49 protein-coding genes (2 of these 49 cut by a window edge) are annotated in these 57,671 nt (G+C 36.4%); 13 read left to right on the forward strand and 36 right to left on the reverse strand.

Going from position 1 to position 57,671, the window contains the following annotated elements; translation table 11 throughout:
• The 10 genes from QWT87_RS00515 to QWT87_RS00560 all read right to left on the reverse strand — a co-directional run.
• On the reverse strand, positions 1–955 hold the 5' portion of the coding sequence (locus QWT87_RS00515; RefSeq protein WP_302712623.1) for a leucine-rich repeat domain-containing protein. 104 nt of this gene lie to the left of the window's left edge; the window shows 955 of its 1,059 coding nt (coding positions 1–955); the start codon lies at positions 953–955; the stop codon falls past the left edge of the window.
• 4 nt (positions 956–959) lie between these two features.
• Positions 960–4,670 carry a phage tail protein gene (locus QWT87_RS00520; RefSeq protein WP_302712625.1) on the reverse strand — a complete coding sequence of 1,237 codons (3,711 nt, stop codon included), beginning with the start codon at positions 4,668–4,670 and terminating at the stop codon, positions 960–962.
• A gap of 512 nt (positions 4,671–5,182) precedes the next feature.
• Complete coding sequence (locus QWT87_RS00525; protein WP_302712627.1) at positions 5,183–5,557, reverse strand: hypothetical protein; 375 nt, start codon at positions 5,555–5,557, stop codon at positions 5,183–5,185.
• A gap of 2 nt (positions 5,558–5,559) precedes the next feature.
• Positions 5,560–6,000, reverse strand: a complete 441-nt coding sequence (locus QWT87_RS00530; RefSeq protein WP_302712629.1) for a hypothetical protein — start codon at positions 5,998–6,000, stop codon at positions 5,560–5,562.
• 142 nt (positions 6,001–6,142) lie between these two features.
• Positions 6,143–6,511, reverse strand: coding sequence for a hypothetical protein (locus QWT87_RS00535; RefSeq protein WP_302712631.1), 369 nt, complete (start codon positions 6,509–6,511; stop codon positions 6,143–6,145).
• Positions 6,508–6,933, reverse strand: a complete 426-nt coding sequence (locus QWT87_RS00540; RefSeq protein ID WP_302712633.1) for a hypothetical protein — start codon at positions 6,931–6,933, stop codon at positions 6,508–6,510. The genes QWT87_RS00535 and QWT87_RS00540 overlap by 4 nt, the downstream gene beginning before the upstream one ends.
• Complete coding sequence (locus QWT87_RS00545; RefSeq protein ID WP_302712635.1) at positions 6,923–10,630, reverse strand: hypothetical protein; 3,708 nt, start codon at positions 10,628–10,630, stop codon at positions 6,923–6,925. Before QWT87_RS00545 ends, QWT87_RS00540 begins: the two co-directional genes overlap by 11 nt.
• Positions 10,631–11,832: 1,202 nt before the next feature.
• Entirely contained in the window at positions 11,833–12,198 is a 366-nt protein-coding gene (locus QWT87_RS00550) for a hypothetical protein (protein ID WP_076394835.1), read from the reverse strand.
• A gap of 48 nt (positions 12,199–12,246) precedes the next feature.
• Positions 12,247–12,417 (reverse strand): hypothetical protein, encoded by a 171-nt coding sequence (locus QWT87_RS00555; protein ID WP_157967283.1) that lies wholly within the window; start codon positions 12,415–12,417, stop codon positions 12,247–12,249.
• A gap of 352 nt (positions 12,418–12,769) precedes the next feature.
• Positions 12,770–12,925, reverse strand: coding sequence for a hypothetical protein (locus QWT87_RS00560; protein ID WP_157967284.1), 156 nt, complete (start codon positions 12,923–12,925; stop codon positions 12,770–12,772).
• Positions 12,926–13,860: 935 nt separating this feature from the next.
• On the opposite strand from QWT87_RS00560, the gene QWT87_RS00565 reads away from it, so the two are divergent.
• Positions 13,861–14,523 carry a S24 family peptidase gene (locus QWT87_RS00565; protein ID WP_302712640.1) on the forward strand — a complete coding sequence of 221 codons (663 nt, stop codon included), beginning with the start codon at positions 13,861–13,863 and terminating at the stop codon, positions 14,521–14,523.
• Positions 14,524–14,638: 115 nt separating this feature from the next.
• On the opposite strand, the gene QWT87_RS00570 is transcribed toward QWT87_RS00565, so the two are convergent.
• The 19 genes from QWT87_RS00570 to QWT87_RS00660 all read right to left on the reverse strand — a co-directional run bounded on the left by QWT87_RS00570 (position 14,639) and on the right by QWT87_RS00660 (position 38,794).
• Positions 14,639–15,517 (reverse strand): IS982 family transposase, encoded by an 879-nt coding sequence (locus QWT87_RS00570; protein ID WP_302712642.1) that lies wholly within the window; start codon positions 15,515–15,517, stop codon positions 14,639–14,641.
• A gap of 78 nt (positions 15,518–15,595) precedes the next feature.
• Entirely contained in the window at positions 15,596–16,750 is a 1,155-nt protein-coding gene (locus QWT87_RS00575; RefSeq protein WP_185205231.1) for a hypothetical protein, read from the reverse strand.
• A gap of 92 nt (positions 16,751–16,842) precedes the next feature.
• Positions 16,843–19,218 carry a hypothetical protein gene (locus QWT87_RS00580; RefSeq protein WP_302712645.1) on the reverse strand — a complete coding sequence of 792 codons (2,376 nt, stop codon included), beginning with the start codon at positions 19,216–19,218 and terminating at the stop codon, positions 16,843–16,845.
• 103 nt (positions 19,219–19,321) lie between these two features.
• Positions 19,322–19,585: a hypothetical protein gene (locus QWT87_RS00585; protein WP_214590336.1), complete on the reverse strand. Its 264-nt coding sequence runs from the start codon at positions 19,583–19,585 to the stop codon at positions 19,322–19,324.
• Between the two features lie 4 nt (positions 19,586–19,589).
• Positions 19,590–22,553 (reverse strand): PKD domain-containing protein, encoded by a 2,964-nt coding sequence (locus QWT87_RS00590; RefSeq protein ID WP_302712646.1) that lies wholly within the window; start codon positions 22,551–22,553, stop codon positions 19,590–19,592.
• Between the two features lie 12 nt (positions 22,554–22,565).
• Positions 22,566–25,415: a hypothetical protein gene (locus tag QWT87_RS00595; protein ID WP_302712647.1), complete on the reverse strand. Its 2,850-nt coding sequence runs from the start codon at positions 25,413–25,415 to the stop codon at positions 22,566–22,568.
• A 24-nt stretch (positions 25,416–25,439) separates the two neighbouring features.
• Positions 25,440–28,514 (reverse strand): baseplate J/gp47 family protein, encoded by a 3,075-nt coding sequence (locus QWT87_RS00600; protein ID WP_302712648.1) that lies wholly within the window; start codon positions 28,512–28,514, stop codon positions 25,440–25,442.
• 89 nt (positions 28,515–28,603) lie between these two features.
• Positions 28,604–29,014 (reverse strand): GPW/gp25 family protein, encoded by a 411-nt coding sequence (locus tag QWT87_RS00605; protein ID WP_087711249.1) that lies wholly within the window; start codon positions 29,012–29,014, stop codon positions 28,604–28,606.
• Between the two features lie 112 nt (positions 29,015–29,126).
• Complete coding sequence (locus QWT87_RS00610) at positions 29,127–29,417, reverse strand: PAAR domain-containing protein (protein ID WP_076394823.1); 291 nt, start codon at positions 29,415–29,417, stop codon at positions 29,127–29,129.
• Between the two features lie 2 nt (positions 29,418–29,419).
• Positions 29,420–31,165: a type VI secretion system tip protein VgrG gene (gene vgrG, locus QWT87_RS00615; RefSeq protein WP_302712650.1), complete on the reverse strand. Its 1,746-nt coding sequence runs from the start codon at positions 31,163–31,165 to the stop codon at positions 29,420–29,422.
• Position 31,166: 1 nt separating this feature from the next.
• Entirely contained in the window at positions 31,167–31,907 is a 741-nt protein-coding gene (locus tag QWT87_RS00620) for a CIS tube protein (protein ID WP_116099933.1), read from the reverse strand.
• On the reverse strand, positions 31,907–32,068 hold the full coding sequence (locus tag QWT87_RS00625; RefSeq protein WP_185144443.1) for a DUF5908 family protein: 162 nt from the start codon (positions 32,066–32,068) through the stop codon (positions 31,907–31,909). Before QWT87_RS00625 ends, QWT87_RS00620 begins: the two co-directional genes overlap by 1 nt.
• A gap of 199 nt (positions 32,069–32,267) precedes the next feature.
• Positions 32,268–32,735 (reverse strand): phage tail protein, encoded by a 468-nt coding sequence (locus QWT87_RS00630; RefSeq protein ID WP_076394817.1) that lies wholly within the window; start codon positions 32,733–32,735, stop codon positions 32,268–32,270.
• Between the two features lie 2 nt (positions 32,736–32,737).
• Positions 32,738–33,169, reverse strand: coding sequence for a phage tail protein (locus QWT87_RS00635; protein ID WP_076394813.1), 432 nt, complete (start codon positions 33,167–33,169; stop codon positions 32,738–32,740).
• 40 nt (positions 33,170–33,209) lie between these two features.
• Positions 33,210–34,598 carry a phage tail sheath family protein gene (locus tag QWT87_RS00640; protein ID WP_302712657.1) on the reverse strand — a complete coding sequence of 463 codons (1,389 nt, stop codon included), beginning with the start codon at positions 34,596–34,598 and terminating at the stop codon, positions 33,210–33,212.
• A 25-nt stretch (positions 34,599–34,623) separates the two neighbouring features.
• A complete protein-coding gene (locus QWT87_RS00645; RefSeq protein ID WP_076394813.1) occupies positions 34,624–35,055 on the reverse strand; it encodes a phage tail protein in 432 nt (143 codons plus the stop codon).
• Positions 35,056–35,095: 40 nt separating this feature from the next.
• A complete protein-coding gene (locus tag QWT87_RS00650; protein WP_302712659.1) occupies positions 35,096–36,745 on the reverse strand; it encodes a phage tail sheath family protein in 1,650 nt (549 codons plus the stop codon).
• A 79-nt stretch (positions 36,746–36,824) separates the two neighbouring features.
• Entirely contained in the window at positions 36,825–38,213 is a 1,389-nt protein-coding gene (locus tag QWT87_RS00655; RefSeq protein WP_302712661.1) for a phage tail sheath family protein, read from the reverse strand.
• Positions 38,214–38,248: 35 nt separating this feature from the next.
• Positions 38,249–38,794, reverse strand: a complete 546-nt coding sequence (locus QWT87_RS00660; protein ID WP_302712663.1) for a DUF4255 domain-containing protein — start codon at positions 38,792–38,794, stop codon at positions 38,249–38,251.
• Between the two features lie 513 nt (positions 38,795–39,307).
• Here QWT87_RS00660 and QWT87_RS00665 point away from each other — a divergent pair.
• Both QWT87_RS00665 and QWT87_RS00670 read left to right on the forward strand, forming a co-directional pair.
• Positions 39,308–39,628 carry a hypothetical protein gene (locus QWT87_RS00665; RefSeq protein WP_271247892.1) on the forward strand — a complete coding sequence of 107 codons (321 nt, stop codon included), beginning with the start codon at positions 39,308–39,310 and terminating at the stop codon, positions 39,626–39,628.
• A gap of 46 nt (positions 39,629–39,674) precedes the next feature.
• Entirely contained in the window at positions 39,675–41,165 is a 1,491-nt protein-coding gene (locus QWT87_RS00670) for a contractile injection system tape measure protein (RefSeq protein ID WP_302712666.1), read from the forward strand.
• A gap of 89 nt (positions 41,166–41,254) precedes the next feature.
• Here QWT87_RS00670 and mnmE read toward each other — a convergent pair whose 3' ends face one another.
• Positions 41,255–42,640, reverse strand: coding sequence for a tRNA uridine-5-carboxymethylaminomethyl(34) synthesis GTPase MnmE (gene mnmE / locus QWT87_RS00675; protein WP_302712668.1), 1,386 nt, complete (start codon positions 42,638–42,640; stop codon positions 41,255–41,257).
• A gap of 591 nt (positions 42,641–43,231) precedes the next feature.
• Positions 43,232–45,001 carry an aminopeptidase P family protein gene (locus QWT87_RS00680; protein ID WP_302712670.1) on the reverse strand — a complete coding sequence of 590 codons (1,770 nt, stop codon included), beginning with the start codon at positions 44,999–45,001 and terminating at the stop codon, positions 43,232–43,234.
• A gap of 418 nt (positions 45,002–45,419) precedes the next feature.
• On the opposite strand from QWT87_RS00680, the gene QWT87_RS00685 reads away from it, so the two are divergent.
• The 6 genes from QWT87_RS00685 to QWT87_RS00710 all read left to right on the forward strand — a co-directional run bounded on the left by QWT87_RS00685 (position 45,420) and on the right by QWT87_RS00710 (position 49,792).
• Positions 45,420–45,857 (forward strand): DUF6526 family protein, encoded by a 438-nt coding sequence (locus QWT87_RS00685; protein ID WP_302712672.1) that lies wholly within the window; start codon positions 45,420–45,422, stop codon positions 45,855–45,857.
• Between the two features lie 37 nt (positions 45,858–45,894).
• The gene (locus QWT87_RS00690; protein WP_076394783.1) at positions 45,895–46,062 is read left to right on the forward strand and encodes a phosphatidate cytidylyltransferase; all 168 of its coding nucleotides are present in this window, start codon (positions 45,895–45,897) and stop codon (positions 46,060–46,062) included.
• A gap of 12 nt (positions 46,063–46,074) precedes the next feature.
• Complete coding sequence (locus tag QWT87_RS00695; protein WP_302712675.1) at positions 46,075–47,178, forward strand: DNA topoisomerase IB; 1,104 nt, start codon at positions 46,075–46,077, stop codon at positions 47,176–47,178.
• A 171-nt stretch (positions 47,179–47,349) separates the two neighbouring features.
• The gene (gene pruA / locus QWT87_RS00700) at positions 47,350–48,975 is read left to right on the forward strand and encodes an L-glutamate gamma-semialdehyde dehydrogenase (protein WP_302712677.1); all 1,626 of its coding nucleotides are present in this window, start codon (positions 47,350–47,352) and stop codon (positions 48,973–48,975) included.
• A 210-nt stretch (positions 48,976–49,185) separates the two neighbouring features.
• Positions 49,186–49,398, forward strand: a complete 213-nt coding sequence (locus QWT87_RS00705) for a cytochrome C551 (RefSeq protein ID WP_302712679.1) — start codon at positions 49,186–49,188, stop codon at positions 49,396–49,398.
• A gap of 184 nt (positions 49,399–49,582) precedes the next feature.
• Positions 49,583–49,792, forward strand: a complete 210-nt coding sequence (locus QWT87_RS00710) for a hypothetical protein (protein ID WP_302712681.1) — start codon at positions 49,583–49,585, stop codon at positions 49,790–49,792.
• Positions 49,793–49,886: 94 nt separating this feature from the next.
• On the opposite strand, the gene QWT87_RS00715 is transcribed toward QWT87_RS00710, so the two are convergent.
• The gene (locus tag QWT87_RS00715) at positions 49,887–50,777 is read right to left on the reverse strand and encodes a hypothetical protein (protein ID WP_302712683.1); all 891 of its coding nucleotides are present in this window, start codon (positions 50,775–50,777) and stop codon (positions 49,887–49,889) included.
• Positions 50,778–51,028: 251 nt separating this feature from the next.
• The gene (locus tag QWT87_RS00720; RefSeq protein WP_302712685.1) at positions 51,029–51,763 is read right to left on the reverse strand and encodes a helix-turn-helix domain-containing protein; all 735 of its coding nucleotides are present in this window, start codon (positions 51,761–51,763) and stop codon (positions 51,029–51,031) included.
• Between the two features lie 279 nt (positions 51,764–52,042).
• On the opposite strand from QWT87_RS00720, the gene QWT87_RS00725 reads away from it, so the two are divergent.
• Complete coding sequence (locus tag QWT87_RS00725; protein ID WP_302712687.1) at positions 52,043–53,212, forward strand: thioredoxin family protein; 1,170 nt, start codon at positions 52,043–52,045, stop codon at positions 53,210–53,212.
• 60 nt (positions 53,213–53,272) lie between these two features.
• Here QWT87_RS00725 and QWT87_RS00730 read toward each other — a convergent pair whose 3' ends face one another.
• The gene (locus QWT87_RS00730; RefSeq protein WP_302712689.1) at positions 53,273–54,064 is read right to left on the reverse strand and encodes a GLPGLI family protein; all 792 of its coding nucleotides are present in this window, start codon (positions 54,062–54,064) and stop codon (positions 53,273–53,275) included.
• A gap of 66 nt (positions 54,065–54,130) precedes the next feature.
• Positions 54,131–54,454, reverse strand: coding sequence for a hypothetical protein (locus tag QWT87_RS00735; protein ID WP_302712691.1), 324 nt, complete (start codon positions 54,452–54,454; stop codon positions 54,131–54,133).
• A 177-nt stretch (positions 54,455–54,631) separates the two neighbouring features.
• Here QWT87_RS00735 and QWT87_RS00740 point away from each other — a divergent pair, with 177 nt between their 5' ends.
• On the forward strand, positions 54,632–55,015 hold the full coding sequence (locus tag QWT87_RS00740; RefSeq protein ID WP_256040968.1) for a helix-turn-helix domain-containing protein: 384 nt from the start codon (positions 54,632–54,634) through the stop codon (positions 55,013–55,015).
• Positions 55,016–55,271: 256 nt separating this feature from the next.
• Here the strand turns inward: QWT87_RS00740 and QWT87_RS00745 are convergent, their stop codons facing one another.
• Positions 55,272–56,294, reverse strand: a complete 1,023-nt coding sequence (locus QWT87_RS00745) for a 3-oxoacyl-ACP synthase III family protein (protein ID WP_302712695.1) — start codon at positions 56,292–56,294, stop codon at positions 55,272–55,274.
• A 72-nt stretch (positions 56,295–56,366) separates the two neighbouring features.
• Here QWT87_RS00745 and QWT87_RS00750 point away from each other — a divergent pair, with 72 nt between their 5' ends.
• Both QWT87_RS00750 and QWT87_RS00755 read left to right on the forward strand, forming a co-directional pair.
• A complete protein-coding gene (locus tag QWT87_RS00750) occupies positions 56,367–57,266 on the forward strand; it encodes a magnesium transporter CorA family protein (RefSeq protein ID WP_116096417.1) in 900 nt (299 codons plus the stop codon).
• 401 nt (positions 57,267–57,667) lie between these two features.
• Positions 57,668–57,671 carry the beginning of a patatin-like phospholipase family protein gene (locus QWT87_RS00755; RefSeq protein WP_302712700.1) on the forward strand. The gene runs 1,583 nt beyond the window's last position, so only the first 4 of its 1,587 coding nucleotides appear in the window; it begins with the start codon at positions 57,668–57,670; the stop codon falls past the right edge of the window.

The raw sequence follows: 57,671 nt of genomic DNA on the forward strand, positions 1-57,671 counted from the left end.
CAATGTTTTTCTCGCCACGCATGTATATATAACAGTCTGAAACTAAATTATTGAAAAACATTGTATCGAAATAAATAAATGGTTTATTGGCTTCCAGCAATAAAAGTTCAAGGTTTATCAGATTACCCAAATTTTCAACTTTGGTTATATGATTTTCATTAAGGTTCAACCTCCTTAAACCAGTTAAATTGTCTAACCCTTCTATTTGTGAGATATGGTTCATACTCAAATCTAAAATTTCCAATTTGGTTAAGTTTTCCAAGCCCTCAATGCACTTTAACCGCCATGTAGAAATGAAAAGTTCTTTAAGATTTTTCAAAGTTTCTAATCCTTCAATCTTTTCCACTAAAGTAGCGGTTAAATTAAGACTTTCCAAATTAGTAAAACGCTCCAGATGAGTTATTTTTTCTATCTCGGTTCCTTCCAAATTTAATAAACGGATATTATTATTTGCACAAATACTTTCAATACTCTTCATACAGCTGTTAGAAATATCCAAATAATTTAGAGATTTCAAACTTTCCAAGCCTTTTACCTCATTAATCTCATCATTTCCACCAACAAATAACATCTCCAAATTATTAAGAGTACCAAGTGATGATGTATCCTTCACATTTGTTCCTCCTAAATCTAGTTTTTTCAGCTTTTTTAAGTAACTCAAATGTTCAAGTGTAGAACTATGTAATCTATTAAGAGATAGATCCAAAGCTTCTAAATTTATAAAATATTTTAATGATTCTAAAGTTCTGATATTACATTTTACAAGTCCAAGACAAACCAGATTATCTGCGATAGGTAATAACACGTCAATTTTTTTTAAATCAATCTCATTTAAATATAATGTTTTAATATTTCCATCTTCATCAATATCATAATAATTTTTCCAGATATGTTTCTTAGAATGAATAATTTGAATATCAAACTCTTTTTCTAGTTTTTTTATAAAATCTGTCATAATTTTATCTTCTTTTTTTTGTATTTCTATATCGGTTTTCTTGTTCTTTTTCCTCCTGCTCTAATAATAAATCTGAAAATCTTTCCTCATTATTTTCTCCTTCAGGTTCACTTTTCATATCTCCATGTAATTCTTTCTTTAAAATAAACATTGCAAATGAAAAACAATCTACATCTCCTACTTTATAATTCTTTTTGTTCCATTTATTCTGATACTCCTTAATTTTTGAACTATTAATATCTCCAACTAACTTTTCATTTACATTTATTATAATATATTGCCTTTCTAGATATTCTTTAGTATCAAAACCTCTTATTGTTGCTCCATAAGGATTTTTTTTGGGACTTTGTACATTAACTACTGTTACTTTATGCTTATTTATAGTTATGATAATATCACGATTACCTCTTGCTTCAAGATCCAGCATTAATCCTGTTGGTAAAATAGCTCTAAAATGTTGTATTTTTTTTCCATCACTTTTTAGTTCTTCTCTAATAATAGCTGCCTGATCGGATCTTAGCGGAATTTCTTTACCGTCTGACATTTTTAATATTGTTCCTTTTTCATCTGGATTAACTTTACCAAATATATAAGCCCAAGTCCCAGCTGAATCTACTTTTCCCGTAACAATCTCTAATTCTTTTAGTTCATAGGTTTGTTTTATATTTTTTAAACGTTTTTCTCTTTCTTCTGGGGTTAAGCTCTTATCTTTTAACAATTCTGTACCTTCTTCCACTGCTGCATGTAAATCCCTCTTCTTTTCTTCAGTAGTACGAAGGTCTTCTCCTTTTTTCTCCTTCTTCTCTTTCTTATCACCAAAACCAATCTTCCCAAGCAGTCCTTTTGTTTTCCCTTTAATAAAGTTCCAGAACTTCACAATGGCCTTTTCAACCCGTTGTCGGATCTTTTTTACTACACCGATAACTTTATCTACCAATCCGCTAAGACCTGCCAAGGAAGCCAGGAAGCCTATCACGACTGGGATTGCTCTTCCCAATGCATTTTCTATCGCTTTCGCTACCGCTGCTACATTTCCGCTGGCAATCGCTTTAATACCTTCCGTAATGGCTTTTACCAGCTCCATGATCTGTGCAGCCTTCTGGATAAAGAATTTCACCAGATCGATAATCATCATTGCCGCTTTTACAAATGCTCCTGCCGGAGTAAGCAAGCCCAAAATAAACTTAATTCCTGCCTGTATTGCCTCCGTTTTAATGATATCGATAATGGTATCCATTACGGTGGCTTTAAGATCAGCAAACTGGTCTTTCACATGTTCCCAAAGTCCGGCAAAACCATCTTTCTGAACAATCTGTACCATTTTGAAACTTCCTTCAAGTACCTTCATTGCAGGTTCTCCAACTACTGAAGCTCCAATTCCTCTGATATTATCCCATGTTAATCCGAGCATCTGGGTACTGATGGAGAAAATACCTTTTAATGAGAATATATCTTCCGGCAAAGTGAAAGAAATATTTTTCATTGCTCCGGTCAGCCATCCGAAGAAACCGGTCTTAAGGTGTGTCCAGATGTTTTTTCCGAAATTAGTAAATCCTTGGGAAACTCCGGCAATAAGATTGGATAAAAATCCTATCGGATCTGCAACAATTGCCATTACTGCACTTACCGCTCCGGAAAGCAGCTCTGTAAGTGTTTTTCGGATTTCCATGATCGTTTTCGCCACTCCCACTGTTGCATCTTCTGCAGCTGCGATGAATCCTCGGTTACGGTTCTTAATATCAACAATAAGTTCATCCACTTCTTTCAGTGCATCATTGTACTTCGTTGCCAAAGAATCGATTAATGAAGATTCTTTTTCACTGATCGAATTTTCAAGTTCTTTAAACTGTCCCTGAATTGCATCAATATCTCCTTTAATGGCTTTTCTTAAATCCGCAGGAAGATTTTTAATAAAGGTAACGACTTTCTGGCGTCCGGAAGCAATAGACGCTTTTGCGGCATTCAATCGTGAGGTTACCAATTCAGCAATTTTAGTAATAACCCCATCCATGGCGGTAATAAAATGATCCCGACCCTGTTTATAAAACACATTAACTTCATCTGGCAATTTTCGATTCCATGCATCCGTCAGACGTTTGCCGTAATTTTCATAATCTCTCCAGCTACCATACCGTTTGGCTTTATATGCCTCTAATTTTTGGGTTACTTCTCTTTCAAAAGCTTCTTTTGCTTTTTTTGCCCCATCATCAAACATCTGGGTAACTTTACTTTCAAGGTCATTTAACTGTCCGTCAACTGACTTTTTGGTCTCTGCATAAATAGAATTCAGCTTATCCACAACATCCTGATGTTTGGCGGTATTTTTCTCACCGGCTTTATGCTGCTTGCTGGTTACACTATCCAGCAGTCCTTTTCTGCTTTGGTGCATTCCCTCCATTGTGCTGTTGGTTTTACCCTGAGCTTCGCGTTTAGAGGCTTCCAGCTTTTTGTTTTCTTCATTTTTAAATTCCTTTGGAGCTTTTTCCGCGTTGTCTTTAGCTGCTTTTTTAGCATTAAGGGCATTGATGAAATCCGGTTCGTTGGATTTTGCCAACTGCTCATCCGTGATCCGTTGCTTAGCAAACTGCTGTTCAACAGACCTGTAACTTTTAGCAATCGGCAGGCTGAATTCGGAGTCTCCTCTCTTAGCAGGCATTGCTTCAGAAGCTTTTATATTTACTTTAGAACCTATTTTCGGATCTGGCAGTGCTGTTGCTTTACGCTGCGCAATTTTAGCCTCATTAGGCTCTTGCTTTGCTACAGCCTCAATACTTCCGGTCACATTATTTTTTGATACAACCACATCTCCTTTAATTGATTGGTTGACAGAAGCAATATTGTTATTTTTTTCAAAATTATCTGCGTCACCTTGCCTTTCAGGTAATTTTACGGTCTTAATCCTCTTATTCAATTTTGCCTTAAAATCTGAAGCTTTAAAAGGACTTGCTTTTTGCTGATCAAGCTGTTCTACCTGCTGACCCCTTGCTTTCGATTTTCGTTCTCCGGCAGGTACGGCAGCAGCAGCGTTGGCATGGCTTTCTGCCTTTTCTTTGGAACTGTGTGTGCTTTTCACTTTTGCCGTATTTTTAACCACACCTATAGTCTGGTTAAATTTCGGATCACTGTTCGCGCTGGTTGGCGTTGTTCTAGCGGCTTCTTCCTGTTCGCCTGCTAAAGTAAACTCTGAACTGAGATCCATTGCAGCAACGGAATCCTGCACTTCAGATATATTAACAGAATCTGCTAAGGCTGGAACTGCTGTTTCAGAATTACTATTACCGTTGCTTTGAGCCATTGCAGCCTGTTCCTCCAACGTTTTCGGCACATACGTTCCGGATTTCAGATCATGATAATCTTTAACCTGACTAATGTTCAGCGTAGAAGTGTAATTTTTTTCTGCTTTTTTGGTATCCGGATGATTGATATCTCCGGTTTCTGCCAGACTTTCCTGATGCTTTTTAAACATGATCTCAGAACCCTGATCGTAAATAGTCTGTGAACCGTGAACCGGAGCGATAATTCCGCTTGCATTCGTCTTATTGATATTCGGGGTTGCGAATCCTGCAAGAGCTGCAGATTCTTCAGGCTTTTGTGTTTGTAAAGGAGCCACTTCCGCCACGGGCAGAGGTACCACCACCAGCTTTTTAGCCTTCTGCTTTTTGCTCTGGCTATGATGGTTTTTGTTGTCTTTTTCTACAGGTTTTGCTGCTTTCATTGACTTGGTGTTTTTTAATTATATTTTGTTTAAAAGACACGTAAAGCGCAACAGTGGGGCTGCGCTTTACCGTACCTTACAGAACTGAAAAATCAGACGCGGTAACGTATTTTTTTAAGATTTTACTGCCTGTAAAGTGTACACAGCGTTATGATGAGAAATCGGAAGTGCTGTGCTTTTTTCTTTTGATCCGGCTGAAATTCCAGATTCAAAATTCAGAATTTTTAAGGAGAATAAGCCTTTTTTGGTGCGGGGGATTCTGTAGTTGCAGTAAACGAAGACTGGAAGGATTTAAAAATGATGAATCGGGTGAAAAATTTAGCGAAATTACTTTTAAACTTTACTTTGAATAATTTTCAGTTTAACCAAAAAAAGAAGGTCAATAACGGACATTAAATAAAAAATGTACAAATAGAAAACCGATTCAAATTTGTTGCGAATCGGTTTTCTATATTGCTATAAAGGCGGGAGCTAAATTTTAATTAGCCAAGGAGAAGAATAAGTGCCAGAAATCATGAAACATATATATCCTCATCTATAAGAATTACCTCTTTAGCTTTTATAATAAAAACATTATCTCCAAGATCTATTAGGTAAGTAACAAGATCATTGTTTAATGTTGCGGAAATTGCATGTATGTAATACAAGTTGCTGTAATCATTAAAATCAACACCTAACTCTCTTGCTGTTAACTCATTAACAGCTTTTTGACCAACTTCTTCTACATTATTAAATAAGAAACCTCCCTGAACAGATTCCCATTTACCATCTTCTTTTTGACGGGTATATAATGCAGCATCAAAAAAAGCTTTTTTAGAATTTGCATAATATTCAATATTCTTGCCTCGGTGCATTTTTTGGGTATGTTGTATAAATAATGGCGTCAATGTCACGATACTATTTTTTTTATTTTTTCACTATCTTCTCTGTAGATTTCAAAAAAACGGTTTTCACTTATTATATATTTCTCAGCTAATATATTGAAACAATAACCATCAATAACAAACACAAAGTGTTTTGCATCAAGTTGATGTCTAGTTCTCATTCCATTCGGTATCGTTGTTATCTGTCTTCCTTCTATATTGTTTTTTTTGTATTCATTATACCAGTCATTAGCTGTATTTAGATATAGCCCATTAGGAATATTTGTTTTTTGCTGATTATATTCTAATACATATTTAAAACCATAATTCCTTTCTTCATTATTTTTTAATATGCGAAATGTTACATAATTAAATAAATCTTCATCCAACTCAACCTGAATAAACTGTGTTCGAATACTGTCTAGAGATACAGATCCCTTAAATTCTTCTATTATTTTATTTTTCATTTGGTAATCATTTTTTTTCATATGGATATTGCTTTCCTTATGGTTTCATTTCAAATATTTTGCACAAGCAAGAAAGCACTTTTATTCAAAATAAAAGTGCTTTTTAAAACTTATTACATATTTGAAAATTTGTAATATTATTTTATCCTACCGCATAAACATCTTCTGTTACCAACTCTACTGATTTTGCCTTTATTATAGCTACATTGTCTCCAAGGTTCAGTAAAAATGTTTGAGTTCCTTCTTCATTCTCAATGGAATATAGACATTCAAGCATTCCATCATCAGATCTTATTCCAAATTCATCATACAAAAAACCAGTCTTAACTTTTTGGCTTAATTCTTTTACTTCATAAAAAAGAATCCCCACAACTACTGATTTTTCCTGATCTTTATCATACACATTTAATACTGTAAACGCTTTTTTTGAGCTATGATAATATTCTATAGTTTTGTTTCTATACATTTCGTATCCTTCTGTAAGAAATGGAAATACTGCTTGTGCTTTCATAGTATTAAATTTTTCATGGATTCGTATTTTCTAAATATTTCGAAAAACCTATTTATCATATTATATCCTTCAGCTAATATATTAAACTCATAATCTTCTATGTAGAAAATATAATGTTTAAATACTGAAAAATCTTTAATTTCTATTGAATACTTTCCCTTTCTGTTTTGTATGTATGAATCAATCCAATCGTTATTCTCTACTAAAACCAACTGGTTGCTTATAGGTTTTGTTTTGGGTATGATATCTTGTGTTGCTTCTAAAACTTCATAAAAAAGATATTCCCTTTCTAAGCCGTTTATAAATGCTCTTATATGAAATTGATTTAGTAATTCTGCTTCATCAATGGTATCATCACTATACTTAATTTGAGAACTGTCTAAAATGATAGAATCAAACTCTTCTAATATTTTATTTTTCATTTGGTAAATAATTTTTTATTTCTTCTATAGGTATTATTTTTCCTTGTTGGTTTTTAATAATCATGCTTCCGTTTTCTTGTTCAATTAATTTCCAAGTTTCTTTGTTACCGAACATTCCCTTCTCAGGCTTTTTAATAAACTTTCCATTCTCATCCAAATATACAATAATATCCATATCTGTTCCTTTCGTTTTAGTTGTCATTTTGAAGGTATTTTTAGCCATAAGCTCATCAGGGTGTATGTATTCTATTTTAATATTTTCCCTTCCTGCAATTTTATAAGCTGCTAACCGTCGGTGGTCAACCGTCCATAATCCTTTGGCATCTTCTGCCATATTATACCAAATTTTAATATTATTTGCAGGCAAAGATTTACCCATATACAAATTGTAAGCATTCTCCAGTACAAAATAATCACCTGTAGGATTGCTTATTGAAGATTGCATAAACCTAATCTCCTTGACTTCCACAATACGTATTTTCCCAACTGGAAGTTTTCCTGGTGTAATATCTTCTTTTTGCGGAAATTTATACCCATTCCTTTCGTGCATTGTTTCCTTTGGACTGTGCCGTTTGGTTAATGTAACTTTACTAAGATCTTCCTCAACTTGCGCTTTATTCTCTTTCCTTATCTTCGAAAGTTCTGGTTCTATTTCTTCCGCAATCCAATCCGCTTTTTCCTGATCGGTTAGCATAGCGTCCGCTTCAAGCTCTTCAATTTGACGCATTAGTTCAGGATTATCTTCCAATTCCAACACATATTTTTCACGAATGGGTGCACAAGGCGAAGCACAAATATATATTTCTCCTCTTTCAGTGATGGTAACCGTATGTCCTTCATGGGTTTTTGCCTGTCCATAAGATTTTCCATGCTCGGTTTGGATAGGTTTTACATCCTCCTCCCGAATACTGGATTTTCCTTTTTCCTTCATCCATTCAGGTCGATAATCTTTCTTCCCCTTCTCAATAATTTTTCCTTTGAATTTGCTATAAGCTTTGCCTACTTTAGTATTTTTAATCTTTGCCTTAAAATTGGCAAGTTTGGGTGAGAATTTAGGCTCTAAAGCTTTTACTATTCTGGTTGCCAGAGCCCCTAAAGCCATGAACACCGCAATAATAGCCAATGCAAATCCACTATTAGCAATACGTTGATAAGCATATTGTAAACGATCATAACCAGTTTCAACATCATTACTTTCGTAATTAACCGTTGAATTATCATCTTTTGATTGTTCACCACCTTGCCCGCTTTCATTATTTTCGTTTTGTCTCTTCTTTTTGACAGCCTCTCCTTCTACACCATCATCATCAACAGTAAGTATATCAAAAACAGCTTTTGTTATAATACTGCCTTCTGTTGCTAACATTGATATTAATAAGCCTTCACCTAATGCTGTCGCAAATTCCAATCCCGCCATAATACCAGGTATTGCTCCGACTCCGCCAAAAAATGCACCTATTATACCTCCAATCAATACGCTTCCAATGGTAATCCAACCAGAAAACGCACCAACAACATTATTTAAAGTCTGCATCCATGCTAATCCGCCATCAACAGCTTTACTAAAATTATTATTAGAAATATTTTTCCATATTTCTGGGATAAGTGTCCATAACTTCGGAGCATCTGTACGAACAGGACCTCCTTCTGCAAAGGGCCAAACTAAATACCATATCATTTTTTTCATTTCGCCCCACCAATTGCCCGCCATATAACCCAAGATAGGCTGCAGGTAAGTCCATACTCCTGTAATATGTTTTGCAAATGATACTCCGGCTTGTCCAAAGAATTTTTTAAACTGATTGTTTGCTTCTCCGGGTATTTTTTCTATAAACGGAGCTATAAAACCAATAACATATTTTTCTAAAATCTTTGGATCGTTCCAAATCTCTTGAATTCCGGTTATTAAATTTTTGAAAAGATTGTATTGCTTTTCAATATCAAAGATAAACTCAAGCATTTTAATTATTCCGGAAACAATCGTATTAATCGCATCAAGCACAAAATTATATACCGCTTGCAACGCTCCCAGTAAGGTATCTACTGCTTGAGCCATGAAATCAATAATAGCAGCCACCGCTTTCTTAAAGACTTCAAAAACCTGATTCACCAATTTTTCGGCTGCAGCTACGTATTTATCTATTTTGGCTTTCAGTCGGTCTCTTATAGCAGGGAACGCAGCCAAAGCAATATCCAGAAAGCCTTTTAATAATGAAGCAAATCCTTTGATAAGATTTACAATAGCTTTTCGGGCAATTTCCAGTGCAGCTAAAACTAATTTTTTGGCAGCCTCAAAAATGGCTTTAACTGCTTCCCGCAGTTTGGTGAAAATATAATTCAATGCATTTTTAAGCGCATTAATGAATGCTGAAGCCTTGTCTGCAACCCAGCCGAAGAATCCGCCGCTTTCTTTTTTCTTTTCAGCTTTTTTCTCTTGTGCATTTTTGTCGGCTTCCTGTTTTTTCTTGAGAGCTTCTTTGTTAGCCGTATCAATATGACCCTGAGCTGCCGTTTCGCCTTTGCTCTTTTCCGTTTTTATATTCCCAAGTGTTGTTTTGGTATAGTCATTAGATTTTTTAGCAAAATCTGCCTCCGTTTTATCAAGTGCATTTTGCCATTCCACTCTGGAACTGTGAACATCCGACTGGGCATCTTTTACCGTTTTAAGCTGATTTTGGTGAGATTTATCTTTTTCCTCTCCTATCTTTGTTTCGGCATTTTGTTCCTGCTCAAGCATTTTTTGGTGATGCTCCAGTTCGGCTGCCTGATATTTTTCATTCTCTGCCTCTATTTTCGTCTGAATAACAGGTGCAAACTGAGCATTAATTCCGGATTCATCAATACCTTCCAATTTCAGGGCATTAATAGGCTGCTTTTTAGCTGCCTTGGAAGTTATTTTGTGTGAAGGTTTTAGAATTTCATCTTTTGGTTTCTTAATAATGTCGTTCTCACCATAATCTTTATGAATATCTTGTCCTGCATGATCTTTTTTGATGCTGAGATCCTGAGCAACATCATGCTGCTCGATAGACAGGTGCTCTAGATCTGCTTCTCCCGTAAGATCTAATCTTGCGCTTTGCTGCATTGTTGCAGGAATTGCAGAAGTATTTAGATTAATCGCATCCAGCTGGCTTTGGGCCTGCTTTTCAATACCTCCCTTTGCATTTGCTGTCTTAAAAGTATAATCAACTTTTTTAAGCGGGTCTTTTTGTGGGAATGAGATTTCTTTCAGCTGTGATTTTTGACTTACAGATTTAACCGTCTTTTTGCTTGATTTTGCTGTTGTTTTATTAGCTTTTGTTTTACTTTTTCCTTTAGATCTGGAAAAAGCACTGCCCGTTTTTGCATTTACTTTTGGAAGTCCGGTTGTGGCTTTCTCGGCTTGGTTATGTAAAAGTGTAGTACTGTTGTTTTGAACAGCATTAAAATGATCTGCCAGTTGTGTCGCCGGAGAATGGGACAAGTCTGCCAAAGAAAAATCAGCATTGGCTTTGCCTTCTGTTTTTATCTGCTGCTTGGTTTCCAGATTTTTTTTATTTTCCTGATGAGCTGCTGCCTGTTCTTCTAATGTTTTTGGCATATACGTTCCGGATTTCAGATCATGATAATCTTTAACCTGACTGATATTCAGCGTGGAAATATAATCTTTTTCCGCTTTTTGGGTATCCGGATGATTGATATCCCCGGTTTCTGCCATACTTTCCTGATGTTTTTTAAACATGATCCCGGAACCCTGATCGTAAATGGTCTGTGAACCGTGAACCGGAGCGATAATTCCGTTTGCATTTGTCTTATTGATATTCGGGGTTGCGAATCCTGCGAGAACTGCAGATTCTTCCGGTTTTTGGGTTTTTAAAGGAGCAACTTCCGTCACAGGCAGAGATACCACCACCGGTTTTTTAGCCTTCTGCTTTTTGCTCTGGCTATGATGGTTTTTGTTGTCTTTTTCTACAGGTTTTGCTGCTTTCATTGACTTAGTGTTTTTTAATTATATTTTGTTTAAAAGGCACGTAAAGCACAACAATGGAAGCTGTGCTTTACCGTACCTGATGGAACTGAAAATCAGACTCGGTAACGTAGTTATTTAAGATTTCACTGCCTGTAAGGTGTAAACAGCGTTATGATGAGAAATCGGAAGTGCTGTGCTTTTTTCTTTTGATCCGGCTGAAATTCCAGATTCAAAATTCAGAATTTTTAAGGAGAATAAACCTCTTTTGGAGCGGGGGATTCTGTAGTTGCAGTAAGTGGTTTCCCGAAATGATTTCTGATGACGGTAATACAGAAATTTACTTTAAACCTTTACCACAAAAGATGCAAGAAATTTAAACACTTTAGTTTTTTTAAGTTTAATGCTAAATGAAAAAAAGAGCATATAAGTTAAAAAATCAAAGATTTTTTAATGTCTTGATTATTTTAAATGGGACGTTTACTGTTATGCAATTTTATTGCAGTATTCTTTCTCTACGCTCCACTGTCCTGTACCGAAAGTTTACTGTGATGTATTTTTATTGCAGTATTGTATATTTATATTCCATTGTTATGGATTGAATGTTTACTGTACAGCAATTTTAACAAAATGTTCTCCGTTTACATTCCACTGTCTTAGATTGAAGGCTTACTGTTCTGCAACTTTATTATTGCTCACCTTTTCTACTGCTTACTACAGTACATTTTTATCAATGCTCACTCCTTCCCATACTCCGGTAAGCTATATTTTAGCCTTACTGCACTACAATTTTATTCAAACCCACTTTTCCTAAAGCTTAGTACACAAGATTCAAATAATATTTTAAAGGAGTTTAGCCTGCTTCATGTAATGACGTTTTCAGATGTTGGTTTTTAACAACAATAATTAATTGTTTTTGATATTTTTCCTGCTTCGAAGGATTTCTTTGTTCTTTATTTTATCTCTTCTTTCTTTTCTTTTTCTTCTTCAGGCTGTCTGTTTGGCTGGTTTCCGATGTAAAGATTCATGGTTGTATCAATCCAGTTGGGAAGATTGGTGGTAATCATTTTCAGGAACTTGTCGTAGCCATAGCCGAGTACAAACAATATTCCTGTGGAATACCATTTGTTGTGGAGTTCGGCACTTTTCATGACATAGCTCATGGTGAAACCGACAATAATCACGATAATTAAGGTGATGATATGTTCCCAAGGCCTCTTTTTTTCTTTGTTCTGTATGGAGATCAATACTCTTAACAGTCCTCCCGAAAATGCAATGGCAGTTCCGATGAGGAGGGCTTTTATACTATCTAAATTCATTCTTCATATTGTTATTCATTAAAATTGATTTTTCACAACGCTAAGTTGTTAATCGTCCTGATCGAGCATATACATATCATCCAGAAATTTTCTGCTCGTTTCGATGTTTTCGTTTTCGCTGAGGTAAGCCAGCTCGTCTATAAGATCACTGATGTCTCTATCGGGATCCTGAAATTTTTCTAAGTTTTCTTTAATTTTTTTGTTCTCTTCTTTTTCCATGACTACCAAAATTTATTAATGCTGATTTTTAATTTTCAATTTCTTCCTGTTACTTTCGAAACCATTGTATTGCAGGTTAATCTTTAGCCTCAAAAGCATCGTTCCGGAAAGTAAAACAGTTTTTACCTTGCTGTTGTTCTCTATAAATTAAATGGATAATGAAAAGACAATCTTTTATTGATCTGATGGGCAGATTGAATTAGAAGCACTGAACTGTGCGGTTGCTTGGTCTTAAGCTTTTTAGAATATAATTTTCCGGCTCTAATTTTTTGTGATGGTGGATCAGTTGTAAAAGATTGTCCTGAGGAAGCCGCACGAAATGCGGATATTTAATAACTTTTGTTTTTCCGTTTTACTCCTGAATAATGTTGTAAATGGTTCTTTCCGACAAAAACAGCATCTCCGTAAGCTCGGTTACAATAACTTTCATTTGTTTGTCCTGATTGCGTTTTACATAATCGTTGACAAAGTCTTTTCTTTTCTCTACAAGTTCTTTACTACGTTTCATTTTTAAAAAGGTTAAAAGTTGTTTTAATAAAATAATTTTTCGTGTCTTTTTTTGATCAATTGAGTCAATAAAATCCTGCAAAGGCTTAAGTCTGCCTCTGAAAAGATGTTTAATGATGTTGTTTGATTTTTAATTCTCAGAAGTCGGCTTCCTGTGTTTTCCGGCGCAGTTTCATCGGCCTGTCTTCCTGAATTTTATTTTCCTTCGTATGCGAAAAGTATCTTCATATACAATTTGTTTAAACTTAATAGCAAAGGCGCAAGAATTTTATCTGCAATAAAATTAAGCATCAATCCTTGTTGGAAATCTTGGATTTTCCTGCGCCTCTAAAGATCTGAGACCAATAAAATCTTGAGTCTTTGCTTCTTCCAACAAGAAGCTCTTTATTTAAAAAAGTTTAAACAAATTCATATTAAAGAATGAATTTCTTTCTGCAAACTCAGATTCTCCGCTTTGGAATGTATTTAAATTATTACTGACAGTTATAATGAATCGATATTTTATAATCTGAACAGCAGCTTTGTCTTACATTTTCAACGGTCTGTGTTTATGGTCGTTAAAACAAAACAGCAAATGTTCGCATTACCAATTTAAAAAATGCACATTTTTCGGAAAAAAAAATTTAAAATCAATAACAAAAATATTCATATCAATATAAAAACGCACTTTTTACAGTAATTTCTATTATTGAAATTTCATCTTCTGTCTGTAAACAAAAAGCACATAAACAATTTTAAATATTTGATTAACAAACTGTATTAAACCAAAAAAAATTAAAAAGCATCAAATATGTATTAAATTGTTGTGATAATTTTTGTACATTTGCCGTATTCTGTTTTAACAACGCGACAAATATACGAACAATGTTCGTATTTCAAAATAAAAAAGGAAAATATTTTGCGTATTTTTTCATAAATAACGATAAACATATCAAAATGACCAACTTAGAATTCAAAGAGATCAGAAAGAAATTAAAGATGAAGCAGGCCGAGATTGCCGAGGCGATAGGAGTTGGTACGAGAGCCGTCCAGTACTGGGAAAAAGGGGAAAGAAAAATACCGGAAACCACTGCTTATTTTGTAAAAAATCTTTTGCAGGAACAGCAGCAGAAACAGGATAACAGTGCTTCTCCTCTTGCTTATTCGGATCTAAAGATCATGTACGTTCCGTTGGCGAACCAATACGCACAAGCCGGATATCTGAGCAGATTTGCAGATGAGGAATATATAGAAAGTTTACCCACGATTCCTTTCAGTGATGATGTGGAACATCGCGGCGAATATATGTGCTTCGAAGTCCGTGGCGACAGTATGGACGACGGCTCCTACGAAAGTTATCTTGAAGGCGATATTATTTTATGCAGAAATATCCGTCAGGATTACTGGATGAGCAAGCTGCATTATGATAAGTGGGATTTTGTCATTGTACACAAAGAAAAAGGGATTCTTGTGAAAAGGATCATCAATCATGATGTGGAACGAGGCATTATCACTCTTCATTCTCTGAATGAATATTACGAAGATTTTGAAATCCATCTTGAAGATGTAGCCAAACTTTTCAATATCATCAGTACGAGACGTAAAAATAACAGAAGGTGATAGAAAGCTTTATCATAGAATAAAAAGTCCGTCTCACAACGAGTGAAAACGGACTTATTTTATAATTTCACTTGATATCTATTGCTTTTTAATCTATTAAACACTCGTAGTGCATTTAGGCAATATTGATTTTTAAATTATTGATATTCCTATTTGCATTTCTGTTTATTGTTTGAATAATAGTGAGCGTTACTATTTTTGAAAGTATCCTTGTTTTAAAACCTAAAAAACTTTTGGCGTAATTCCTTCTAATCATAAACTGGTCACAAAGTTGAGAGAATAAAGTTTCTATCCTCTTTCTGCACTTCTGTATTATGTAAGGCTGAATTTTATAATTTTTTTGGTTCTTTCTCATTGGAACTTCCAGTTTTATATTATGCGATGTAAACAGGTCTAATTGGTACTCTGCAGACAAATATCCTTTATCACCCAAGATTGTACAATTTTCAATTTGTTGCTTTATATCTTTCAGATAATGAATGTCATGTACTGAGGCTGGGATAATATCCAAACTTTGAAACACATCTTCTGCTGAACAAACCGCATGAAGTTTATAACCATAGTAATGCATTTTCTGTGAAGCACAATACCCTCTGTTTGGAAGAGCATAATCCGTTTCTTTACATATTCTACTGCGTGAACTTCTTGATAATTTGCAAACTTCTAATGGCATACTGTCTACTACAAAATACTTTTCAGAGCCATTAAACCTTTCTGCTAATAATTTTCTAATCCTTTCCATATGGTTAAACAGTTTCCTTTTTCTTCTATTGTAAACGCTTCGTTCGATAAGTGATTTAATTTCAACAGGTAAGATTCTAAAAAGCTGATGCTCACTATCAATACTCATATATTCAGAAGTCAGATTGATGGCGATTATCCTTAAATCTGTTAACTTGGGTTTTCGTATCTGAAATAAAAAATTCTCACTATCTAATTCTAATTTCTTTAATACTTCTAAAATTTTCTCGTAATTTGCTCTAAAGTTGTGCATTTAATTGTTTGTGTGGTAACTACAATTTACTGCTTTTTAGCAGCTTGCACAACTTTTACTCAATATAACACAAATGCACTACGGGTCTATTAAACAACTAATATCGGTTTGTAAGATACCTGTTGCACCAGTAATAGAAAATATTTTATCTCCAACTTGCTGACCATAATTGTAAATTTTTATATATGAATAGCTTCCACCCGTTACAGGAGTTCCGTTACTATTATATAATTGTGAACCAATATGGGGTGTTAAAGTATCAAATCCTAAAAGATGAGTATCTTTTGTTGTCCTGCAGGCAGAAGCGGTATCATCATGAAAGCTTACTCCGAAAGAGTATAATTGTGAAATTTTATAATCTCTGCTAATAACATTACTATATAAAATTTTCCCGTTAGAATAAGTAACCTTTAAACGCATCGAATAATTATGATTAACAGGATCAAATCCAAAAGCGTGAGAGGTTGTTCCACTTCCGTTATTTTCTAAAACCCAAGCCGAGCCTAAAGTAACATCAGTCAATTCCCATTCTGTCGCTTTAATTGCACCTTCATAAGTGGAAATTCTTACCGAATAAAGATATGCATTTGAAGAATTATCATAATGAGTACTTAAATCTGTTCCCGCATTATCCCAAGCTATTAACACTGGATAATAAGTACCAGATGTAAATTGTATAACATTTGACCAATCTGAAACCGTACCTGCTGGTGTACAATATTTTCTTGCCCTTATATACAGAACAGTATCATTGGGAATGTCTCCGCTATCCATTTGAATATTTTCAATTTGATTGTACTGAAATCCCACTCTAGAGTGAACGATTTTTGCAAAACTACTATCTGTTGCTATTTGGTATTCTGGTGACCAGGAACCTAAATTAAGGACCGTATAATCCATCACGATTTGTCCATTAGAAAGTACATCTACTTTATTAATAACTGGTGTTTCACAAGCTGAAGGATTACAATTTCCAATTTTAAATAAGCTTTTTCCTTTAGCTATAACCCCATCTTCATCCATTAATTCTACAATGAGCTCATAGTCACCTTCATTCTGAATAAAAGGAAGCTTTACAGTGTCTGAAGAGCTTGGAATAGGATTTATATTGTATTCGGAATATGGATCAGACGGACTTCCGTTTTTATTTTTATAATAAGCAATTGCGCTTTTTATTGGCTTAGAAGATGTGTAATCTACCTTAAATGAAATATTGCATGTTTCTGTTGCCATTATTTTATTTTATATTGTTATTAAATTTAATAAGCAAAGGGTGAATTTTTAATCTTTCAACTGCATAAGGATCCCCTTTCTTATTGTGATATTTATTTAGGAATACGTCCTTCACAGCAGTCTCCTCCTTCCTCGAAGACGATACCTTTAATAATGATGGGATTTTCTTCGTACCAATTTTCAAGAGATACATTCTGTTCACATCCGCCTCCAATAACTTTTACTTTTATGTTCGGAATTTTTCTCGGAGAAAGATTATTAAACGTATGAGTTACAAAACCTTTTGAATCCGGATTTTGAATTACCTGACTTCCATTATCAAGGAAATCCCAGCTATACTGATAATCCATGAAATTTTCTCCTGTTATTTTGAATTTCACAACAGATGCTGTTGAATCAGACTCAGGAATATCAACTTTCTCCACGACAATTCTCACCTGCGGTTCTGTAATCACGGTTACAGTACAATCAGTAGGTTTTCCGTTAACATTAAAACTGATTAGCTGGTTATGCAATTCCTGACTTACCGATGCAGGATTAAAGAAGTATAATCCGTCAACTACCTCTACACAACCATCCAGATCAGAATCTACATTTGCCGTTACGATGCCATTGAAAGGAAATACTGTAAACGGAATTTTCTCCGCTTTGGCACAAATAGTCGTATTAGGTAAACTCAGATTAATCTTCACTTTCGGCGTACAGCAGATGTACGGAAGCGAGAAATCTGCCACAATAACTTCATTTCTCCCAATATGATCATACACCATGATAAAAGTACCTCCTTTTGCAACTCCGTGTTTATGTTCTAAACCCGAATATTTATCAATATATTCATTAAAATACGCCTTTGAAAGATCTTTATTTTTTAATAATTCTTTGAAAGACAAAAGCATGATATCAAATCCGAGCTGTTGCTCATCTCTGATTTTTTTTATCTGATCAAATGCATCCTGATAATGCATTCCCTGATGTCCCTCAATATTATAAAATGAAGCTCTGTCAATGTTAAAACCTAAAGGTTTTCTCACATAAGATTCTTGTGAGAAAAGACCAGAATTATAGCCTATATTATTTCGGAAAGCCGGAGTTCTTACTTTATTAAAATCCCAAACTTTCAGGAAATTATCTGTAATCCTGTAATAAAAAGGGATTGCTTTATTCCCTAAGAATTCTGACTTTTGAGATGGGGTGATTTTAATGGCGGATTCCGCTTCTATTGGTATATCATTCCCAATGACTTCTACATTGCGGTTTGGATATTTAAAATTCTGTACCAGCAAATTAAAACGGCTAATTAATGTTTTAACTCTCTGCACCGCCTTTTCATCATCCAAGGCCGGAGAATTGTAAAACTGATGTCTTGAAGAATCCAGCTGAGTTTCTGAATTTAATTTCCCTAACATCATATGCTTAGGAAAAGAAGCAAAATCGGGAAGACACTTCGTAAAAGTCTTAGGAAGCAGTCTGATGATTTCGGAATACGTAGCCGTTAAATCTTTTACCACATCATAAGCATACTGAAAACCAAACGGAAGGTTAAGACATTCTTCCAAAACACTTTTAAAAGTAAGATGATCCGCAACAGGAAGTCCAAACATTTTAGAAATTTCGTAGATTTTTCTAAAAACCAGCTCACCATAGCCGTTTCTTTCTAAAACATCGGCATACATATTTTTTAAATCGGCATAGGAAAATCTTGTTTCAATTCCTTTTTCCTGAATAAGCCTTTCCAGAATCACGCGTTCCTGCTTTACCGAGCCTAATATGTCCTCTATAAATAACGGATGCGGCTGAATACGGTCTTTCTGAAGAATATAATTAGCACCCTGTTCGTTTGTAACCAATACTTTAAGATTTCGGATCTGCTGAATTCCGTGGTTGTCACAGTCGACGCCTCTACAAGGCTTTACTTCTTTCTCATAGCTTTCCAGATAGAGCATTAAATATTGATCTTCCAGATTTGAGAAATTAGCAACAGGCTGAAAATCTGAAGTTGCTTCCTGAACTGTTGCCAGCTCCCAAAGTTCAATCTGTCCTCCGTTTTCGTCATAAAATGGAGGATAGTTTACCTTGAAATTGTCGTATTTTTTAAAGTGAGTATATTCTTTACTATCAATGCTGATTGTCTTTAAATCACTTACATATAACTCTTCGCTTACCTTACTCGTATTATTCAGGGTAAGCAGATCTCCGTCTGTTGTAACTGCAACTCCCTGCGAAAGTTTTATGCTGTTGAGTTTTTTATTGGAATAGGTAAGCTCAGGTTTAAAACCACATACTATACCTACCCCCTGAAGCATTACTCTGGATAAGCGATCCTGATCTTCAAAAAAGTCTAAAAACTCATTGAACTGAGTATATTCAATGTATTGTCCTTTGCTGAATTTGCGGTACCGGGTCGATATATCACTTAATTGAATAAAGTTCCGGTATTTCTCCGGTATATTATTTAATTGATTATTCATTATTGTTCATTTTTAATGATTTGTTAAAATGATTTAAACAACACCTTAGACAAATGTATTTCTAAGGTGTTATTTTAATTACTGCTCTGATTCTTAACTGAACTTATTGGCAAGTCTGGCATTTACAGGAAGACTGGGCAGTAAATACTTTTTTTGTAAGCGTATTTAAATATTCCCTATACTTCCGGATAAAAATCTCTGCTGTTTCCGACATAAGAATCCTGTCCTGTACAGTATCGAAACTTATATACACCACATCGTTCAGGATAAAAATCTGCTTTATATCAATCACAGAATCTTTTGTAGTTAATAAGCTGTTTACCTCAATCGTAATTCCGTCTTTTTCATATGTATCAATCAGTTTCATACTATTATGGTTTTACTTCTCCTGTACAAGGATTAATTGTTAAGAAATTATTTCTAGGACATCCGTCATAAATCACGACTCCGCCAAGTTTTAATGTAGTCCATGCCACACCATCATGACAGCTATTGTCTGCACATACTAAAGAGAATGATATAAACCCTTCCCCATTCAGATCTGTGGCTGCGATAGACTGTGCATCCGTAGGACTCAGGAAGAAGGTATTAATCCTGTTTGGTCCTCTAAGTTCACCATTCGGACGTAATTGTCCGTTTTCAAGAGTTTCACTTGCATTATTCAGGTTCACACCACCGATTCTGTACACTCCGTTCGCCATTAAATTGAATTTCGCGCTATTACATCTGTGATTTCCGGGACATGGTCCTAAGCTTTCATTGTACTGAACGGTAATCTCCAGACTAGAGAGACACTGAACGAGTGACTGACCTTTCAGTTTTATAGGGGATATCGTATATTGTGTGCTGCATTCACTTCCATTACTCACAGAAAGTATCGGGTTGAACGTATCTTCCTGACCAGCAACCAGATTATAGGTATGAGATTGATTTACAACTCCATTTGCATCAGGAGCTGGTTTCGTTACAGTAACTAACTGACCGTCACCGAAATTCCAGTTATAGTCAAGATTACCTAAATTATTACCAGAAACAGTAAATGTTACCGTTGCTGTAGGATTTGTAGGGTTTTCTCCATTTACAGGAGTTCCTGTTGTTACCGTAACATTTGGAACTTCATTAACAATCATTTGAGTATCCACAGGATCATCATTAACTGTGAAAGTAATGGTTTGTCCGAGATAAGCTGCGCCAACCAATGCCGGATCAAAATAACTTTGTCCTCCGGTCTGGGTAATGGCGGATATTTCTGTTCCGTTTACAAATGCTTTTACCTGACCATCCAAAGGAACGATTGTCATAAGAACCGGTTTTTCATTTTGGCAAAGTTTACCTGAAGGTAATGATAAGAACACAGGATCTTTTTTGGAACAGCATAAATAAGGCAATGAGAAATCTGCAAGAACCTGATTATTGGCTTCCGATTCGCAGATTAAAACAAAGGTTCCGCCCGGTTCTACACCGGAAAGATGCTCCAAACCGGATTTTCTTTCTAAAAAATCGCTTAAAAGTTCTGTAGAAATTTCTTCTTTTCTGGGATCTTCTTTTACGATCGTAACGTCGTCTGATGATCCGGAAGGGGTCTCAAATTTAGCTTTATTCAATAATTTAAGATCACTGTCTAGTTTCGATAAATTAAGGAGCGCATTTTTAGGATCGCCAGTTTCTTTGCTGATCTCATTGGAAACAGACAATAATTTATTTCTGAGCTCTTCAATGGAAACTTTTCTTGGCTCTTCAGGCTCATCGTCTGTTTTTTTACCGTCATTTAAAAGTAAAACGCTAACGTCAAAAGCCAGTCCGTACTTCACTTTAAGATCATTAATATTCTGTACCGCTGTTTCATAAGGCAATCCAAGATGACCTTCAATTCTATAGAAATCATTGTTATCGATATTATAATTCAGAGGATTCTGAACATGATCTTCTGATGATAAGTTCGCAGTATGATAACTTAAATTATACGTTTCTCTGTCTGTTTTTGTCTTTTCGAAATTCCACTTATCAAGTAAAGACTTATCGACATTATAATAATATGGGATTGCTTTTTCTCCTAATCTTACATAAAGATTGGACGGTGTAATTTTAACCGGTCCTACATACGACTGAAATCCTTTGATTTTCTGAACAAAACGATTGGCAAGCAACATCAGCCTTTCATAATTTTCATCATCTTGGGTTGTGATGGGAGAATGATAGAATCCGTGACGGAAAGCAGCATATTCTCCCAGTTCCAAAGAACCTCCGACATATCCCAACATCAAATGTTTAGGGAATGAAGCAATAGTCGGGCAACATTCTACATTCAGATGTAAGATCAGTCCTTTTATTTCGTTGTAGGTATCTATGAGATCTTTCAGGAGATCATATCTGTACTGAAAATCATCCAGTCTTGGGGAAGATGCAGACAATAAAGTATTGAGTTTATTAAAAAGCGATAAACCACTGAAGTTAAGATCTATTTTAAAAGTATCTGCAATAGCACCAAAACCGTCGGACAATTTCGAAACAGAATCCATGGCGTTACGAAATTTTGTTTTTAACTGGTCTGCTGTTTCAACTTTAGGATCAAGAATCACTCTTTTAGCTTCAATATTCGGTAAACGATCAAAAAGTTCTTCGTAAGAATTATGAATTTTATACAGCGTATCTTTTGCATTTCCGCTCGTCATAAGATCGGAAACAGACTGAAAATCTGCCAAAAGCACTTTAAGATCAGAAACCTGCTCTGCTCCGGTGTTATCACAATCGGCATCTTCACAAGGAGTCTCATCATTAGAATAGCTTTCCAGATAAAGGATGATGATTTTTTCATTCAGTTTTTCCAGAGTTTTAATATCTTTAAAACTTCCTGTGTCTAATCCTTTAATTTTCATTTGCTTCAGTTCGTCTTCGGTTGCCAGTTCCAATAAAGGAATCTGTTCTTCTCCGATTCGGAAATGATCATACTTCACTTTGTCTTTATACTCTCTGAAGTATCTGTAATTTTTGGTATTAAAGTCTATGGTAACGTCCGAAGATTTTTCTTTTCCTGTACGAAGGGTAATTAAATCTCCGTCTGTGGTAACGCCTGCTCCCTGAGTTATCACAATGGTATCCAAAGCATTTTCAGCCTTTTGCGGAGCGATTTTTTCCATAACTTCTGTAATGAGACCGGAACTGGTAATTGTGGATTTAAATCCGCATACAATTCCTACACCGCTGAGAAGTGTTCTCGAGAGCCTGTCCTGATCTTCGAAATAGTCTATGAATTCATTTAACTGCCCATCCGTAAGTACCTGATTTTCGTTAAACTTTCTATATTGGGTTGTTACATTATCTAATTTAGCATTCATTGTTTTTCAATTTTATATGTTTGATTGTCCTAATATTATTTTTCCGTCCAGACTGTCGTTATCTTCCACAGCACAGTCTAAGAGTCTTCCCGGTCTGTAAATATTATTTAAGTTGGTAAGAGCCGTCAGTAAATTCTGAATGCTGTTTCCTAAATTGTTAAGGTTATTTTTTGCCTTATCCGAAAGATATTTTTTAAATGCCGTTTCAAATGCAGACAAATCGTTCTGAGCGGTTTGTTTTTCACTTAAACGATCTCCCACCCAACAGATTTTAGCCAGAATATGAGCCGGAATCTCCTGTCGGATCACAGTTTCTGCATAACGTCTGAAGTCAGGATCCTGAAAACGGTAGGCAAAGCCCGGAAGAACCACACTTATGCGGTAAGAATAAGGATCAAAAACATCATATTCACAGTCTTCTTCACAAGAGGACATTAAAGCATCTGCATAATCTATCGGATTTCCAGAAAGAATATCTCCGTCCTCATTAGGAGCTACTTCAAAAGAGGTTCCTACGATCATGCTTCCGATCCCTTCAAGATCCTGAAAAACTTTGAATGTGTCTTCTATGGACATACAACCAATTCCTTTGATCAGTTTGTAATCTTTGAATGCCGGTTTCAGCAATAAATGTTCTACAAGGAAAATTCCTTCTTCGGTAAAATCATATTTGAAATATCTTACCAGTTCTTCAATTCCCTTTTTTAATTCAGCTAAAGAAGGGTACGGATTGGTCATTTTATGAGTAGCCATTACGTTTTGTGGCTGGCTGTCATCCATAATTTCAAGATAATAGTTTCCTCCGGCAGACATTCGGATCTGAATATTCCCAATCAAATCATAATGAGTCTGATTTTCCTGTAAAAGCTCTAATGCATTTTTAAGATCTTCTTCGTCTATCTGAATGGTCTGGTAAATGGCTTCATGCAGATTTTTAGTTGCCGCATATTCGATATGGAATGAATTTACGGATGATAAAGTGATATTACTTTTTGCATCTTTTATTTTCCATGAATAGCTTGCCGTTCCGTCGTCACTTACCGATTTAATAATCGAAACAGGTGTTTGAGAAAGATTTCTCTGCTGATAATTTTTAATCCCCAGTAATCGAGCAATTCTTTTCTGTACCCCTGAAATATTGTCTGTATTCCAAACATTCGCAGTATCATCTAATGTATAATTATAACCCAATCCACGGTCTTTGCTCAACGATTTGTATTCGTTTAAGAAGGTTTCTTTATTGTTCAGTACAATTTCATCGGTAGATTTTCCGTACAGAGATTTCATCAGGAAAGTATAGTCGCTGAATGTTTCTGCAAAACGGGCAATCAAATGATCCAGCACTTCATTTCGGCGTTCCACACTGTTATCAAGCTCCTCGTATAAAGTATCTGTAAGTTTGTCGTCGTTTTCATCATAATCCGAAACCAATTCTTCAAAACCTTTGATGTTTTTAAGAGCCTGAGTAAAGAACGTTCTCTTTAAACCTCCACTGATACTTAAAACTTCTTTTACTTTTTCAAGGTGTTTGAAATAACTGGCAAGAATCTGGTCGAAAAACAAAAGATATCCTTTCATCTGTTTTGCCAAAGCTTCTCTTTCCGGGGTTGGATTTCCGATGATTCCGGAAATTCCTACTCCGTACGTATCCGGAAATTCATTTAAAATAGTCGCGTAATCCCCGATATCGTATGAAGTTCCCTGCGGCAGAGTCAACTCTTTATTTTGTCTTGCATCTTCTCTCAGTACTTCCTCCTCTTTTCTTAACGTTTCGAGATATTCATCTACTTTTTTAGTGTTAATATTCAACGGAAGCGCACCTTTCGTGTAACTGAATGAACTCAGATCGCAAAGCTCCGGTTTTTTACCTTTTTCAATACAGATCATCCAGTCATCGGTCTGCTTCACTGCACTGTCGCATCCGGCAATAGAAATTTCGTGGATTTCCTTCACTCCATCGATTTTCATGATTTCGCTGATGATATCAGAAAGTCGGACTTCTCTTCTTAACTGGCTTGCTTTCAATTCTTCAGTATCAATAAAACCATTATCGAGAATCGGTCCGTCAAAAATCTCATCTGTGGTAAGACCTTTTTCCAGCATCTGCTTTAATGAATAAAAATGAACTTCCGGAGCCAGATAATTGTTGATTGCTCTGATTACCTTTGCATGAACCAGTTCCTCATCTACTTTATTTACAAGTCCGATGCGGGCACATACTGCCACTTTCTGGGTTTCAATTTCTTTAATATCTACAAGATCTTCGCAAAGACCTCTGTTCTGGTGATAACGCTCCAGTATTTTTACTCTTGCATTCGATTTGTCACAATCTTCATTCTCACTATCGTCGATATCATCGGCATAATCTACATAAAGGTCATACAATCCTTTTACGTTAAAATGTTGTGTCTTTTCTCCGATAGGTTCAAAATCCAACTGTCCTGTTTTGCAATCCACATACAGCGTTTCGGTTCTCGGAACCAGCCAACAGTTGCTGATTGGTCTCGGATGACCGAATTTAAAGCTGATATCGATGAAGAGTTTTCTGTAATCAAGCTCCGTTAAAGGTCTGGAAGGTAAAACTTCCGTAGCTTTCAGGAATTGTGTATGAATATCTTTTTTTGCATCGTTTGAAGCAAGAATGTCTTCCATATTCATATTCATCCTCATCCCAAGATCTGTGATGGCGTAGCTTAAAACCTCCAGTGTGGTAATCCCCGGATCGTGAGAGTTATAATCTGTCCAAAGTTTTCCTCCTAATCCTTCTATATATTCAATACCTGTTCTGCGTAGAAAATGAAAATCGGTCTGATCCTGCGTTTCTATATTTTTGGGTATACTAATGTGCTTATTTTCTGACATAATTATGTTTCTGCTTGTTTGTTATTAAAGGCATACCTGTTCTGCAATAGTAACTTTGTGCTGTTTGGCAGATACGAGTATGGATTTCGGATCTACTTCGATTAAAGACTGTGTCTGTAAAACATTATTTACCAATATACTGGTCTCCTCAACGTAGTCTACATAATGCAGTTGTTCCAGATAATTAATGAGCTGATTAACATTCAGTTTCACATTAAAATCAATATCTTTAGTGTCTGTAAAAGCCCAAGGCGATATGTACTTTTTGATGTCTTCGTCTAATTGTTTTGTGTAAAATGTTTCATCATACTGATCGAAGAATTTCACCTTTGTTTCTACCTTCGCTTCTTTATAATTCGGGTTGATTACCTGAGCGTTGATGTGCATGGTATTCAATTCATTTATATAATTCTGAATTCTGTTCAGCGTGGCTCTGCTTACTCTTGGCTGATAAATATCAAAAGCGTTTTTATTTTTAATATTCGGAACAACCATCAGCGTAACGTATCCTGGAGCGAGGTAAGACTTTTCTGAAGTATGATTCAGGCATTTTACCTTGAAAACTTCCGGAAATTCCTGCAAAACGAGATGCTCGTAATCCCATTGTGTAACGGCTCTGTTTTTATGTCTCAGTCTTTCACTTACTCTTCTGTAGAATTCTGTATCTGTTTCTTTATATTTTCCGTCGAATGAGTTATACGGCTGGCTCACAGATTTTACCTGTGGAACTCTGGTAATAAGTCTGGAAATCGTATTGGCTTCCAAACCGTTGTTTAAGTGGGACAGATCGTTGTTCTGATTCTGGAATGTTGCCAGAACTGCCTGTGTATATATTCCCTGAACTTTACAAACCGCATCGTAACTTCTTCCTGACCTTGCTCTTACCCAGATTAACTGATCTGTAAATCTTGTGTAATTCAAATTAATATCTTTTGGAATTTTGAATTTTACAATTCCGGATTCCAGGAATTTTTTAGAATCATTCTGCAGCATAGAGTTTGAAAGATCAATCCATGTATTTCCGGAAAGGATGCTCCATTCGATATATTCTTTTTCTTCAAAAGTCTCGGCTAAAGGATTTTCGCTTCCTTCCAGCATCTGGATGAGAAGGGAAACCGTCATTTGCGGAACTGCTTCCAGACCGATGTACAATTCGCCTCCTTTCTGATGTACCGGAACAATGGTTTTCGTATCGATTTCCTTTTCATACTGCCCGAAAGCATCTTCATGATACATCTGTACTTCTTCACTTTTCAGAAGTTCTCCTTCAGAATCTTTTCTTAAAGAATGGTATGCAGTTTCTGTTGCGCTGTAGCTCAGTTCAATATCTTCCGCAAAAGGAATATAAGGTTCGTTCGGAACTACTTTCAGTTTTTGAGGATCTGATAAAACAAGCGTATATAATTTAGGATACAAGTCCTGCAATAAAGATTTCTTCAGTTTTACCCGTATCGCTTCGCCTGTACCTGCTTCATCACTGGTGCTTTTTACAGAAAACTGTGTCTGGTAAACATTTCCATTCTTTTTAAATAAAGCAATATCATTTTCCTGATTGTGCCAGATTTCTTTGTCTAACAACGCTGTATCGATCTTAAAATAATCGTCTCCTGTTACAACTGACGAATTTTTCAAATTATTAAAATCCTGCTGACTGATATTTGTATCCGGTTCCATGATATACCCGCTGTATAAATCCTTTATGGAAGCCGGCGTGTTTTTCCAATTGATGATAATGTCTGCGGTGTTCCACTTTTTAGAGAACATTTCAGGACATTTTATGTAAAAATTGGAACCTTTAATCGGCTGCGCAGTAAATGGATAATAGGATTTTTCGGAATTCAGTTCTCCATTGTCATTTTCAATCTGAAGAGATTTTATCCCTTTTACATCTACAGAAACTTCAATATTGTTGACCAATGCTTCTGAAAAAGCTTCATAGACTTCATAATATTTCTTCCCTTCAATCATGAATCTGAGAACAGGAAAGCTGGTCTGGAATGTTTCCTTCAGAACATCTTTATTGTATTTTACGATGGCAGGAAAATCTTTCGGTAATGTTAAAGAAAATGTTAAACGGTGTTTTTTATCACTTTTGGTTCCTGTTTCTCCATTTTCAGTACACTGTAATGCAATGTCGGACAACCATTCTTTTTCCCCGCTGCAAAGTACTTTGATGTTGTTCTGAAAGTCTTCTTTTTCAAGGTCTTTTAATTTTTGAACAGAATTTGCGTTGAAATCTATTTTCAGGGTAATTGTTCTGTCTCCTTCTTTTAAATCGAATAAAGATGATGCTACAGAAAAGCCCAGTTTCGCTTTTGGAAGTTCTTTATAGATCGATTTGTCCGAAGCTGTTTCTTCAGCATTGTATCCGAACGGCCACCAATAGTTTCCGCCTTCCGGCAGTTTTTCGCCCAAACCATCGGCAGAATTGGTAACCGGAGCCATTTTAAGCTCTTGTTTTCCGCCGTCGTTAAGAAGACTTTTAATTTCAACTACTTTTGCCTGATTGGCAATAAGTTCGTTATTGGTTTTGTAGACTCGTTTTTTTCCTTCCGCATCTTTATCTCCGTCCAGAAGTGTTCCTTCCGGAATTCTTTCCTGAATTGCTTTTTTAGCCAATTCAAAAATTACATAGACTTTGTCTTCTTTAGCATCATTCTTCTGAATCTGAAGGATCTCGTTATAGTAGAAATCCAGATGTCTTTTCGTTAAATTATTGAAAGCTTTTTTGGAAAAATCCAGCAATTTCAGAAAGCAGACGAACAAAGTAAGGTGAGGCGTTAGATTGCTGTCCTGTTCAAACTGGGAAATAAGATCTGTAACCTGTTTTTTCATACTTTTGTACTCTACGCTTTCTCTGCGCGGAATAGCATTGGTATCATCACCAAAGAAAAAGTTTCCCCACTTCTTATCTGGTATTGCTGTATCAGCATCTTTTTCAAAAAAATTTACATGACTGGCAAAATTGTTTGCAAATAGCAGCCAATCGAACAGATCGAAGTCGTGCAATTCGAGATTGCCGGGATCCAGATCTGCTAAAAAGCGCTGCATTTGTGATTTTCCTTCACGATAATGTGAAAATGTATCTGTTTTTTTCATTTGTTTATATTTATATTCTATGGTCAGATGCAATACTTAATGTAATGTTTCAGTAGTATTCAAAATGGTTACAAACATCCCGTAATTATTTATATTTCAGTAGCTTCACCTTTATAAAAAGGGAAAACCATATTGCTTCTGGTATTCGTATTCCTTACTTCGTAATCAATTTTTATCAACACTTCTCCTTCCAGTTCTTCCTGAGTATCGATGTCGATATTTAAAATGTTTATTCTGGGCTCGTGGTATAAAATGGCACGCTCGATGATTCCTTTCATCTGGGTAATCAGCGTTAAGTCCAAAGGTTTGAAAAGCATTTCCTGCAGGTCGCATCCGTAATCGGGGAACATGACGCGTTCTCCCGGTCTTGTGGAGAGTAAAATGATCAGACTGTTGTTGATGTCTTCCACATCTGTAGTCATTACCAGCTTTCCTTCAGTCTCATTAAACTCAGGCGGGAAACTCCAGCCTATTCCTAAAAAATCTGTATTTATTTTCATACGTTCTTGTATTATATTTAATTGTAACATCTCGCATCTGTAACATAGAGTTTTAGTTTTCTAACCGTTTGTTATTGATGTTTGTACATTTTTTAATCTTGCAGAATGTGTATCATCCGCCTATTAAAACAGTTGCTTCACCCGCGCTTATTACGCCTCCGTGAGCGGTAGAATCTCCCATTCTTGCGGCTGGTTTTCCGCCAATCATTACGCTTGAAGATCCTGCTGCAATGGTATCGGGCGGACCTGTGCATATTGCTTTGTCTCCTACTCTTGCTGCCGGTTTACCTCCTATAAGTACAGTAGGTTCACCTGCCGGAATGATGGGCCCGCCAACGTGCGGGGTAGTTCCCGTTACCATCGGACAGGTATGCATATCTGTAATTCTTGCTGCCGGTTTCATGATTAATTGATTTTAACTTGAGATCCTTTTACGATGGTTACTGCGCCTGATTTAAGCTCAGAACCGGAACTTCCTTCTGCTTTGAACTGTGCGGATGCTTTGATACCGATATTGGTTCCTTCCATCTTAATATCACCTTTTGCTTTGATCCTGATGTCTTTCCCACTTTCCATACTGATACCGTCTTTATTGAGGGTAAGAGTATTTTTATGCTCGTCTTCTATTTTAATGACATCTGCATCTTCGTCTACAGTTATTTTTTTGCCTTTTGGTGTTTCAAGGGTGTATGAAATTTTATCGTCATTAAAAATCATCTTCATTTTGCTGCGGGTAACAAATCCTTTTTCGTTGTTGTCATCGGAAGCTACAATAGGAGCCGGTTTTGCGCTGCTGTTCAGCATTCCCAGAACCACTGCATCATTGGGATCATCATTAATAAAACCAATGATTACCTCATCTCCGATTTCCGGTCTGAAGAACGATCCTCTGTTTTCTCCTGCATCAAGTGTGGCTACACGCGCCCAGATTCCCTCCTCTTCGTTATTGATGATCGGGATCTGCACCAGAATTCTGTCTTCTCCATCGGGATCGGATTCCAGTTGGGATACTTTCCCGATGTGCAGTCCGCTGATGGAAGGAATAATTCCTGAACCCGGCATTTCGCTCACATCATATGTTTCTGAGAACCATGTCGGAGAAAGCCCGAATTGTGCATCAACCAACCAGTTTCCTTCCGCGATTTCGTGACGGACGCCTGTTACGTAAATTTTTCCGTTGAAACGGTTTCCTACGCCTTGCAGCATTAATGAAACTCCCGGTTTTACAGCCGGAATTCCCTGAAATTTCACCCTTCCTCTGGTCTTTGCCAGTTGCTGGAAAGTTGCTTTCGCATCACTCCAGTCCTGAAGTTCACTCTGCGTAAGATTTCCACCATGTTTAAGCTGCAGATCGTCTATTCCAAATACTTTTGCCAGATCATCCGGTGAAAGGTTTCCGTTAAGTTTTACGCCAGGATCCTGAGCTTCCACTTCGGTAAGTTCCTGATCGGTATAGCTCCATGTTTTGGCTGAAATTTTTTTGAACTGATCTCTTGCGTCTATTTCTCCGTCAAATTCATGCACCGAAGATCCGTAAACCACTGTTTCCACTTCTTTTTTACTGAAATCGGGTTTCGCTATTTTAACGGTTCCGTCTTCTACAAAACAAAGTTTTCCGTTTGCCTGTGCTCTGGTGAGCATAAAATCCCAGTCGGAAGCTCTGTACTGAATCAATTCTTTGTGTGAATTTGAGGTAGCCTGAACATCGGCATTCAATCCGTTATTACTGATGAGTTCTCCGATAATGTCGCTGTCTTTGCTGTCGTAGAAATATTTACTTTTTCTGCCTAAAGTCATTTTCACCGCTTTATCCCTGCATTCTATGATGAGATAGGAAGAGCCGTTTCTTACTTTGATGTTGTGCTTTACAACAACTCCTTTAAAAATGCTTTCTTCGTCCGAATGGTAACCTGCGGTAATTTCAATTTCTTTTCCGGGAATCAGAAGATCTTCATTGCTTAGTTTAAAATCCTGTTCCGGTACGCTTCCATCCAAAATAACAATGTGGGCATAAGGAATTCTGTTTACTTCTTTTTCTACAACAATACTTTTTACCCCATATTTCCCGGGTAACTCGGTACCTCCGGACATTACTTTAAAAGTGATCAGATCCGGATTTTTTGATGTTTTTATGTATCCGCTATTGTTCATGTTATGCTATTTTTTCTATGGGTGGAAAGTAGAGTTCAGTTCCCGGTTTCAACTGTCTGAAATTGATGAGATTATTAACTTTAGCGACTTCCAGGTAATATTTGGAGTCTCCGTAGATTCTTTCAGTCATTAAGGGTAAAGTATCTCCTGCCTGTACGGTTCTTTTGTGGGTAAGGTCTGGAGAAGATTTTTTAGCTTTTTCTGCAATAAGTTCCTGACTGATACCTTCTACAAAAGTTGCTTTACCTATAGCTCTTAACGGTGTTCCATCTTTGTTGAACATTTTATAATCTACTGTAAACTCCGTAAGAGCACCTTTAAATTCAAATTCTCCCCATATCACAATAACACTATATGGTTTATGAAATGATCCCTTAAATTCACCTGTTGCTTTATAAAAACGTTCTAACTGTAAATTAACAGTATCATGCTTGAATTTATTTTTCTTTATGACATTGACAAGTTTATTACCCGAATATGTTTCCGTTACTCCAGTGCCATCAAATAAAAATTCCATTTGTAATGCTTGAGGAGCAACTTTAACAAATTTTGGACTACTTCCTGCTGCACCTTGCTCTTGGGCAGTGTTATATTCTATTTTACTGGTGAAAGAAAAACCTGTCGGATTAATAAAGGCTTCAAATGCATCACTATCAATAACACTTTTAAAGTTAATATCCTTGTACGTTCCTATCTTTACTTTCAAAACTTCTCCTCCTGTTTTCTTTATTTCTCCTATCATTATCTTTCTTTTTTACGTTTTTCTATATTTACTGCCTGCTCTACGCTTTCGCTAATTGCACACATAATTTTTCCTTCATCTACTGATGCGGTAGTTGTCGTTGCGGCTGCTTTTTCGTCCACATTTATTTTAATGTGAAGCTCTTTTATTTCTATTGGCATTTCGTTTATTTTTAATTAATTATTAATACGTAAAAAACTTAAAACCAATTATTTAACGTATTTATTTAAAAAAATCTAAGCACATAAAGCGTGTGTTCAGTCCTGTTATAGACCAATCCTTTATTTTTTTATCTTAAAATTTTTGCTGAATGTTATCCGAAAACTAACACACGGTAAGTGCTTAGATTTGATTTAGAAATTACAAGCCTAAACTTGCTAACGATGAGGGTATTTTGAAATATCTGTATTTCAGCTCTATTGTTTCAATGGCAAGCCTGCTTTCTTCTGCGTTGAATTCTGAAACGTTCCATTTTACCGGATAGGCTCCAACTACATTCCAGACCATTAAAGGGGCTGTAGACTGAAGTCCTCCTGAAAGTGTGATGACAAGATCTCTGGGTTCAAACTCGAAGTTTTCCATTGCATTTCTGCACCAGCTTATTAATCCTGAACTTACAATCAAGCCACGCTTAAGAACTAAATTTTCATATTTCGGTCTCAGAGGAAGCTGATGAAGAAATCTGTTTTCGCCTCCTTCGGCATATTCTTCGGTCTGAATTTCTGTAGATAAACCAGATATAGACTGAAATCTGGAGTCAATACCCTCTGTTGTCGAAATCCCGTTAACAATAAAAGAGAAACTGGTTGGAGGATATAAAAGAGCCATGATTAGTTATGTTCAATAGTTAAACCTTCGTGCGCAATTTCCAAAGTTTCAATTGCTACTTCATTACCTTCAGCTTTCAGATCGGTTGACTGTAATTTCAATGGGAAGGCATTTTTCACTTTCCACGTTACCGCAGGTGCGCCGTTCTCGTCTAAAAGAGAAATCGTAATGGATCTTCTTTCTACCGTGTTCATCTGAACCGTCTGCAACCATTCGAAATAATCGTTATCGCCTTTGAAAGTGCCTCTTTTTAAAGTGATGTTTCCGAATTTTGCCATTCCAGGCATTTTGATCTTGCTGAAATCCGGACTTGCTCCCTGTCTGTATTCAATGATATCGCGCTCGATGCTTAATCCCGAAACTTCCTGAAAACCGATGTTCGTTCCGCCCCAGTCTACTTCAAAGGAAAACTTTACTAATGGATATGTATTCATAATTGTCTTTATTTAATTTTGTTATTTCTTTGTTTAATTTTTACGCTTCCTGCAGTTTGTGTGAGAAACGAAGAACAATAAATTCTGCCGGACGAACTGCCGCCATACCGATTTCCACGATCATTCTGCCTTCAAGGATATCCTGTGCAGACATGGTTTTATTTAAGCCAACGCTTACATAGTAAGCTTCTTCCGGCTTGCTTCCTGCCAATGCTCCGTCCTGCCACTGCTGGTTCAGGAAGTTTTCGATCATGGTCTGTACGCGAACCCATGTATTGGCTGTGTTCGGTTCAAATACGAAACGTTCCGTTGCTTTTTTCACGGATTCTTCTACCATGTTGAAGAATCTGCGTACTGAAATGTATCTCCATTCGTTGCTGTTGCCGTCAAGCGTTCTTGCTCCCCAAACCAATGTCCCTTTTCCTGTAAAAGATCTGATAACGTTGATGGATTTTCCTGAAGTAGGATCTACATTAAGAGTCATCTGATCTTCGTGAGAAACTTTTACTGTAGGAGCCACTACATAGCTAAGTCCAACATTAGCAGGCGCTTTGAATACTCCGGAAGTGCTGTCTACTTTTGCATACACACCGGCAACTGCTGAGGACGGAGCCATCACTACTCTTTCAGACTCGATTGCTGCTTTAGCATTATTATACAGCTCTGTTCTGTTGGATTTTAGCCATTTTAAATTGTCTACATAGCCATTTGGAAGAGACAAAACATTTCCTGAGTCATCTTTTTCTTCAAAACTTGTAATTTTAACATCTTCATCTTCAAAGCTATGCGTTAAAACAGTTTCCAATTTCGGATAATAAGCAGCTCCATATTTCAAACGCTCTCCGCTTTGTCCTGAAGTTACATTATCTCTAAAGTCCTTAACTATATTAGCAGAATCTCCAAGAACGTCCATAATAACAAACCTGTCTTTCATTTCCTCTGCATGATTCAAAGCCAATCCATACAAACCGTAAGCCTCTAATGCTGGTAAAGATTCTGCATCTGGAAAAACGATTAGCGTAGGCTCATCTTCTTTTTCAAGAGTCTTAAGTCCTGTTTCTAATTCGCTTTTTAATACTTTTGTAGGATATCCTGAAGCTACTCCAACAGAAACAATATAACATGGACCGCCACCGTTTGCAAAATACATTTGCATAGCATGGTACATTTTGAATTTATCTAATTTAGTGGTATCAAAAGTGGTAGAGACGGTATTGTCTTTAACAGAAATTTTGATCTCTTTACCTTCGTTTTTTCCTTTACCAAAAACAGCCTCATATTCTAATAGAGAAGAAATTCTTGTCGGCTCATTTTTTGGTCCTTTTTCTGTATATCCGATGAAAGCAGGGATCGCTGTTTCTACTTGTGCTACGGAAGGCGGAAATTTTGCTAGTTCCTCCACGTAAACACCTGGTGTTTTGTAATTCATTTTGTTAAAAATTTAAAATTAATATTTAGTTATGTTCAATAGTTAAACCTTCGTGCGCAATTTCCAAAGTTTCAATTGCTACTTCATTACCTTCAGCTTTCAGATCGGTTGACTGTAATTTCAATGGGAAGGCATTTTTCACTTTCCACGTTACCGCAGGTGCGCCGTTCTCGTCTAAAAGAGAAATCGTAATGGATCTTCTTTCTACCGTGTTCATCTGAACCGTCTGCAACCATTCGAAATAATCGTTATCGCCTTTGAAAGTGCCTCTTTTTAAAGTGATGTTTCCGAATTTTGCCATTCCAGGCATTTTGATCTTGCTGAAATCCGGACTTGCTCCCTGTCTGTATTCAATGATATCGCGCTCGATGCTTAATCCCGAAACTTCCTGAAAACCGATGTTCGTTCCGCCCCAGTCTACTTCAAAGGAAAACTTTACTAATGGATATGTATTCATAATTGTCTTTATTTAATTTTGTTATTTCTTTGTTTAATTTTTACGCTTCCTGCAGTTTGTGTGAGAAACGAAGAACAATAAATTCTGCCGGACGAACTGCCGCCATACCGATTTCCACGATCATTCTGCCTTCAAGGATATCCTGTGCAGACATGGTTTTATTTAAGCCAACGCTTACATAGTAAGCTTCTTCCGGCTTGCTTCCTGCCAATGCTCCGTCCTGCCACTGCTGGTTCAGGAAGTTTTCGATCATGGTCTGTACGCGAACCCATGTATTGGCTGTGTTCGGTTCAAATACGAAACGTTCCGTTGCTTTTTTCACGGATTCTTCTACCATGTTGAAGAATCTGCGTACTGAAATGTATCTCCATTCGTTGCTGTTGCCGTCAAGCGTTCTTGCTCCCCAAACCAATGTCCCTTTTCCTGTAAAAGATCTGATAACGTTGATGGATTTTCCTGAAGCCGGATCTACATTAAGTTCATCCTGACGTTTATTTGAAATTTTAATAACGGGAGAATCAACATAATTAAGTCCTGTATTTGCAGGTGCTTTGAATACTCCGGATGTACTGTCTACTTTAGCGTAAACACCTGCCATTGCTGAAGACGGAGCTAAAACTACTTTTTGGGATTCAATTGCCGCTTTAGCCTGATTGTACAGTTCAGAATTTTTTAATTTTAATTCTGCTAAGGTTGTTACACCGGAAGCACCCATCACCGCAACTTTATCATCTTTAAAGGCGTACGTCAAAATTGTTTTAAGGTTCGGATAATAAGCTGCTCCGTATTTTAGCCCTGTAGAAGTTACTTTATTTCTGAAAATAGCATCATCTCCTAAAATATCCATAATAACAAACCTGTCTTTCATAGATTCTGCCTGATCTAAGGCACTGTCATACAGAGAATAAACAGTTTTAATAGTTTGTTCATCATTCGCATTTGTAACAGACGTTACATTGGCATCAGCAGCAAGACTAATATCAGATGCTGTTTCCGCATCAGAATTAGCATCAATTAATGCCTGAGCCGCAGCCGCAGCCGCTAATTGAGCTTTTACAACAGCCGCAGCAAGATCCTCATCATTAGGTGCAGCGGCAGCAGCTTGTTGAGCCTGAGTAAGCGCTGTGTCAGCTGCAGTTTTTGCCGCTGTAGCTGCATTAATAGCAAGTAAAGCAGCATCAGCAGCCTCTTCGGCAGCATCAGCAAAGGCTTGAGCAGTTGCTACTTCATCATCCGTTGCTACCAAACCTTGAAGATCAGGAAAAACAATAAGTGTAGGCTCGTCTTCTTTTTTCAGTAAATCAAGAGCTGCTTCTAATTTAGCAGGACTTACTTTATTTTCTTTTATTACGCCGTTTTCTTTGTATTCAAATTTGTCTACCGAAACAATATAGCATGGTCCGCCTCCATTGGCAAAATACATTTGCATCGCGTAATACATTTTGAAATCGCTTACCTTTGGCTGAACTGCTGTTGCAGTACCCTCTTTGAAAGCTACAGCAAAAGTTTCGGCATATGCTTTTCCAAAAAGTTCTTTAAACTCCAGCATAGACGAGATTCTGGTGGGTTTGTTTTGTGTCCCTCCTTCTGTATATCCGATAAAAGCGGGAATAGCTGTTTCAACTTGCGCTACGGAAGGCGGAAATTTTGCCTCTTCCTCCACATAGACTCCAGGGGTTTTGTAATTCATTTGTTAAAAATTTTAAGTTAATATTAATTATCACTCGAAGCAGAACTTCAATATTTTGTTGTGATTGATTTTGGTTTTGTTATAGTTTGTGAGAAAAATTTAATACAATAAACTCTGCAGGACGTACTAAGGCTACTTCAATTTTTACATCCATGATGTCTGTTCCTCCGGATTTCACTTCAACTTTGTAAGCTTCTTTGGGAGAATTTCCTGCCAGTGCCCCATCGATCCACTGCTGATTAAGAAAATTCTCAATCATTGCTTTTGCTCTTAACCATGTGTGAATGACATGAGGCTGATTGATAAATTTTTCGTTAAGCGCTATGCTTATTGACTGTTTAAGCATGTTATAATAACGGCGTACGTGGATGTATTTCCACTCGTTATCTTTTTCATCTTCCTTTTTGTCTTTTCCATCCAGCGTTCTGGCTCCCCAAACCAAGGTTCCTTTTCCTGTGAAGCTTCTGATAGCGTTGATTGATTTTCCTTCATCATCAATGTTTAAATCGGATTGTTCTTCGTCGGAAATTTTTTCAGTCGGAGCTGTTACGTAATTCAAACTTACATTGGCGGGCGCTTTCCAGACTCCTCTTGTATTGTCTATTCTTCCGTAAATTCCTGCTATTGCAGATGATGGCGGCAAAACTACTTTCAGAGATTTCAGTAATTCTTTTATCTGATTATATAATGAAGAATTTGCTGTTTTCAGGGACACTAATGTTACCCCATTGGCAATTCCAACGGGCTGATTCTGCGTATCGAGGTGAGAAACAGGAGTTATTTTTTCATCAAAATGATAATTTAAAACCGTTTTCAGATGAGGAAAATAAGCTGCCGCATAACTTGAGGAATTTACTGTATTTCTGAAACTCTCCACTGCAGTAAGATTCCCGATTTTTGTAGTGGAATTTCCATAGTAAGTATCTAAAAGAGCAAACATATTTTGTGATTCTCCTGCAGATTCGGCTTTGGTAATTGCTGTATTATATAAGGCATGAAAATCAGAAGCGGTTAGTGATACGGCATCCGGGAAAATAACAAGAAGTGGCTCTTTTATATTATTGATTAAATTTAACCCTGATTCCAAAAGATATTTTTCCACCTGTGCTGCATTGTAATCTCCCACAGAAACGATGTAGCAAGCACCGCCTCCATTAGCAAAATACATTTGTAACGAATAATACATTAAAAATTTTGCCTTTGGTTCTAAAACTGTTATTCCTGCATCAGTATCTTTTAATGTAATACTTTCCATTTTTGCGCTCCCGAATTTTTTCTCAAAATCCAGAAGAGAGCTGATCTTTGATGGCTTATAATCAGGTGCGCTAGTATCATTGTCTTCGGAAGGCTTTCGTTCGGTATATCCTATGAATACAGGTACTGCAGTTTCTACTAATGCAATGGAGTTTGGAAGTTTTGGCAGTTCTTCAATAGAAACACCGGGTGTCGTCGGATTTGGTATGTTCATAAATTTTAAATTAAAGGGTTATTTGTTTTCTGATATTATTTAACCGTAATATCCTTGATATCAACATAATTAATAAGCTGAACATCAGAAATATTTTTAGCTCCAATCTTAACCACACTTACTTTATACATTACGGAAGGAATGATCTTTCCGCCCAATAAACCCCAAATGTAACTTAGCTGCTCAAACGGTACGGCATGCATTTCTGTTCTGAAAGTAAAATTGTTTTCTCCGATACCGGTTGCAACGTATTCCAATACATTTTTTGCACGAAGAACCTCAATAACTTTTGAAATGTTTATTAGAGCACTGTCATAATCCGTCATATTGGCTGTAACCATTACGAAAAGATTTACATATGCCGAAGGGCTTTCCATTTTTGTAACATTGGATGTATTTTTTACATATCTTGAGATATTTTTCATGGTAGATTCCTCCTGAACATTCAGTAAGGTAATCACCACTTTATTATCAAGTCCCGCAGCTCCGTCTTCATGCTTTGCGATGTCGTTAACCACAACATCTGCTAAACCGGCAGAATGCAACTCATTTTTTAAAACTGTTAATACTTCTTTTATCATAATTTTTGTTCTTTAGTATTATGGTGCAAACATACAATCAGCCCGACTTAAAAAACGAATATTTTGGGGGCTCCATCCTGTCTTTGCAGTAAATGCTTTTTTTGAATTTTCTTTTAACCTAAAAAATAAATCAATATAAAATAATGATAATCAAATAATTAACACCTACTAAATTTTAAAAAAAATTATCCTGATCTAAGACTTGTGAAATAAACACGGTTAACTGAAGGTAATTTTAAGGCGTGAAAAATGATTATTTTAAGTATAATGTTGTGAGATTCCTCCATTGATTTTTTTATCCGCTCAATATTTTTTCCAATTATCAATATCTGAAAAGATATAATTCCGAAATCTGATCAGATTTCATCCTTTTCTGAATTAAAAAATTTATCGTTTTTATTATCAGAACATAAGTTTATGATCTACTGCAAAGACAGAACAGCGAGGTCTTATTATTCGTTATACTGCTTTTCTTCCTCTAATTTTGACCCCATAATTTAAACTTTAATCACAATGAATATTAAAACTCTTTTTGGCAAACGCAATGAAATCATTGGCGGCCATTTTAATGAATTAAGATCAAAACTGGGTATGGCAAATCAGGACGAGGAAGTTGTTTTTTCTGTAAGAGAAGAAATCTGTAACGCCTGTCCTTTGAAAAACGGAAACAACTGCAATACCCAAAAATGGATTCATCCTCAGACTCTTGAAGTTTCAAGCGGTCCAAAAGACGGCTTCATAAGAGGTTGCGGATGCAGACTGAGTGCAAAACAGAGATCCAAATACAGCCTTTGTCCTGCAGGTTTCTGGGGCGGAGAATTTGACAAGAAATAGGCATTTTACGGTAATTCCACCATTGTATAACTCAAATTTATTTAATGTGAAGCAAGATCATATCATTCAGAAAGTTTTTATTGAAATTACGGTAAATAATAAAGAAAAAGGACTGAGTATAAAAGACGACATCAACAGTTTTCTGTCGATGGATGTGTTTCCGAAAATAGAAAAATACCTCAGTACTTTTGAACACAGATTAGAAGACCACATTTTGCAGATCCCTAAACTGGAATTGAATCTGGATGTAAAAAGCAGCGCATTAAATTCTGATCTGAAAGATAAAATTGCCCAAGTTTTCGAAGAGAAATTATCTGAGGTTACAAACTCTGTTTTAAATTCAGATGAGTTTACAGCAAATAATTCTGAAGCATATCTGGTGACCAATCATGAAAAAATTCTTCAAAGCTTTATTTATTTTTTGGAAAGCGGAAATGTACCTTGGTGGAATTCTGATAAAAAAAGTCTTTCTCTGCTTGAACCAAAAGTATTTAATGCTATTATTCAGGGTGAAAATTTTCAGAACTGCATTCTTCCTGTTTTTTCTAAAAGAAATGTGCAGGAAAGAATCATTCATCAGCTTTCTAATGAACAAATTGCCCAATTATGCAATGTTATTCTAAAAGACAAAGCATTAAAAATCAATTTACAATCAGAGATTATACAGTTGATCTCAAAGCTGGATCAGATGAACAGAATTATGATATGGAGACTGATTTTAAATATTTTGTCGAGGCATCTGAAATCTCCGAACATTTATATTGAGGATTATTTTTTAGAAGAAATACTGAAATCTGAGACTTTATCAAAAGATTTATTTTTTGTGAAAAATCATTTTCATAACCTAAAAACAGTATTAAAGATATTTCCGATCATCAAAGAGGCTGAATTGATTGAAAAAATTGAAGAGACATTCATCAAAAACGATCAAAATACAAAAAAGACAACGAAAAAAAATGAGCAAAATTCTAAGAAAACCATTGATGAGGTAATTCAAAATAGCAATAATTCTGAACAAAAAGCTGAAGAAATTATTTCTGATGAAGGACAATATGTTCAAAATGCCGGGCTGATTCTGATTCATCCGTTTATGAAAACTTTTTTTGAGCATTGTGATCTTCTGGACAAGAAAACTAATCAGCTTTCAGATCCGGAATTGGGTGCGCATCTGCTTCATTATATTGCTACCGGAAAAATAAATGCTCCTGAATATGACATGATATTTGAGAAATTTTTGTGCAATATTCCTCTTCATCAATCGATCAACCGACATATTAAGCTTACGCGTAAACACAAAACTCAAGTTAAAAATCTGATAGAAAGTGTTCAGCATAACTGGAGCGCTATGAAAACATCATCCGCAGAATTGCTCCGGAATGAATTTTTTCAACGTCCCGGAAAATTGGTTGTCATCGACCACGACTGTACTCTTACCGTAGAACGAAAGACACAGGATATTTTGCTGGAAAGACTTTCGTGGGGAATCGGTCTTGTGAAGCTTCCGTGGAAGGATCAGTTTATGTTTGTGAGCTGGTAAAGAGTTTTTAAAATCAAAGTCTGTCAGAACGTACAGACTTTGATTTTCCTATTTTTATAATAAATATAACTTAAGATAAATTTTTTTAGTTACTTCCCGATACAAAACTTCGAAAAAATATTCCCCAAAACCTCATTATTAGTCACCTCGCCCGAAATTTCACCGAGATGTTCCAGAGCGTTTCTCAGTTCGTAGGCTAAAAGTTCGGTAGAAATTTGGAAAGTAATTGCTTCTTTTACTTTTTGTACAGCTTCCAAAGATTTCTGTAGTGCTTCAAAATGACGCTGATTGGTAATCACAACATTGTTTTCAGAAGCTTTTAACTGTTCTACGTAAGAAGACAATTCATTTTTGAGATCCTGAATATTCTGATTTTCAACCGCTGAAATTTTAATAAAATCAAATTCCTGAGAAATTTTGCTTCTGAAGATATTTTCTACTTTTTCATATGTTGCAGGAGAAACCTCATCAATTTTTGTTGCACAGATAATCAGTTTCAGATCATCTCTTTGCAGAGACTGGATCATTTCAATGTCTTCGGAAAAATCTTCTGTTGCAGCATCGGCTAAATAAACCAGTATATTGGCATTTTCTACCTTTTCTTTGGCTTTTTTTACACCAATTGCTTCAATTTCATCCATCGTTTCACGCAATCCTGCCGTATCAATTAATCGGAAAGCATGACCTTTTATATGAAGAACCTCCTCTATCGTATCCCTCGTTGTTCCCGCGATATTGCTTACAATCGCTCTTTCTTCTTTTAGCAAAGCATTTAAAAGGGTAGATTTTCCGGCATTCGGTTTGCCGATGATGGCAACCGCAGTTCCGTTTTTGATGGCATTTCCGTATTGGAAACTTTCAATCAGGGAATTTAATTTTACTTCGATTTTATTTAAAAGCTCAACCAAAGCCGATCTGTCCGCAAATTCTACATCTTCTTCTGCAAAATCAAGCTCTAATTCAATTAATGAAACAAAATTCAGCAAATCGGTTCTCAGGAAAGAAATTTCGTTGGTAATTCCTCCTTTCAACTGATTAATTGCCACTTTTCTCGAAGCCTCATTTTCAGATGCAATAACATCAGCAATCGCTTCAGCCTGAGAAAGATCAATTCTTCCGTTAATGAAAGCTCGAAGCGTAAATTCTCCGGCTTTTGCCATCCTTGCTCCATTTTTAATTAGGGTTTCAAGAATACGTTTCCCAATGTGCGGCGACCCGTGAAAAGCAATTTCCACAGAATTTTCTGTCGTAAAACTTTTCGGAGCCAGAAAAATAGAAAGCATCACTTCATCAATCGCCTCTTCTCCATCCATAAAATATCCGTAATGAATGGTGTGAGACTTCTGTTTTGCCAAATTTTTCCCCGGAAAAGACTTTTGCACAACAGCTAAAGCTTCATCCCCCGAAACTCTTATAATTCCTAAAGCACCTACTCCATTGGCAGTTGCCAACGCACAAATGGTATCGTTATTCATACTGCAAATTTACGGTTTTTAACCGCAAACAAAAATATCCTTTATCTATTGCAATAATTTTACGAGTTCAAAATATTTTCAGTAACATAAAAATCAATCTCAAGACTTTCAAGCATTTTTTTTGGAGCTGTTTCCGGCTATCCACTCATACTCCTCACGCCAAACAAGCCACAGCTTTTGCCATTGCTTCCAATATTTGTTGCGGGGTAACCGTTTCTATCCGGGCTAAGAATGTCGGAAATTAATTATTGGTTTTCTAAATTCATCTTTAAAGCAAATTTTATCTTTCCCACTTTGTAACCACCCCGTCAAAAATTTCTTCGAAATTTTCGCCACCCCTCCAAAGGAGGGGAATTTCTATCAGGCAAAACATACAAATAAAAAATCATCTCAAGAACTGAGATGATTACCTGCTTTGAATTTACTATATGAAGATATGAATGATGTCTTTTTGCTGATACAAAGATAGATTTACCGATGGAGTTTTTTTTCAGGATAAACCCTAAAACCAGATCCGTAAAAATACGGTAATGCAAAAAAAATCGCCCCGCAAATACTTACAGGACGATTTTTTTATCTGTTTATTTTCTTTTACAAAGGACTTACCAGTTCAAGGAACCAGTCTTTCACTTCTCCTTCTAAATATGGCGCAATTTTCTCTTCACATGTTTTGTGATAAGCATTCAGCCAGTTGATCTCTTCCTCAGAAAGAATTTCTTTCACAATGGTATCTTTAAAGAACGGACAGAATGTTAAAGTCTCGAATTCGTAGAAAGTACCGTGAATGGTGGTTTCAGATTCTTTTACAGCGATCAGGTTTTCATGACGGATTCCATACTCACCTTCCAGATAATATCCGGGTTCGTTTGAGCAGACCATTCCGACCAATAATTCCTGCGGATTCATATCTTTTCTGATGTTTTGCGGACCTTCGTGAACGTTCATGAAACTTCCTACACCATGTCCGGTTCCATGGTTGTAATCTTTCCCTTCCATCCAAAGCGGAAGTCTTGCGATCGCATCCAACTGAACCCCTCTTGTTCCTTTCGGGAATTTTACCATCGATAAACGGATTAATCCCTGTAAAACCAATGTTGAATTTCTTTTGAATTCTTCAGAAACCGCTCCTAAAGCTAAAGTTCTTGTAATATCGGTCGTTCCTTCCAAATACTGACCTCCGGAATCTACCAAAATACTTGCATCATTCGTAACTTCTTTGCTTCCTTCGCTTTTTGCAGAATAATGCATAATAGCTCCGTTGTCTTTATAACCAACGATGCTTCCAAAGCTTTCGCCTACGAAATTCTCTCCTTCTGCACGGAAGCCTCTCAGTTTTTCACCGATAGAATATTCGTTCATGGCTTCTTTTCCCGCGTTGTGAGTTAGCCAGTAAAGGAATTTCACCATTGCAACGCCATCTCTTACCATTACTTTTCTGAAACCTTCAAGTTCTGTTTCGTTTTTCTGGGCTTTCATCAGATTTCCCGGAACCGGAGCTTTGATGAATTCATTTCCAGATTTCAACGCTTCAAAAATCGACTGGTTGCTGTTTGGTGAAACGAGAACTTTTTCGTTTTTAAATTCTTTCAGGCAATTATAGAATTCTTCGTAAGGCATCATTTTTACCCATGCTTCGTCCAGTTGTCTTCTGGCTTCTACTTCAAGTTTATCCAGATCTGTAAACAATTTCGCATCATTTTTAGTGATAACGACGTAGCCTAAAAACACGGGATTGCTTTCTACATCGCTTCCTCTTAAATTAAGCGTCCATGCTACATCATCCAAGCTTGAAATGATATGTACCGTTGCCTCAATGTCTTCCATTTTCTGGCGTATTGCCGCGATTTTGTCTACTACGGATTTTCCTGCTCTTTCTACAGGATGCACATATATTGGATTTTTCGAAGGTGTTCCTCTGTCTTTCCAGATTTCTTTCAGTAAAGGAAGGTCTTCAAGGGTAATATTTTTTGCGTTTAATTTCTGCGTTAAAAGCTCCCAGTTGGCGTGAGAAGTTGCCAGAGCATTTACCGCTACTTTTCCGTTCGCAGGAATTTCGGAAATAATCCAGTCGATATAATGAGGCGTTCCTTCCATTCCGTCTTTGAAAAGATCGATTCCTGAACCAGCCAGTTCGATCGGAGCCTGTGTAAAATATCTTCCGTCTGTCCAGAGTCCTGCCTTGTCTTTGGTAACTACCACAAAACCTGCAGAACCCAGAAATCCTGATAGCCATGCCCTCTCCTGCCATTCTTCCGGAAGATATTCGCTCATGTGAGGATCTGCGGAATATACTATAAATGCATCAACATTATTTTTCTGCATTTCTTCACGAAGCGCAGCTACTTTTTCCTTTGAAGTCATTTTATCTTAATTTTTTAAAGAGGGGAAGTTACGAATTTTTTGAGTTTTGAAGATGAAATTATTGTTGTTTTTAAACTGTTTCTGCATGATTGAACTTTTTTCTGTTCCGTGTTATTCTTGATTTCCTGAAATGGCAAATATTTGTGGAACGACAGAAATCCTAGCCCGGATTGCAGCATTTGTCTGAGCTCGTTTCTTGATTTTTGGATTTGCGGCGGCTCCGCCGCCGCAAATCCAAAAACTATAAACAGCGAGTGCGGAAAGCCGGAAAAGCTCCTGAAAAATAATCCGTTTTTATAATGAGGAAAGATCAGGAATTCTGAATTATATTGAAGAAAACAGCAATATTCAGATACCACAAGAATCAATTGTTGTCAAAATTTAACATTTTGGAAAGGTTATTGCTTACTTACAAAATATGGAAAGTCAGAATTACAAAAATCACAGAAAATTTTATCCGCCGCATCATTTCGTTTATCTTCCATTGCTTTTAGGATTGGAAATATTTGGCATTTACAAAATCTTTAATGATGAAAGCAACCAACTGATCTGGATTTTATTTTCTGCTGTTATTTTTCTTCTTTTCTATCTTGCGATTATGCTGAGACAGCATTATGCCTTAGTTTTACAGAATCGATTGGTTCGGTTAGAATTTAAACAAAGATATTACGAACTTTTCCAGCAGAGATCTGATGAGGTTGAAAGTAAGCTGAAATTTGACCAGATCGCAGCATTGAGATTTTCTTACGACGATGAGTTTAAGGAACTTCTTTACAAAGCTCTGAATGATAATATTTCGGGAGACGAAATCAAGAGATCAATAAAAAAATGGCGACCGGATCATCACAGAGTATAAAATTATCAAATAATAAACACCAAATAATAAATTAATCATGAAAAAATGGAGCTTATACAGTATGATGATATTTTGTCTGCTGACATTAACAAGCTGCGAAGCAGTAGAAACGATCTTTAAAGCAGGAATGTGGTGGGGAATTATCGTAGTAGTCGCCGTAATAGCTATTATTTTATGGCTGTTTTCAAGGGGTAGGAACTCTTAACCAAATCATCTTATGGAAAATTCAGACTTAGAACTCATCTCACATCTGAAGCCTTCGAAGATCGTAAAAATTATGAAAGATCCGGTAGCATCTGCAAAGGCGGTACATCTTATATATACCACCGATGCAGAAACAGCCGGAATTACACGGAAGAGAACCGGAAAAAAATATTCTTACTACAGAGACGGCGAAAAGATCAGGGATAAAGAAGAAATTACAAGAATTAACAAGCTGGTTATTCCTCCGGCGTGGGAAAATGTCTGGATCTGCGCTTTGGACAACGGACATCTTCAGGCAACCGGTTTTGATGTTAAAAAACGAAAACAATACCGTTATCATCCGCTTTGGAGTGCCCTGAGAAATCACACGAAGTTTTACAGAATGCTTCAGTTCGGGTATGCTTTACCCGATATCCGTCTTCAGGTAGAAAAAGATTTAGCTTTAAGAAATTTCGAAAAAAGAAAGATTCTTGCACTGATCGTAAGTTTAATGCAGAGAACCAATATAAGAATCGGCAATAACGCGTATGAAAAACTGTATGGTTCTTTTGGTTTAACGACTTTAAAGGAGAAACACGTTCAGGTTAAGGGACAGAAAATAACTTTTCATTTTAAAGGAAAAAAAGGCGTGATGCACGATATTGATCTGAAAAGTAAAAGGCTTTCCAGACTGGTGCAGAAGTGCAAAGATATTCCCGGAAGAGAACTTTTCCAGTACATTGATGATGAAGGAAACCGCCACACTGTAGATTCGGGAATGGTGAATGATTATATTAAAGAAATCAGCGGTGAAGATTTTACGGCGAAAGATTTTAGAACGTGGTCGGGAACCGTAAATGCTTTAATTGCTTTTAAGGAAATCGGCTATGCAGAAACCCATACAGAATACAAGAAAAAAGTGAAAGAAGCCCTTGAAATAGTTGCTTCCCATCTTGGAAATACCAGTACGGTATGCCGAAAATATTATGTCCATCCTTTGGTTATTAATCTGTATGAAAACAACACCATCAAAAAATATCTTGATGAGCTTGAACAAATAGAGGAAAACGATGGTAAAGCAGATCTTACACAGGAAGAAAAATTAGTTTTAAAAATTTTAGAAACTGAGAAAATGTAGAAGAATTAATGGTAAATGGTGAATTGTCAATTCCTCATGCCTGTCAATTTTCAATTATATTTTAAAATTCACAATTCACTTGCTGAGCAAAATTGATCATTCACACATTCTCTCGACCCAAATAATTGTTGTAAATTTGTATCATTAGCAAATAAAAAATATACAACTAATATGTCTAAAGCAATTTCGCAAGTACCATTTGCAGTAAACGAGCCCGTAAATTCGTATGCACCGGGAACTCCGGAAGTAAAAAGTCTGATCGCCCAGTACAAAAAAATGTGGGCAGAAAAGATCGAAATCCCAATGATCATCAATGGTGAAGAAGTAAAAACAGGAGATAAAGTTCAGCTTCAGTCGCCTCAGGATCATGCGCACGATTTCGGATTTTATCACAGAGGAACCATGCAGCATGTAGATGATGCGATAAACGCTGCACTGGCTGCGAAAAAAGAATGGAACGAACTGGGATGGGAACATCGTGCTGCCATTTTCTTAAAAGCGGCTGATCTTTTGGCAGGACCTTACAGAGACGTTATTAATGCAGCAACGATGATCGGACAGTCTAAGAACGTTCATCAGGCTGAAATTGATTCCGCTTGTGAATTCATCGATTTCTTAAGATTCAACGTAGAATTTATGACGGAAATGTATTCTGAACAGCCGGTTTCTGACGCAGGAATCTGGAACAGATTGGAATACAGACCATTGGAAGGATTCTGTTTTGCAGTAACTCCTTTCAACTTTACAGCGATTTCAGGAAATTTACCGACCTGTATGGCAATGCTTGGAAACGTAGTGGTTTGGAAACCTTCTGACAAGCAGGTTTATTCCGCAAAAGTAATCATGGATGTTCTTACGGAAGCAGGTCTTCCAAAAGGGGTTATCAACATGATCTTCACGGATGGAAAAGAAACGGCTGAGAAAGTTTTGGCGCACAGAGATTTTGCAGGACTTCACTTTACAGGTTCTACGAAAGTTTTCCAGGGAATGTGGAAAATGATCGGAGACAATATTCATAACTACAGAACGTATCCAAGAATCGTTGGAGAAACCGGAGGGAAAGATTTCGTAATTGCGCATCCTTCTGCAAACGTAGAAGCGGTGGCGACTGCTTTGGTAAGAGGTGCTTTCGAATATCAGGGACAGAAATGTTCTGCGGCTTCCAGAGCGTATATTCCTCAGTCTCTTTGGGCAGATGTGAAAAAAGTAATGGAAACTCAAATCGCTTCCATCAAAATCGGTTCTCCTGAAGATCCGTCTAACTTTGTAAATGCGGTAATTGACAAAAATTCTTTTGAAAAATGTAAAGGATATATTGACAGAGCGAATTCTTCGACTGAAGCAAACGTTGTAATCGGTGGTAAAACAGACGATTCTAAAGGATGGTTTGTACACCCGACTGTTATTGAAACTACAAATCCTCAGTACGAAAGTATGGTTGAGGAAATCTTCGGACCAATCTTGTCCATCTACGTTTATGAAGATGCAAAATGGGCTGAAACTTTACAGTTGGTAGATTCTTCTTCACCATATTCTTTAACGGGATCTGTTTTTGCACAGGATCGTTATGCGGTAAATGAAGCATTCAAAGCGTTGGAAAATGCATCCGGAAACTTCTACATCAATGACAAACCGACAGGAGCAGTTGTTGGTCAGCAGCCTTTCGGTGGCGGTAGAGCTTCAGGAACAAATGACAAAGCAGGTTCTAAAATGAACTTACTGAGATGGACTTCTGTAAGATCTATCAAAGAAACTTTTGTATCTCCTAAAGATTACAAATATCCGTATTTAGGATAATCATTAATGAACAATAGATAATTGTTGTTCTTATATCAATACAGCCCCGGAATTTTGGTTTCGGGGCTTTTTCTTTCTTTAAATTACTGATTGATAAGAGATTTATTAACACTTTTTAATTTATTTTATTGATAATTTAATAGGCTTACCAATACTTTCGGAATAATAATTGAATTAATCGTGTTACAATCACACCAAAAATAAAATATTATGAAAAAGTTATTGTTAATGGCAACAGTCGGAATGTTTGCGGTAAGTTGCGGTACAAAAGAATCGTCCATGTCGACCACCAATTCGGATTCTACAATGGTGGATAATACAACAGCCGTTGCTCCAGCCACAACAGACACCATGACTACGGCAAAAGCCAATCCGGACAGTATGAAGATGAAAATGGATTCTGCAAGCACTACTGTAAAATAACACAGAATTTTAACTTAAAAATTTCAAAATCCTCAGAAAATTTTCTGGGGATTTTTAATGCTCAGAAGTTTAAAAAGAACTTTTTACTTTTTACTTTTTACTTTTTACTTTTTACTTTTTACTTTTTACTTTTTACTTTTTAAATCATTATATTTGATATACACGAAACATTAAAAAATTTACTATGAAGAAATTATGGATTTGTGCCGTCTTAGGACTGGTATTTTTAGGAAGCTGCGCCGATAAGAAAGAAAACAGAGAAGAATTTAAAGAAGAACACAATAAAGATTCTTTAAGAAACAGAATGGGAGATTCTGCCGTTGCCTATTCAGAAACTACTGCTCCTCCTTCAGATAGTACAAAAGCAGCTTCAGATTCTACAAAAATGAAATAAAAAAACAAAACCGCAAAAAAAGCTGCGGTTTTGTACTTAAAAAAACTTGACTGAAAAAAACCGGGCAATCACCCCGATTGTATTGTTAGGAAGACTATTCTCCCAGATAAATAAAAGTATTCACTACAAGATAAGCAGATCTGTTATCTATAGATTTCCCTAATCCTCCTGTAGAAACAGTTGCTGTTCCTGCAACAGTATGCATATGCGCTCCTGCAGGTGCTGTATTGTTCAGCATTCCGATGCCGCCCCATGCGGTTGATCCTCCATCCGGCTGATAACCGCCGGAACTGTTGTTCACCGTGGTTCCACCCAACAAAAATCCGCCTTCTGTGGAAGAATGGGTATGAGATCCTGCACTTTGCGCCACCCCGTTTACCGGTCCTGAAAGGGTAATATTCGGTAGGTTAGACTGTAAAATGCCGAAATGGTTTTCGCCTCCTGTTGTGCCTAGAACTTCTCCGTTGGCTCTGGATTTTAAAACCCGGTCTCTGGAATCCGGCAGATTATCCGTGAATCCTAAACTTGCCGCTGCTGTCTGGCTCGCAGGTGAAAGTAAAGAAATACTTCTTCCGTCCAAAAGATACCATCCTGCGTGATCTGTCTTTTTTACAGAAGTTTTAATATCGCCGATGTTCTTGCTGTTTAATGATTTTTCATCACCAAGCATTAATTTCTGCCAGATCGTACCATCGAAATAATACAATCCCTGAGCATCTACTCTGTTGGTTTTTGAAGTGATTGAAGTTACCGGTGATGTTACATATACAATAGTTCCGGCGTGTGTGCTTGAATATCTGGAATCTCCCGCTTTTAGCTGATCTCCAGTTAATCTCGGGGGCAAAATACCCTCCGCAGTGGAGCCATCGCTGTTCTTTGCGACTACATCCAAACTCGTTATGGGATTTGCTGTATTGATCCCGATCTGCGAAAAGGCAAAATTAGATCCTACAGTAGCCATAACGACTGTAAAAATTGTTCTCATCCGTTTAATTCGTTACTAGTTAATGTTTCATGGTTTGGTGCAAAATATCGGTTACATATTTTACAACATTGGCTAGTGGCATTATTAGTTTTTAGTGTTTAGGTGAGCAGTACGGGTTTTATTTTTCCGGAAAGATTGGTAATAACTGCAGTAGTAATGGTTATCCCGTAAAACTGGCGCAAATATAATGCACTCAATAGTTTCTGCGAAAAGAAAGGTTATCCGTTTTCAGGAAAATGAAAAGAAAAAGACTAAGACTTTTGATCGTTTTCGTGAAAAAAAGGAATCATATCCGACTGATTTTCAGAATAAAGCAACTTAATATAAACCGATGGAGAATAATCTGTAATCTGTTTAAAAACGGAGGCAAACTTGCTGTGAGAAGAAAATCCGCACTCTTCAGCGAGGATGCTGATCTTGTATTGGCGGTATTTTTCGTCATTAATAAGCTTATCGACGATGTAATTTATCCTCAGACGATTGATATAGGTTTTAAAATCTGAATTTTTGTGGCGGTTGATGAGGTGCGAAAGATATTTCGTATTGGTGTTTAACTCTCCTGCAAGAAAGGAAAGAGACATATTTTTATTCGTGAAGGAAGTTCCCTTTTCAAAATCATCCAAAAGTTCCAGAAGTTTGGCTTCGGTTTCGGAAGTCATCGGAGATTCTGCTTTTTTTCTGTCTTTTTCATTCTCGCTGCGATGAATTTCTTCTACGGAAATATTGATAAAATCTTTGTAAGGATTCTCAGGAGGGAAATCTCCATCCGCAACAAAAGCCTGCCGCTGGTTTCTGAGAATATTTCTGATTCTTGCAAGCTGCTTTTTCTGTTTGGATCTGAAATGAAGAAATAATCCTATTAATGCAGAACATAAAACAATAATGACAACATTCTTTGCAACATTTATTGTTTCATGATGCTCATGTATGGTAACCGGAAAAATATTGACCAGTAGTAATAAAAACTGGTGGAAACTATTAGACATACTTCAACAAATTATTATCCTTGTTATAATAATTCATCATTTTCATGGGTGTCTTTTTGTTTTTCACAAAACTAAGAATAATTTATTTTTTAATAAAATTTAATACTTCCAATTAATTCGATAGGTAAAATGAAAATATTTACTGTTTTTAATAAAACATCCGTTTCTTTTTTAACCTGAAATCAAAAAAATAATCAAAACATCGTTGTAACTATTTCTCTCCTGAAAAGACTTATTTATTAACATAATTATTACATTTGCAACCAATAAAAAGTATTTATGAAAAAACTATCGATATTTTCTGCCTTATTCATCGGAGCGTTTGCTCTTGCGCAGGGAATAAAATTTGAAGAATCCAACTTTACAGCCGTTCTTGCTAAAGCAAAAAAAGAAAATAAACTTGTATTTATCGACGCTTATACCACTTGGTGCGGACCTTGTAAACTGATGGCGAAAAATATTTTCCCGCAGAAAACCGTAGGAGATTATTACAACTCCCACTTCATCAATGCAAAAATTGATATGGAGAAAGGCGAAGGAATTGAAATTGCCAAAAAATACAACGTAAAAGCCTTCCCTACTTACCTTTTCGTAGACGGAAACGGAGAATTGGTACACAGAACTTTAGGATATGTGGAGGAAAACGATTTCATCCAGTTTGCAAAAGATGCAGGAGATCCAAGCAAAAGGTTAACCGCACTGAAGCAAAAATTTGAAGACGGCGAAAAAGATCCTGAGTTTCTGAAAAACCTTGCTTCTCTTACGATGTATAACGATGCTGAGTTTGCAGGAAGAGTAATGGAGCGCTATTTCAGTTCAAAAAAAGAACTGGACAGAGAAGATGTTCAGATGTTACTTTCCGTTGCACAGAATCCGGACAGCCCGATGTACAAAATTTTTCAGGCAAAAAAGGATGAAATCTCAAAGATTATTACTCCTCAAAAGTATGAAGCGATTGATAAGAATATCAAGATCAGCAGTATCTTTAAAAAGTCTTACAACCCACAGTCAAAAACGTGGGACGACAATTATTTCCTGACAGAAGCTCAGAAATTTTTATCTAAAGATGAGGCTGAAAAAATCCTGAAAAAAGCACAGGCTTCAAGAGCTTTAAGAGATAAAGACTTTGCCAAATACGAAAAACTGACGCTTGAACTGAACCAAGACACTTCTGCATTAAGCTCCGAAGAACTGAATTCTCTTGCATGGAATTTCTTTGAAAATGTAAACAACAAAGCTTCTCTGGAAAAGGCATTAGTCTGGGCGCAGGAATCTGTAAAGAAAGACGAAAACTTCGCAAATACCGATACTTTAGCCAATCTTTACAACAAAACCGGCGACAAGAAAAACGCCAAACTTTGGGCTGAAAAATCCATCGAACTGGCAAAAAAGACAGGACAGGATTCTTCTGATACCGAAAAACTGCTGAAAAGCCTGAATATACAGTAAAAAATAAAAAAGGTTGTCTCTTAAAACGGACAACCTTTTTTTATGAATTTAAATCACAATTTAATCCAGATGATTATTATCTTTTCTATGCCTTTTTTCTACCCATTCTTTTTGGTCTTTGGTTAAAGTTCTTCCGGTTGCCATAAAAAAAGCTCCCGCAGGATCATTTTGAAAATCTGCTCTTTTTTTAGAAAACTTCTGATAATCTGTTTCGATGATGTTTCTTATAGGAGCTATTAATTCACTAATATTTTTAAGTTTAATTAAGGTAAAGTGAAAATAGTCTTTATCGTCATAAGCTTCAATTACCAATCCGGGTAATCCTTTAAAAGTATAAGGTCCTTCAGAAACAGGAACTTCTTCCGTATACCATGCGGTAATATTTTTATTTCGATATTTTCCTACCGCTTTTCTGCATTTATAAGTACTTATTATTTTAGTATCATCTTCTAATTTCCAATCAATTTTTTGATCTGCTTCAAAAGCATACGTTGCATTAAAAATCTTATCGTAAATCTCTAATTTGTTTTCAGATTTAAATACTTCCGGATTAAAATAAGCTTTTGGAATTTTAGAAAAATCAATAATAATTCTTCCGTTTATAGGATTTTTGATACTATTCTTCGTTGATTCCTTCGTTAAAGAATCATAAATTGCCTTTTGATCGCTTTTGAAAATAGAAGATTTCTTACCTATCCACAGACTCGTCATTTCTTCTTTTTGACTGTTTGCATCTGTTGTGTCTATTAAAAATTTAGTCAAATAGGTACATTTAATATTTGAATTTTCCAATTCCTGAGAAAATAAAATATTCCCTAAAAATATCATAACTAAAAATAATAATCTCATCATGTTTTAAAAATTTAATAAAGTCTCAGTATAAAACAGACTGAGACTTTTTATTTTACAAATTATTGTTTACCCACAAAAGAACTTTGTTGCCAATGTCCCATTTGTGGTCATACAATTCCATGCATCATCCCATGTTGAAACACACGTTCCTGAACCGTAGCAAACCTGATCATCAAGAAACATATCTAAACAGGGAATATACATTGAGTATTCTATACAATTATATTGTAATGTTTTAGATTCTGCTTTAGAAGATTCATTCGTGTTTTTTTTCTGAATAACTTCTTTTTTCTCTTTTTCTGTTTGTTTAGCAGGTTTTGTTTCTTCTGCGTTTTTTGCATTTACCAAGCCGGCAACTCCAAAGGCTGCCAATAAAATAATTTTTTTCATTTGTTTTTAGAATTTGAAATTAATAATAATTTTTCATTAAAAGTATTTCGCGAAACTTTTTTCAAAAATAAAATCTCATTCCCTAATCATCTATTCCAAACAGAATAAAATACAATTCCGTTTGGAATAAATTTTTTCTCCTAAAAACAGTATATTTACAGTTCAATTTCCATAATTATGAATAACAGTGTTGGCTTTAAAATAAAAAAACTGAGAGAACAGAAAGAAATGTCTCAGGAAGATCTGGCTTTTCAGCTTGAAGTTTCCCAAAGCTATCTCAGCAAAATTGAAAATGGAAGCATTGAAAAATTAGACTTTATTTTTATGCAGAAAGTGGCTGAATTTTTTAAAGTGGAACCTCAGTATTTTTTGGAAGGAGATACCATCATCAATAATAATGTAGAAACAAGCAATAACTCTTCTGTGGGAAATGTAGGAGATACAAATATTAATAATGTAGATTTAGATTTATTCAAAAGCGTGATGCAAAATCAGCAGCAGATCAGTCAACTTATGGAAATGCAGAATAAACTGATCGAAAAAATGTTGAAAGAAAAATAGGGAGAAGCATTCTCTACCCGAGAATACCAAAACCCAGACAGATTCTTACTTTCTCGGAACGAGAAAATTCAGCCTGAAAGAAAAATACTCCGTCTCACTCCGAGAAAGTGTAAACCCAAACAGTTTGGCTCCGTCTCGGATTGAGAAAACGCAAAACCGAAAAGAATGTTTATTTATAAAAGTTTAAACAAAATCCACATAAAACAAAATCCGCAGAACAGTCTGCGGATTTTTATCGTAAAATGCTTCTTTGGCATTAATATTCAAACAAAACACTTCCCCATGTGAAGCCGCTTCCAAAGGCAGAAAGAAGTACCAAATCTCCTCTTTTAATTTTCCCTTGTTCAATCGCTTCACTTAAAGCAATCGGAATAGAAGCTGCCGTTGTATTTCCGTATTTCTGGATGTTGTTGAAGACCTTTTCGTCCGGAAGTCCAAACTTCTGCTGAACAAACTGGGCAATTCTTAAATTCGCCTGATGCGGAATAAACATATCTACATCGTCAATTGTTTTTCCTGCTTTATCTAAAGCTTCCTGCATGGTTTCAGGGAATCTCGTTACTGCGTTCTTAAACACGAAATTTCCGTTCATGATCGGGTAAACTTCTTTGTCCGTCACATTTTCAGGTTCTTTTCTCATCCTGTCGCTCCATCCGTACTTGGAACCCGGAAACTGGGTGCACAGTTCATCTGCAAATTTCCCTTCGGAGTGCATATTGAATGCTAAAATATCTCCTGCGTTTTCATCTTCTGTTGCAGACAGTACAATCGCTCCTGCCCCATCGCCGAAAATAACGGAAACGCCTCTTCCTTCATCCGAAAAATCAAGCCCGAAAGAATGCACTTCCGCACCCACCACCAAAATATTTTTATACGTTCCGGATTTAATGAAAGCATTTGCCACACTCGTTGCATATACAAAACCGGAACACTGGTTTCTTACATCCAAAGCACCAATGGTATCGCAGCCAAGCAGATCCTGCAGCAGAACTCCGCATCCCGGGAAATAGTAATCCGGAGAAAGGGTTGCAAAAACAATATAATCTATATCTTTAGCCGTTAAACCCGCATTCGCAATTGCTTTTTCAGAAGCTTTGAAACCTAAATAAGCCGTCGTTTCCTGAGAATCGTTTCTGTTTTTACGGTGTCTTCTTTCTTTTATCCCCGTCCTTTCCGTGATCCATTCGTCATTGGTGGTCATTAATTTTGCTAGATCATCATTGGTAACAACGTTATCTGGAACATAAAATCCGATTCCTTTTATTGTACTTTTAATCATATAGTTTTTTAATTTTGACAAAGATAAACTTATTTAAGACATAGTATTTCAAAATATTACTATTTTTACGTTATGCCAATTGACACGATTTACAGAGATTCCCAGTGCGAATGGGTAGATGTAGAGGCTCCCACAGCGGAAGACCTGAAATTTTTACACGAACGGTACGAAATCAATAATCTTCTTCTTGAAGATACCTTAGATCCCAATCACTTACCGAAATATGAAGAGGACGGAGAAGTAAAATTCTTTCTCCTGCGGGAAAGTACCGAGCTGGAACGTAAAAACCTCAATACGATCAGCGACATCAGTACCAAAATCGGGATTTTTATTCTGGGAAGAACCATCATCACGATCCACAGGATGAAAACGAAAAGCATTGCAGAAACCAAGAAACAGCTTTCTGCCATGAAAACCGAAACCACCTCCAAAAATATTGCGTTGAAAATCGCACTGCTCATCATGAAAAGTTTTGATGATGAATCGGTAAGTCTTCTGGAAACGATGGACAATATCGAAAACGAAATTTTCCTTAAAAATACCAACCATACGAACCAGATTAAAAGGTTATACAAGCTGAAAAGAAAATCGGGGCTGAATTCAAGAGTACTTACGATTTCCACAGATGCCATTGATAAATTTAAATTACTCGGACTTCAGGATTCTGAAGCGTATGATTTAAAAGACAAACACAAGGACGTGGTTGCGGATTTCGATCATCTTAACGCACAGATCACCAACCTTATCGGGATGTTTCTTGCTCTTTCTGACCAGAAAGCCAATCAGGTGATGAAAGTTCTGGCGATTTATTCGGTCTATTTTTTACCCATCACTTTCATTGCAGGAGTTTACGGAATGAATTTCGACAATATGCCGGAACTGCACTATAAGTATGGCTATCATGCTGTTTTAGGAGTCATGGCTCTGGTTGTGATCTGTACCTTCATCTACGCGCGAAGAAAACAATGGTAATTTTCCCGCTTTAATTATCGTGAAAATACTGTGGCTGAATATTTTAATTAGTTGTAATTTTAATTCGAAAAGAAGAACGGTTAAATTTAAATACGCTAATTCTTTTGCCAAAAGTTTTTAGCATTTAACATTAGATTTCTCCTTCCGTCGGAATGACAGTGAAAAGAGGAATATTGTATTCCCCGCGTTCGCGTGAGGGATACGGAAGGTCCGACTGAAAGGAGGAGTTTCAGCGCGGCGCTTCGCGCCGCGCTGAAACCGGAACGAAGTGAAGCCTGCAGAAGCCCGACCCGAAGTGATGATGCGGGAAACCTTACAGGTTTTAAAAACCTATAAGGTTTGGATAAGGAAAACGGAGGGACACGCCCAAATAAAAAATAAAACAACCAAAAACAAAAGCCATGA

The organism is Chryseobacterium urinae (assembly GCF_030518295.1).
GTDB lineage: Bacteria > Bacteroidota > Bacteroidia > Flavobacteriales > Weeksellaceae > Chryseobacterium > Chryseobacterium mucoviscidosis.

What these genes read in the sequence shown, in the direction of transcription:
- QWT87_RS00605 (WP_087711249.1), bottom strand. Translation starts at nt 29,014, where the DNA reads ATGAAAATAAATACAGATTTTTTAGGAATAGGCTGGAGTTTCCCGCCT.
- QWT87_RS00655 (WP_302712661.1), bottom strand. Translation starts at nt 38,213, where the DNA reads ATGAACATACCAAATCCGACGACACCCGGTGTTTCTATTGAAGAACTG.
- QWT87_RS00590 (WP_302712646.1), bottom strand. Translation starts at nt 22,553, where the DNA reads ATGAATGCTAAATTAGATAATGTAACAACCCAATATAGAAAGTTTAAC.
- QWT87_RS00650 (WP_302712659.1), bottom strand. Translation starts at nt 36,745, where the DNA reads ATGAATTACAAAACCCCTGGAGTCTATGTGGAGGAAGAGGCAAAATTT.
- QWT87_RS00730 (WP_302712689.1), bottom strand. Translation starts at nt 54,064, where the DNA reads ATGATGAGATTATTATTTTTAGTTATGATATTTTTAGGGAATATTTTA.
- QWT87_RS00710 (WP_302712681.1), top strand. Translation starts at nt 49,583, where the DNA reads ATGAAGAAATTATGGATTTGTGCCGTCTTAGGACTGGTATTTTTAGGA.
- QWT87_RS00715 (WP_302712683.1), bottom strand. Translation starts at nt 50,777, where the DNA reads ATGAGAACAATTTTTACAGTCGTTATGGCTACTGTAGGATCTAATTTT.
- QWT87_RS00690 (WP_076394783.1), top strand. Translation starts at nt 45,895, where the DNA reads ATGAAAAAATGGAGCTTATACAGTATGATGATATTTTGTCTGCTGACA.
- QWT87_RS00530 (WP_302712629.1), bottom strand. Translation starts at nt 6,000, where the DNA reads ATGAAAAATAAAATAATAGAAGAATTTAAGGGATCTGTATCTCTAGAC.
- QWT87_RS00725 (WP_302712687.1), top strand. Translation starts at nt 52,043, where the DNA reads ATGAAAAAACTATCGATATTTTCTGCCTTATTCATCGGAGCGTTTGCT.
- QWT87_RS00550 (WP_076394835.1), bottom strand. Translation starts at nt 12,198, where the DNA reads ATGAATTTAGATAGTATAAAAGCCCTCCTCATCGGAACTGCCATTGCA.
- QWT87_RS00620 (WP_116099933.1), bottom strand. Translation starts at nt 31,907, where the DNA reads ATGATAGGAGAAATAAAGAAAACAGGAGGAGAAGTTTTGAAAGTAAAG.
- QWT87_RS00625 (WP_185144443.1), bottom strand. Translation starts at nt 32,068, where the DNA reads ATGCCAATAGAAATAAAAGAGCTTCACATTAAAATAAATGTGGACGAA.
- mnmE (WP_302712668.1), bottom strand. Translation starts at nt 42,640, where the DNA reads ATGAATAACGATACCATTTGTGCGTTGGCAACTGCCAATGGAGTAGGT.
- QWT87_RS00635 (WP_076394813.1), bottom strand. Translation starts at nt 33,169, where the DNA reads ATGAATACATATCCATTAGTAAAGTTTTCCTTTGAAGTAGACTGGGGC.
- QWT87_RS00545 (WP_302712635.1), bottom strand. Translation starts at nt 10,630, where the DNA reads ATGGCAGAAACCGGGGATATCAATCATCCGGATACCCAAAAAGCGGAA.
- QWT87_RS00740 (WP_256040968.1), top strand. Translation starts at nt 54,632, where the DNA reads ATGAATAACAGTGTTGGCTTTAAAATAAAAAAACTGAGAGAACAGAAA.
- QWT87_RS00680 (WP_302712670.1), bottom strand. Translation starts at nt 45,001, where the DNA reads ATGACTTCAAAGGAAAAAGTAGCTGCGCTTCGTGAAGAAATGCAGAAA.
- QWT87_RS00570 (WP_302712642.1), bottom strand. Translation starts at nt 15,517, where the DNA reads ATGCACAACTTTAGAGCAAATTACGAGAAAATTTTAGAAGTATTAAAG.
- QWT87_RS00640 (WP_302712657.1), bottom strand. Translation starts at nt 34,598, where the DNA reads ATGAATTACAAAACACCAGGTGTTTACGTGGAGGAACTAGCAAAATTT.
- QWT87_RS00745 (WP_302712695.1), bottom strand. Translation starts at nt 56,294, where the DNA reads ATGATTAAAAGTACAATAAAAGGAATCGGATTTTATGTTCCAGATAAC.
- vgrG (WP_302712650.1), bottom strand. Translation starts at nt 31,165, where the DNA reads ATGAACAATAGCGGATACATAAAAACATCAAAAAATCCGGATCTGATC.
- QWT87_RS00520 (WP_302712625.1), bottom strand. Translation starts at nt 4,670, where the DNA reads ATGAAAGCAGCAAAACCTGTAGAAAAAGACAACAAAAACCATCATAGC.
- QWT87_RS00540 (WP_302712633.1), bottom strand. Translation starts at nt 6,933, where the DNA reads ATGAAAAATAAAATATTAGAAGAGTTTGATTCTATCATTTTAGACAGT.
- QWT87_RS00705 (WP_302712679.1), top strand. Translation starts at nt 49,186, where the DNA reads ATGAAAAAGTTATTGTTAATGGCAACAGTCGGAATGTTTGCGGTAAGT.
- QWT87_RS00585 (WP_214590336.1), bottom strand. Translation starts at nt 19,585, where the DNA reads ATGAAACTGATTGATACATATGAAAAAGACGGAATTACGATTGAGGTA.
- QWT87_RS00750 (WP_116096417.1), top strand. Translation starts at nt 56,367, where the DNA reads ATGCCAATTGACACGATTTACAGAGATTCCCAGTGCGAATGGGTAGAT.
- QWT87_RS00660 (WP_302712663.1), bottom strand. Translation starts at nt 38,794, where the DNA reads ATGATAAAAGAAGTATTAACAGTTTTAAAAAATGAGTTGCATTCTGCC.
- QWT87_RS00695 (WP_302712675.1), top strand. Translation starts at nt 46,075, where the DNA reads ATGGAAAATTCAGACTTAGAACTCATCTCACATCTGAAGCCTTCGAAG.
- QWT87_RS00735 (WP_302712691.1), bottom strand. Translation starts at nt 54,454, where the DNA reads ATGAAAAAAATTATTTTATTGGCAGCCTTTGGAGTTGCCGGCTTGGTA.
- QWT87_RS00535 (WP_302712631.1), bottom strand. Translation starts at nt 6,511, where the DNA reads ATGAAAGCACAAGCAGTATTTCCATTTCTTACAGAAGGATACGAAATG.
- QWT87_RS00630 (WP_076394817.1), bottom strand. Translation starts at nt 32,735, where the DNA reads ATGGCTCTTTTATATCCTCCAACCAGTTTCTCTTTTATTGTTAACGGG.
- QWT87_RS00600 (WP_302712648.1), bottom strand. Translation starts at nt 28,514, where the DNA reads ATGAAAAAAACAGATACATTTTCACATTATCGTGAAGGAAAATCACAA.
- QWT87_RS00560 (WP_157967284.1), bottom strand. Translation starts at nt 12,925, where the DNA reads ATGAAACGTAGTAAAGAACTTGTAGAGAAAAGAAAAGACTTTGTCAAC.
- pruA (WP_302712677.1), top strand. Translation starts at nt 47,350, where the DNA reads ATGTCTAAAGCAATTTCGCAAGTACCATTTGCAGTAAACGAGCCCGTA.
- QWT87_RS00595 (WP_302712647.1), bottom strand. Translation starts at nt 25,415, where the DNA reads ATGTCAGAAAATAAGCACATTAGTATACCCAAAAATATAGAAACGCAG.
- QWT87_RS00610 (WP_076394823.1), bottom strand. Translation starts at nt 29,417, where the DNA reads ATGAAACCGGCAGCAAGAATTACAGATATGCATACCTGTCCGATGGTA.
- QWT87_RS00720 (WP_302712685.1), bottom strand. Translation starts at nt 51,763, where the DNA reads ATGTCTAATAGTTTCCACCAGTTTTTATTACTACTGGTCAATATTTTT.
- QWT87_RS00645 (WP_076394813.1), bottom strand. Translation starts at nt 35,055, where the DNA reads ATGAATACATATCCATTAGTAAAGTTTTCCTTTGAAGTAGACTGGGGC.
- QWT87_RS00685 (WP_302712672.1), top strand. Translation starts at nt 45,420, where the DNA reads ATGGAAAGTCAGAATTACAAAAATCACAGAAAATTTTATCCGCCGCAT.
- QWT87_RS00575 (WP_185205231.1), bottom strand. Translation starts at nt 16,750, where the DNA reads ATGGCAACAGAAACATGCAATATTTCATTTAAGGTAGATTACACATCT.
- QWT87_RS00665 (WP_271247892.1), top strand. Translation starts at nt 39,308, where the DNA reads ATGAATATTAAAACTCTTTTTGGCAAACGCAATGAAATCATTGGCGGC.
- QWT87_RS00555 (WP_157967283.1), bottom strand. Translation starts at nt 12,417, where the DNA reads ATGGAAAAAGAAGAGAACAAAAAAATTAAAGAAAACTTAGAAAAATTT.
- QWT87_RS00565 (WP_302712640.1), top strand. Translation starts at nt 13,861, where the DNA reads ATGACCAACTTAGAATTCAAAGAGATCAGAAAGAAATTAAAGATGAAG.
- QWT87_RS00580 (WP_302712645.1), bottom strand. Translation starts at nt 19,218, where the DNA reads ATGAATAATCAATTAAATAATATACCGGAGAAATACCGGAACTTTATT.